The organism is Micromonospora sp. DT231, assembly GCF_049847025.1.
GTDB lineage: Bacteria > Actinomycetota > Actinomycetes > Mycobacteriales > Micromonosporaceae > Micromonospora.
Window position 1 is genome coordinate 203,296 of the sequence record NZ_JBNCNO010000004.1, and the last position, 57,671, is coordinate 260,966.

49 protein-coding genes (1 of these 49 running past the window's edge) are annotated in these 57,671 nt (G+C 72.3%); 13 read left to right on the forward strand and 36 right to left on the reverse strand.

What is annotated here, in order from left to right; translation table 11 throughout:
* Positions 1–138: 138 nt before the first annotated feature.
* The 7 genes from ACPXBU_RS12390 to ACPXBU_RS12420 form a co-directional block, all read right to left on the reverse strand.
* Entirely contained in the window at positions 139–807 is a 669-nt protein-coding gene (locus ACPXBU_RS12390) for an endonuclease V (protein ID WP_425758142.1), read from the reverse strand.
* Between the two features lie 4 nt (positions 808–811).
* On the reverse strand, positions 812–1,054 hold the full coding sequence (locus tag ACPXBU_RS12395; RefSeq protein ID WP_425758143.1) for a hypothetical protein: 243 nt from the start codon (positions 1,052–1,054) through the stop codon (positions 812–814).
* A 265-nt stretch (positions 1,055–1,319) separates the two neighbouring features.
* Positions 1,320–1,688: a hypothetical protein gene (locus ACPXBU_RS12400; protein WP_425758144.1), complete on the reverse strand. Its 369-nt coding sequence runs from the start codon at positions 1,686–1,688 to the stop codon at positions 1,320–1,322.
* Positions 1,689–2,015: 327 nt separating this feature from the next.
* Positions 2,016–2,456, reverse strand: coding sequence for a hypothetical protein (locus ACPXBU_RS12405; protein WP_425758145.1), 441 nt, complete (start codon positions 2,454–2,456; stop codon positions 2,016–2,018).
* Positions 2,453–6,880 (reverse strand): toxin glutamine deamidase domain-containing protein, encoded by a 4,428-nt coding sequence (locus ACPXBU_RS12410; protein ID WP_425758146.1) that lies wholly within the window; start codon positions 6,878–6,880, stop codon positions 2,453–2,455. The genes ACPXBU_RS12405 and ACPXBU_RS12410 overlap by 4 nt, the downstream gene beginning before the upstream one ends.
* A gap of 15 nt (positions 6,881–6,895) precedes the next feature.
* The gene (locus ACPXBU_RS12415) at positions 6,896–7,228 is read right to left on the reverse strand and encodes a hypothetical protein (RefSeq protein WP_425758147.1); all 333 of its coding nucleotides are present in this window, start codon (positions 7,226–7,228) and stop codon (positions 6,896–6,898) included.
* Positions 7,225–7,647: a YbaB/EbfC family nucleoid-associated protein gene (locus tag ACPXBU_RS12420; protein WP_425758148.1), complete on the reverse strand. Its 423-nt coding sequence runs from the start codon at positions 7,645–7,647 to the stop codon at positions 7,225–7,227. The genes ACPXBU_RS12415 and ACPXBU_RS12420 overlap by 4 nt, the downstream gene beginning before the upstream one ends.
* A gap of 79 nt (positions 7,648–7,726) precedes the next feature.
* Between ACPXBU_RS12420 and ACPXBU_RS12425 the strand changes: the two genes are divergently transcribed.
* A complete protein-coding gene (locus tag ACPXBU_RS12425; RefSeq protein ID WP_425758149.1) occupies positions 7,727–8,968 on the forward strand; it encodes an SUKH-3 domain-containing protein in 1,242 nt (413 codons plus the stop codon).
* Positions 8,969–8,978: 10 nt separating this feature from the next.
* Here the strand turns inward: ACPXBU_RS12425 and ACPXBU_RS12430 are convergent, their stop codons facing one another.
* From ACPXBU_RS12430 to ACPXBU_RS12485, 12 genes are all read right to left on the reverse strand, one after another.
* Complete coding sequence (locus tag ACPXBU_RS12430) at positions 8,979–9,662, reverse strand: hypothetical protein (protein ID WP_425758150.1); 684 nt, start codon at positions 9,660–9,662, stop codon at positions 8,979–8,981.
* A gap of 48 nt (positions 9,663–9,710) precedes the next feature.
* Positions 9,711–10,388 carry a M15 family metallopeptidase gene (locus tag ACPXBU_RS12435; RefSeq protein WP_425758151.1) on the reverse strand — a complete coding sequence of 226 codons (678 nt, stop codon included), beginning with the start codon at positions 10,386–10,388 and terminating at the stop codon, positions 9,711–9,713.
* Positions 10,385–11,515 carry a D-alanine--D-alanine ligase family protein gene (locus ACPXBU_RS12440; protein ID WP_393366651.1) on the reverse strand — a complete coding sequence of 377 codons (1,131 nt, stop codon included), beginning with the start codon at positions 11,513–11,515 and terminating at the stop codon, positions 10,385–10,387. Before ACPXBU_RS12440 ends, ACPXBU_RS12435 begins: the two co-directional genes overlap by 4 nt.
* Complete coding sequence (locus ACPXBU_RS12445) at positions 11,512–12,525, reverse strand: threonine ammonia-lyase (RefSeq protein ID WP_425758152.1); 1,014 nt, start codon at positions 12,523–12,525, stop codon at positions 11,512–11,514. The genes ACPXBU_RS12440 and ACPXBU_RS12445 overlap by 4 nt, the downstream gene beginning before the upstream one ends.
* Before the next feature lie 71 nt (positions 12,526–12,596).
* Positions 12,597–13,661, reverse strand: coding sequence for a sensor histidine kinase (locus ACPXBU_RS12450; protein ID WP_425758153.1), 1,065 nt, complete (start codon positions 13,659–13,661; stop codon positions 12,597–12,599).
* Complete coding sequence (locus tag ACPXBU_RS12455; RefSeq protein WP_393366645.1) at positions 13,658–14,323, reverse strand: response regulator transcription factor; 666 nt, start codon at positions 14,321–14,323, stop codon at positions 13,658–13,660. Before ACPXBU_RS12455 ends, ACPXBU_RS12450 begins: the two co-directional genes overlap by 4 nt.
* 402 nt (positions 14,324–14,725) lie before the next feature.
* Entirely contained in the window at positions 14,726–15,538 is an 813-nt protein-coding gene (locus ACPXBU_RS12460) for an endonuclease domain-containing protein (protein ID WP_425758154.1), read from the reverse strand.
* Positions 15,539–15,787: 249 nt separating this feature from the next.
* Positions 15,788–16,579: an ABC transporter permease gene (locus ACPXBU_RS12465; RefSeq protein ID WP_425758155.1), complete on the reverse strand. Its 792-nt coding sequence runs from the start codon at positions 16,577–16,579 to the stop codon at positions 15,788–15,790.
* Between the two features lie 55 nt (positions 16,580–16,634).
* Positions 16,635–17,534 (reverse strand): ABC transporter permease, encoded by a 900-nt coding sequence (locus ACPXBU_RS12470; RefSeq protein ID WP_393366639.1) that lies wholly within the window; start codon positions 17,532–17,534, stop codon positions 16,635–16,637.
* Positions 17,531–18,682, reverse strand: coding sequence for an ABC transporter ATP-binding protein (locus ACPXBU_RS12475; RefSeq protein ID WP_425758156.1), 1,152 nt, complete (start codon positions 18,680–18,682; stop codon positions 17,531–17,533). The genes ACPXBU_RS12470 and ACPXBU_RS12475 overlap by 4 nt, the downstream gene beginning before the upstream one ends.
* Positions 18,683–18,687: 5 nt before the next feature.
* Complete coding sequence (locus ACPXBU_RS12480; RefSeq protein ID WP_425758157.1) at positions 18,688–19,872, reverse strand: extracellular solute-binding protein; 1,185 nt, start codon at positions 19,870–19,872, stop codon at positions 18,688–18,690.
* A gap of 389 nt (positions 19,873–20,261) precedes the next feature.
* The gene (locus ACPXBU_RS12485) at positions 20,262–20,630 is read right to left on the reverse strand and encodes a DUF3499 domain-containing protein (protein WP_393366633.1); all 369 of its coding nucleotides are present in this window, start codon (positions 20,628–20,630) and stop codon (positions 20,262–20,264) included.
* A gap of 153 nt (positions 20,631–20,783) precedes the next feature.
* Here ACPXBU_RS12485 and ACPXBU_RS12490 point away from each other — a divergent pair, with 153 nt between their 5' ends.
* Entirely contained in the window at positions 20,784–21,233 is a 450-nt protein-coding gene (locus tag ACPXBU_RS12490; protein ID WP_110562108.1) for a metallopeptidase family protein, read from the forward strand.
* Between the two features lie 170 nt (positions 21,234–21,403).
* Here ACPXBU_RS12490 and ACPXBU_RS12495 read toward each other — a convergent pair whose 3' ends face one another.
* From ACPXBU_RS12495 to ACPXBU_RS12520, 6 genes are all read right to left on the reverse strand, one after another.
* Positions 21,404–21,661 carry a WhiB family transcriptional regulator gene (locus ACPXBU_RS12495; protein ID WP_007455784.1) on the reverse strand — a complete coding sequence of 86 codons (258 nt, stop codon included), beginning with the start codon at positions 21,659–21,661 and terminating at the stop codon, positions 21,404–21,406.
* A gap of 458 nt (positions 21,662–22,119) precedes the next feature.
* Positions 22,120–22,449, reverse strand: coding sequence for a phospholipase (locus ACPXBU_RS12500; protein WP_393366631.1), 330 nt, complete (start codon positions 22,447–22,449; stop codon positions 22,120–22,122).
* 20 nt (positions 22,450–22,469) lie between these two features.
* Positions 22,470–23,864 carry a DUF4331 domain-containing protein gene (locus tag ACPXBU_RS12505; protein WP_425758158.1) on the reverse strand — a complete coding sequence of 465 codons (1,395 nt, stop codon included), beginning with the start codon at positions 23,862–23,864 and terminating at the stop codon, positions 22,470–22,472.
* 51 nt (positions 23,865–23,915) lie between these two features.
* On the reverse strand, positions 23,916–24,194 hold the full coding sequence (locus ACPXBU_RS12510; protein WP_393366627.1) for a hypothetical protein: 279 nt from the start codon (positions 24,192–24,194) through the stop codon (positions 23,916–23,918).
* 162 nt (positions 24,195–24,356) lie between these two features.
* Positions 24,357–26,900, reverse strand: coding sequence for a bifunctional FO biosynthesis protein CofGH (locus ACPXBU_RS12515; protein WP_393366625.1), 2,544 nt, complete (start codon positions 26,898–26,900; stop codon positions 24,357–24,359).
* Between the two features lie 234 nt (positions 26,901–27,134).
* Positions 27,135–28,337, reverse strand: coding sequence for a hypothetical protein (locus ACPXBU_RS12520; protein WP_425758159.1), 1,203 nt, complete (start codon positions 28,335–28,337; stop codon positions 27,135–27,137).
* Between the two features lie 98 nt (positions 28,338–28,435).
* On the opposite strand from ACPXBU_RS12520, the gene cofD reads away from it, so the two are divergent.
* Positions 28,436–29,383: a 2-phospho-L-lactate transferase gene (cofD, locus tag ACPXBU_RS12525; RefSeq protein WP_393366622.1), complete on the forward strand. Its 948-nt coding sequence runs from the start codon at positions 28,436–28,438 to the stop codon at positions 29,381–29,383.
* Positions 29,380–30,465 (forward strand): coenzyme F420-0:L-glutamate ligase, encoded by a 1,086-nt coding sequence (locus ACPXBU_RS12530; RefSeq protein WP_425758160.1) that lies wholly within the window; start codon positions 29,380–29,382, stop codon positions 30,463–30,465. The genes cofD and ACPXBU_RS12530 overlap by 4 nt, the downstream gene beginning before the upstream one ends.
* Positions 30,466–30,667: 202 nt before the next feature.
* On the opposite strand, the gene ACPXBU_RS12535 is transcribed toward ACPXBU_RS12530, so the two are convergent.
* On the reverse strand, positions 30,668–31,666 hold the full coding sequence (locus ACPXBU_RS12535; RefSeq protein WP_425758161.1) for a winged helix-turn-helix domain-containing protein: 999 nt from the start codon (positions 31,664–31,666) through the stop codon (positions 30,668–30,670).
* Between the two features lie 286 nt (positions 31,667–31,952).
* Entirely contained in the window at positions 31,953–32,999 is a 1,047-nt protein-coding gene (locus ACPXBU_RS12540; protein ID WP_425758162.1) for a hypothetical protein, read from the reverse strand.
* A gap of 54 nt (positions 33,000–33,053) precedes the next feature.
* On the opposite strand from ACPXBU_RS12540, the gene ACPXBU_RS12545 reads away from it, so the two are divergent.
* Positions 33,054–33,647 carry an NUDIX hydrolase gene (locus ACPXBU_RS12545; protein ID WP_425758366.1) on the forward strand — a complete coding sequence of 198 codons (594 nt, stop codon included), beginning with the start codon at positions 33,054–33,056 and terminating at the stop codon, positions 33,645–33,647.
* Here ACPXBU_RS12545 and ACPXBU_RS12550 read toward each other — a convergent pair.
* Both ACPXBU_RS12550 and ACPXBU_RS12555 read right to left on the reverse strand, forming a co-directional pair.
* Positions 33,616–34,707, reverse strand: coding sequence for a mannose-1-phosphate guanylyltransferase (locus ACPXBU_RS12550; protein WP_393366615.1), 1,092 nt, complete (start codon positions 34,705–34,707; stop codon positions 33,616–33,618). The two genes, ACPXBU_RS12545 and ACPXBU_RS12550, sit on opposite strands and share 32 nt — an antisense overlap.
* 61 nt (positions 34,708–34,768) lie before the next feature.
* Positions 34,769–35,914 carry a glycosyltransferase family 4 protein gene (locus tag ACPXBU_RS12555; protein WP_393366613.1) on the reverse strand — a complete coding sequence of 382 codons (1,146 nt, stop codon included), beginning with the start codon at positions 35,912–35,914 and terminating at the stop codon, positions 34,769–34,771.
* A 154-nt stretch (positions 35,915–36,068) separates the two neighbouring features.
* Here ACPXBU_RS12555 and ACPXBU_RS12560 point away from each other — a divergent pair, with 154 nt between their 5' ends.
* Positions 36,069–36,758 (forward strand): TIGR03089 family protein, encoded by a 690-nt coding sequence (locus tag ACPXBU_RS12560; RefSeq protein ID WP_425758163.1) that lies wholly within the window; start codon positions 36,069–36,071, stop codon positions 36,756–36,758.
* Between the two features lie 192 nt (positions 36,759–36,950).
* On the opposite strand, the gene ACPXBU_RS12565 is transcribed toward ACPXBU_RS12560, so the two are convergent.
* Positions 36,951–38,945 (reverse strand): acetoacetate--CoA ligase, encoded by a 1,995-nt coding sequence (locus ACPXBU_RS12565; protein ID WP_425758164.1) that lies wholly within the window; start codon positions 38,943–38,945, stop codon positions 36,951–36,953.
* A gap of 148 nt (positions 38,946–39,093) precedes the next feature.
* A complete protein-coding gene (locus ACPXBU_RS12570) occupies positions 39,094–39,612 on the reverse strand; it encodes an acyl-CoA thioesterase (protein ID WP_204943434.1) in 519 nt (172 codons plus the stop codon).
* A gap of 23 nt (positions 39,613–39,635) precedes the next feature.
* Between ACPXBU_RS12570 and ACPXBU_RS12575 the strand changes: the two genes are divergently transcribed.
* A complete protein-coding gene (locus ACPXBU_RS12575; protein WP_393366608.1) occupies positions 39,636–40,310 on the forward strand; it encodes a hypothetical protein in 675 nt (224 codons plus the stop codon).
* 39 nt (positions 40,311–40,349) lie between these two features.
* Here the strand turns inward: ACPXBU_RS12575 and ACPXBU_RS12580 are convergent, their stop codons facing one another.
* Complete coding sequence (locus tag ACPXBU_RS12580) at positions 40,350–41,654, reverse strand: multidrug effflux MFS transporter (RefSeq protein WP_425758367.1); 1,305 nt, start codon at positions 41,652–41,654, stop codon at positions 40,350–40,352.
* Between the two features lie 212 nt (positions 41,655–41,866).
* On the opposite strand from ACPXBU_RS12580, the gene ACPXBU_RS12585 reads away from it, so the two are divergent.
* The 5 genes from ACPXBU_RS12585 to ACPXBU_RS12605 are packed head-to-tail and all read left to right on the forward strand — an operon-like array spanning position 41,867 to position 46,043.
* On the forward strand, positions 41,867–42,418 hold the full coding sequence (locus ACPXBU_RS12585; protein ID WP_425758165.1) for an RNA polymerase sigma factor: 552 nt from the start codon (positions 41,867–41,869) through the stop codon (positions 42,416–42,418).
* Entirely contained in the window at positions 42,415–43,212 is a 798-nt protein-coding gene (locus ACPXBU_RS12590) for a zf-HC2 domain-containing protein (RefSeq protein ID WP_425758166.1), read from the forward strand. The genes ACPXBU_RS12585 and ACPXBU_RS12590 overlap by 4 nt, the downstream gene beginning before the upstream one ends.
* A 40-nt stretch (positions 43,213–43,252) precedes the next feature.
* Positions 43,253–44,056: an ABC transporter ATP-binding protein gene (locus tag ACPXBU_RS12595; protein ID WP_393366603.1), complete on the forward strand. Its 804-nt coding sequence runs from the start codon at positions 43,253–43,255 to the stop codon at positions 44,054–44,056.
* Complete coding sequence (locus tag ACPXBU_RS12600; protein ID WP_425758167.1) at positions 44,053–45,432, forward strand: hypothetical protein; 1,380 nt, start codon at positions 44,053–44,055, stop codon at positions 45,430–45,432. Before ACPXBU_RS12595 ends, ACPXBU_RS12600 begins: the two co-directional genes overlap by 4 nt.
* Positions 45,429–46,043, forward strand: coding sequence for a hypothetical protein (locus tag ACPXBU_RS12605; RefSeq protein ID WP_425758168.1), 615 nt, complete (start codon positions 45,429–45,431; stop codon positions 46,041–46,043). Before ACPXBU_RS12600 ends, ACPXBU_RS12605 begins: the two co-directional genes overlap by 4 nt.
* Positions 46,044–46,074: 31 nt before the next feature.
* On the opposite strand, the gene ACPXBU_RS12610 is transcribed toward ACPXBU_RS12605, so the two are convergent.
* Positions 46,075–47,331 carry a sensor histidine kinase gene (locus tag ACPXBU_RS12610; RefSeq protein ID WP_425758169.1) on the reverse strand — a complete coding sequence of 419 codons (1,257 nt, stop codon included), beginning with the start codon at positions 47,329–47,331 and terminating at the stop codon, positions 46,075–46,077.
* 168 nt (positions 47,332–47,499) lie between these two features.
* Between ACPXBU_RS12610 and ACPXBU_RS12615 the strand changes: the two genes are divergently transcribed.
* On the forward strand, positions 47,500–49,059 hold the full coding sequence (locus ACPXBU_RS12615) for a serine hydrolase domain-containing protein (protein WP_425758170.1): 1,560 nt from the start codon (positions 47,500–47,502) through the stop codon (positions 49,057–49,059).
* Here the strand turns inward: ACPXBU_RS12615 and ACPXBU_RS12620 are convergent.
* The 3 genes in view from ACPXBU_RS12620 to ACPXBU_RS12630 are tightly spaced (at most 25 nt apart) and all read right to left on the reverse strand, a layout consistent with a single transcriptional unit that may run on beyond the window.
* Positions 48,981–57,338: an amino acid adenylation domain-containing protein gene (locus ACPXBU_RS12620; protein WP_425758171.1), complete on the reverse strand. Its 8,358-nt coding sequence runs from the start codon at positions 57,336–57,338 to the stop codon at positions 48,981–48,983. The two genes, ACPXBU_RS12615 and ACPXBU_RS12620, sit on opposite strands and share 79 nt — an antisense overlap.
* Positions 57,335–57,526, reverse strand: coding sequence for an MbtH family protein (locus ACPXBU_RS12625; protein ID WP_425758172.1), 192 nt, complete (start codon positions 57,524–57,526; stop codon positions 57,335–57,337). The genes ACPXBU_RS12620 and ACPXBU_RS12625 overlap by 4 nt, the downstream gene beginning before the upstream one ends.
* Positions 57,527–57,551: 25 nt before the next feature.
* Positions 57,552–57,671: the final stretch of an amino acid adenylation domain-containing protein gene (locus tag ACPXBU_RS12630; protein WP_425758173.1), read on the reverse strand. The gene runs 7,530 nt beyond the window's last position; 120 of the gene's 7,650 nt are visible here — the last part of the coding sequence; its start codon lies beyond the right edge, outside the window; its stop codon occupies positions 57,552–57,554.

A 57,671-nucleotide genomic window follows, 5' to 3' on the forward strand; every position in this document is an offset into this window, starting at 1 on the left:
CGGGCGGTGGGCCAGGCCCGGGCGGTGGGCCAGGCCCGGGCGGTGGGCCAGGCCCGGGCGGTGGGCCAGGCCCGGGCGGTGGGCCAGGCCCGGGCAGTCGGGGGCTCTCGGTCCGGGCAGGCGGGGTGTCCCCGGCGGTCAGTGCGGGTGCTCGGCGCGGGCGAGGGCGTCGCGGCAGAGTCGGTCGGCGGTGCGGGTGCTCTCCGGTAGTCGGAACCGCGGGGTCAGCGCGAGCACCTGCGCGGTCGCGTTCTCCAGGCTCATCCGATGGCCGACGCTGACGAAGACTGGCTTCACGCCGTCCCGGGTCCGAAGCACCCGGCCGACGACGTCACCGCCGTCCCGCAACGGCGACCAGGCACCCCGCTCGGTGGCCGGCGGATCCCACGTCCCGATCAGCGGCGTCTTGCCCACCCCGATCGCGGGCAGACCGGTGACCACCCCGAGGTGGCAGGCGAGCCCGAACCGACGCGGGTGCGCCAGCCCGTGCCCGTCGCACACCAGCAGATCCGGGACCGTGGCCAGGCGGTCCAGCGCGCTGAGCAGCGCCGGCAACTCACGGAAGGCGAACAGCCCGGGCACATAGCCGAACGCCGGCCGCCCCACACTTACCGCCGAGTCCACCACCACCAACGTCCGGGCATCCAGCACCGTCACGGCCGCCGCCAGCAGGTCACCGCCCTGCGAGTACGCGACGTCCAGGCCGGCCACCGTCTCCGGCGCGCTCGGCCCCGGCCCGACCAGGTCGACCAACGGCCGCAACTCCTCCTGTACGGCCACCGCCTCGGCAACACTGCCCGGCCCCACCGAGTCACCCGCCGCAGCCGTCCTGGCCGCCGCCACTGGCGTCGGCGTCGGCGTCGGCGTCGGCGTCGGCGTCGGCGTCGGCGTCGGCGTCGGCGTCGGCGTCGGCGTCGGCGATGATCCGCTCGACGTCATTGATGTCGGCCTGTCCCGGGGCGGTGAATGCCCCGACATCACCGAACCCGAGTCGATCACCCTCGTCGGCGACCTTCGGCGCCGTCCCCAGCGGCGGCACCACCGTCCGGGCCACCCTTCGCAGGGTCGTCGTCGGTTCGCCCCTTCGTCGCGCCGAAAGCGATCGCGAAGGCTATGCCGAGGGCCACTCCAAAGGCCACGCCCCCGGTCGAGCCGAACGAGGGGATGCCGATCGCCAAGCCGATCAGGATGCCAACCGGCCAGGCCCAGAGGTTGGACTTGCCGCTCTGCGGGTCGGAACTCGCCATCCGTCGATGCTATTCGACCCGGTCGGCTTCCACAGACGCTGTCCACTTCGCACAACAGCGGCAACCTCACCGTCAGGTAAGGCCCAAACCGTCGCGGGCCTCTTCGATCCACGTGCCAACCCCACGCGCGCCGCTTTCGGCCGCGAGCCCAGCCGCCTCGTCGAGCAACGCACGGGCAGTCTCCCGATCGCCGTCGTCCGTGGAGAGGGCCGCCATACCAATCAGGTTGGCCGCGACTCCCGGAGTGAAATCGAGGTCCCGGCGCAGCCGGGTCGACTCGGTCAGCAACTCCCGCGCCGCGTCAACGCGACCGGCGGCCCGCCCTCCGAAGCAGAGGTGCCGCAGTACGTACGACAGCGTCAGTTGATCCCCCGCTGTGGCGGCCAACTCTCGGGCCCGAGCGAAGAAGGGCTCGGCGGTCGCCTGGTCCTGCCGAATCACCTGGTGGACCGTGCCCACCCAGAAGAGCGACTCACCCTCACCTCGGGCGTCGCCCAATTCCCGGTAGAGCCCGGCCGCCCGCTCGAACAGCGGCAGTTCAGCCGCGTCCTCGAACCCGGTGTCGAGGAAACGGGCATGCAGGAGCTTCCCCCGGCCAGCGCCACATCGGCGTCCAGCGCGCTGAGATCCCGCTCCGCCTCGTCCAACGACTGCGCGTCACCGCCGAAGACCGCCAGGTTGTAACACTCCTGCGCCCGTACCAACCGAGCGTCCAACCCTTCGGTCATCACCGACCCGCCCTTTCGGCCGTGGATCCGTGGGGCATGCCTACTTCGCCCTCGCTATCTCGGGGTCCGCGCCAGGATCGCCCGCCGCGCGGAGCTGCTCCTCGAACATGACAAACGTCCGCTGCCGAATGCCACGAATGATGGCCTGTTCACGTGGAGTCTCGTGACGAGCCTCGGAGTCTGCGAGATCCTCGATTGACCTCACAGCGTCATAGAGCGCGAAGATAGGCCCGTCACCCTTGAGGTAATGAGCCCGGTATGCCTCGACCTCCTGCACGAAATCCTCTGCGGTACGGCGGAAGATATCGCCGCCGACACCTAGCGTTATTTCGACGAAGATGTCATTCTTTTCGTGCCATCCGCCGGAATCGATAGAAACTCGCCAGACTCGGGCACCACCATCAGGAGTTTCGACAATTTTCACCGGCGACTGGTAGTAGAGATAATAAGCGGGGAGTACCAAGCCAGGCATCTCGGTCATCCAGACTTCTCCTCGAAGGTCGACTGCAAAGCCTGCCAAAATAGCCGTTGCTCGCGAAGACGAACGCCGTCTGTGATTGCTCGCTCCCGAGACGTGAGAGGTCGGCCCTCCGCCTCGGCAAGGGCTTCCACATCACGTCGCACCTCATAGAGCACATGCTCCCACTCCGCGACAGCGTCAAGTGCGGCCAAGTGTAGGCGGAATTCGGCCAAATGACCGTTGCGCATCCGCAGCACCATTTGTACGTCCCGGTAGCCACTACTCATTGGTGTCACGAACCGATCTTCACAGCTCACGACGACGACGCCTCGGTGGCCCTTGATCCGGCCCAGCGCGGCGTAGAGATCGTCGAGGTTGCGGAACTCGACCTTCGCGGCCGCGAGGTCGAGCAACTTCGACACATCGCCCTGATTCTTGTTCACCTTGTCCTCTGCTCGACGCCGGTCCTTGGGCTGGGGACGCCAGCCGGGTTTCCCAACACGAAGGCCGTCGACGTCAGAGAGGGATAGCGCTAGCTGATTCAGTTCGGCCTGCGCCACGGCCGCAGACGCGTAGAGATCATCGAGGTAGCGCCCACGGTAGGCATCGTCACCGCGCCGGAGGTCATCGAATCCCGCCTGCGCGACCGGCCCCCGACGCACCTGGATGCTGGCACTGATCCTGAGCTGTTCGTCGGTAAGGGGAGTCGGCTCTGGCCGAGGTAAATCCCGGCCAGCCGTCTGCAGGCCCGCAGCTTCTTGCTGGGCGACGTCGTCGAGCACCTCGGCGAGGACGTCGATGGCCTGCTGGTGACCGGCCAGGTGATAGAGGGTCAACGGGCGCGCGGTCAGCGAGTTCGCGAGTTCGGGCGTGGACAGGATCATGCGCGCCAAATCTGGATGCCGCACCAGTTGCCGGGTCAGGCTCTCGGCCAGTTCTGGCTCGTCCACGGGCGGCTCCCGCCGAGCGCTGTCGAGCATGTCGCGGACCCGACCGTCGGCGAACAGCCGCACCACGTCCCGCGCCGAAGCGTCGTCCAGCTCCGGGACCAGCCGACGGAGGCTAGGCGTGTCGACCACTGTCGCGAACTCGGCCGGACTCACTCCGGCTGTGAAGATCTCGTCCAGACTGGCAGCCATCGAGACGACCCGGGCCGGGTCGTCACCCGTCGACGGCTGCCGCACGACAGCGCCGGGGTCCTCGGTGGGCCCGCGGTCACCCGCGTTCGCCGAACCTGGGCCGTCCAGCAGGAGATACATCCGGTTGATGTAGGGGTCACCGTGGCCGCCGTCGTCGTCTGCCGAAGGGTGGTCGGGCAGGTCGGGCCGCTCGCTGAACCGGCCCCGGGGTAGGCGGCCGAGCGGCATCGGCCGGCCGTCACCACTGAGCACCAGCGCGTCGATGCCGACCACGTCGGGATACAGCGGCCGGTCGCGGACCACCGCGTTCTGCGGGTCCACGTAGAGCACGGTGCCGTTCTGGTTGAGCGCCACCCACGCGTGCGAACCGCCGTGCGGCCACTCGGTGACCAGGAACGCGTAGCTGCCGTGGCCGCCCAACAACAGGTGGTCGTGCAGGTTGCGGTAGCCCCGGTCGGCGGCCTGCCGCGCCTGTTCGGTGTACGGGCGTTGCCCGGATGGTGGGGCGAGGAGTTGTTGGAAGCGCCCACCCGTCGCGTCCTCGACCCGGCCCGGGCCGCCTGCCTCGCCACGGATCGGGCGCCTGATGTCCCCGTCCAGGTAGCCGTCGAAGGTACGCGGCGCCGACACCCGCGGCCGCCCGTGCACCCAGGTTTCGAACATCGACAGCGTGCAGTCCAGGCAGTTGATGCCCCGGGTGGCGTCGGCCGTGGGACCTCCGTCGTTCAGCAGCCGGAACCAGCCGCCCCGGCGGGGGTCGGCGGTGCGTGTGACGGTGCCGTCCGGCTCGCGGGGCATCTGCCGTTCGACGTCGACCTGGTGCAGGGCGAGCGGCGGACGCAGTCCTCCTGGCCGTCCGTAGGGCCGCGAGTCGTCGATCGGCGGGGGTATGTCGTCGCCGGTGAGGCGGGACGGACCGGAGGTCTCCACCGCCCCGAGCGCGAGCGCGCCGACGTCCCTGTTGGCGTGTTCGAAGGAGTTCGCTTCGATGTCCACGACCGGGGGCGCCGTGGTGCCGGCCAGCACCGCCTCCGCCAGGTCACGCCACTGGGCGTACGCGCGTGTCTCGTCGTTCGCGGCCCGCTGCCAGCCGTCGGCCCACTGTCGGTGACCAGCCTGGTGCAGTTGGCGGGCGTAGGTGGCGTACTCGATGGCCCGGCGATCGTGCTCGGCGGCCCGGGCGCGCAGTCGGGTGGCCTCGGCCTGGCGGCGATTGCGCTCGAACCCGGTCCGCTGCGTTTGGTAGTGGCCCTGGTAGCGCCGCCGCTCGGCGGCTTCCGCCTCGGCGGCCCACTGCGCGGCGTACCAGTCGATGGTCTCGGTCGTGGACGTCACCGGATCGCCGAACGCCACGACGTCGACCGAAACTGACGCCGTGCCCCGGGCCGGATGATCAACCCCGCGCCGCTCCCGCGCCGGGGCGGGCGTTGGCCCCGCCGTGGGGATGGCGACGGTGGCCGGGGGTGTCGGGCCGGCGGTGGTCGGCGGCGCTGGCGTGGCCGTCGACGGCGGCCAGGCGACCGGGCCGGAGGCGGTGGTGTGCGGTGGGTTGCCGATGTGCCCCGGCGCGGTGGCCGGTCCGCCGGCCGGCCCCAAGGTCGGGGCCACGGGTGCGGCCACGGACGAGAGCCCGGGAGCGACCACCGGCGGGACCCCGGGAGCCGCCACCGGCGAGACGCCGGGAACAACCGCCGACGGCACGGGAGCGACCACCGGTGAGACCCCGGGAGCAACCGCCGACGGCAGCCCGGGAGCGACCGACGACGAGACCCCGGGAGCTGCCACCGGGGACGGCCTCGGCTCGGTGGCCGCCGCGGGCGGCGTCGGATCGGCCGTGAGCGGGGGTGTGGCGCTGGCCTCCCGGAGGAGCGGTCCGTCCGCCGACGACATCGGCTCGGGCGGGCGCGGCGAACGGTCGACACCGTCCACATCGGATGTGCTGTGCAGGTCGGACGCGGTGGCGGGCGGCAGTGCCGTCGCCTGAGTCGCGGGCACGCCCGGCGGGTCGGCACGTGACGGCAGCACGGGATCCGGTGACGACGTGGCCGCGACGGGCGTCGCCTGCACCGGAACGCCCGGAGCCGAGGGCAGGCCACTCGAAGCCGCCGCACCCGCGCCCACCGCGGACGAGCCCGCCCCGGCCATACCCGCCGAAGCCTCGGCCGGGAACGCCCCCGAGGCGGATGGTGGCGCCCCCGAGGCCGAAGGGAACGCCCCCGAGGCGGACGGATCGCCGGCGACAGGTGCCACGGGAGGCAGGGAAGGGCCCGTGAAGGACGCCCCGGTGAGGGCGTTTGCCTGCGCGTCGAGCCGGGCGCGTAACGCGTGGTCGGTCTGCCCGGTGGCCGAACCGGTGGCACCGGACGCGGCGGCGCGTGCCACGTCCTCCATGGAGGTCAGGCCCTGACCGGTGGCCAGGCTCGCGGCGCTGTCGGCGAGCACCTCGCCGGTCATCTCCCGCCCCAGGTGCTCCCCGACGCGCGCCACCCGCCCGGTCGCGCGCCGGCCCAGACCGGCCAGTGGCGCCGCCGCCCCGCCGGCGAGGCCACCGACCGTCGACGCGCCGAGGTCGGTCAGGTCCAGGCCGTGGGCCCGCCCGGTGGAGTTCTGGTACGCCTGGGTGGCCAGGGTGACCCCGGCCTCCTCGGCGGCTTCCTCCACCCCTTCCCGGGCGGCCCGCCTGGTGAAACCGCGCACGCCATCCCGGGCGACCTCCTTGGCCGCCCGCTCGCCGGCCTCCTTGAGGCCGTGTTTGAGGGATTTGCCCGCGAGTTGGCCCATCAGCCGCTTGAAGATCTGTTGGACCAGCAGCCGGGTCGCGGTGATGGCCGCACCGGCCGCCGGGCTTGCCGCACCGGCGGTGAGCACCGCCGCGACCGCCACCGAGAGCAGCTCGACGACGAGGATGCCCAGCTCGATCCAGACCTCCAGCTTGGCGCCCTCGATGTCGCAGCCGCACTCCTCGACCAGCCGGCCCAGATCGGCGGTGACCGCGAGCAGCACGGGCAACGGGGCGTCCGCACCCTCGGCGATCCCCCGCCAGGCCGCCTCGAAGGCCGCGTCGACCGCCCCGACGCCGCCGTACCCGTCGCGCACCTCGGCGGCGGCGGTGGCGGCATCGGTGTACGGGCCGGAGAGGACGCCGGCAACCGCGTACCACCTGTCGGCGAGGTCCCAGACGGCCCGTTCGTTGCCCTCCGGCCACTGCACACCGACCACCCAGTCGAGGGCCTCGTAGATCCAGCCCGGCACGTCCCAGGGTGCGTGGTCCAGCGGGTGCGGGATCGGGCTCGGCAGCACACTCATCGCGGTCGCCGGCCGTCAGCGCCTGTCGGCGGCCCGACCGAGCCGGGCGGCGCTGGCCCCGTCGGTCTGCACACTCGCATCGACGGCGCGGACCACGTCGCTGCCCAACTCGGTGAGCCGGTGCCCGACGCCCGCCCAGGCCCGCAGCACGGTCTGCTCGAACCCGCGGTAGTTGCGCTCGAACGCGGCGCCGATGTCGTCGCGACCCCACGGCCGGGCGTCGCTGGCGGCCTCGATCGCACCGCCTTCCGCCGCTCGACGGGCCGTTACCGCCTCACCAGCGAGCGCCAGGTCGGCACCGCCGCGGCGGGTCCGGGGCGGATCGAGCCAGAGCTGTCCGTCGGTCATGGCTGCCCCGGACCCCTGCCGAGAACGGTGTCGGCCCGGCCGAGCAACGTGGCGTAGTCCCCGGTGCGCAGGAAGTCCGCCGACCCGGAGCCGGCCGGCATGACCTCGGCGACGAGGTCGCGGGTGGCGTCTGCGGCGGCGGTCGCGGCGGCCCGGATCGTTTCGGTGATTTTTCGGCCGAGCGCACCGGCGTCCCGCTCGCGGTAGACGGCCGGCGTCAGCTCGACCTCGATCAACTGGCCCTGGGCGCCCACGGTGGCCGTCACCTGGCCGTCGGCCGACCGCCGGGTCACCCGCAGCTCGGCGAGGCGCGTCTGCAGACTGTCCAAACCGGACCTGAGCTGCTGGTACTGCCCGTACACGTCGTCGAATCGGGCCCGTAGCTCGCGGTTGGCGTGCCGGTCCACGTGTTCGCTCACCGCCGCTCCTCCCGTCACCGTCGGTAGAGCAGCACCATACCGGCTGCCATCGATCCGTGTAGTCCGGTAGTTTCAGTGCGTGATCGACCGTCAACAGGCCGAGCAGCTCGCCGCCACCTGGGCCCGCCGCGACTCGCAGCGCCTCGGCCACGAGTGCACCGCGATGGTCGACGAGTTCGACCTCGGCTTCGTCATCACGTCCGTCGTCCCCGTCGAGGCACGCACGGTCCCCGGGGACCTGCCGACGACTGTCATCGACAAGCAGAGCGGCAGGGTCACCACCTGGCCGCGGGTGCCGAGCGAGATGGTGGCGGATCTGTACCGCCGCAGTCAGCCGGCCGGGCCGACCGCTCCCCGCACCGTCGACCCGTCGAGTCTGCTGGTCCGGGAGATCCATCGGATCGCCACCCCGAACACCACCGCGCACCTGACCCTCGAAGGGCGGATCTGGACGGCCCAGGGCACCAGTGCGGACGTCCCGCTGAACCATCATCCGCTGGTCCGCACCTACCTCGACCAGTTACCTCCCGGCGACCTCGTCCGCGGGGGCGAGGCCCACGCCGAGCTGATCGTGGTCTCCGACGTGCTGCACGAGTACGACCACCGGCGCGCTGCCGAGGGCATCGCGCCGATGGGGCGGGCCGAGGCGGCGGCACTGCTGGCGGATGCCCGGTTCGAGATCTTCCGGGTCCGGGAGCCGGGTGACCCGGCCGGCGGCCCCGCCGACCTGCCCTGCGACTCGTGCATCACGTTCCTGGTGCGCGCCAACGTCCTGCCGGAGTCCGCCCGGGCGTACACCGAGACCTGGCGCGCCCCGGCCGAGCCCGACCCTGATCCTGGCCGCTTCCCGGCGGAGGTCGCCAACGCGCTGGTGGCGGCCGGTTGGCGACCGCACATCGGGGACCAGATCATGGCTGCCGCCGCCGTCCGGGACGTCACCGCGGTGCGGGGGGCGACCCACCAGCACGTGGTCTTCCCCGCCGCCGTCGAGGCGCTCACCGCGTTTCCCAGCCTGGTCGGTGCCCGACGCGGTCGGGGCGAGCAGGTGTGGATCTCCCGGTTCGACATCCGCCCGCACACCATCGCGCACACCGCCGACACCCTCGCGGACTTCGGGGCGGTGCTGGGCGTACGACTCTTCCCGATCGGCACCGAACAACAGGACAGCATCCTGGCGGTGGACGAGCGCGGCCGGGTCTTCGCCCTCGATCAGGGCGGCGAATGGTTCCTCGGCGACACCATCGACGCGGCACTGACCACGCTGCTGCTCGGCCGCGCCCCCGCCCGGGTCCGCGACGACGGCACCTGGCAGTCCGACTGAGGCGGCTACCTCAGCGGAGCACCTCGACCGTGTTGCGGCGGACGAGGTTCTTGCCGGGCTCCCGGATCTGGTCCATCGCGGCGGAGTTGAGCAGCACACAACTGCCCGACGGGCCGGTCACCGTCACCGTGGTCGCCCGGTTGTTGTCCAGATTTGTCACCCGCAGCCGCGTACCCACCGGGAACTGGCCGCTGGTCGCCGCCGGCACGCCACCCTCGGCGAAGAAGGTGATCGACCCGGAGCACGCCGACCGGGGAGCCGTACCCGGCGCTCCGGGGGACGCCGCACCGGGGCGGATCGTGCCGGCTGTCGCCTGCCCGGCCGGCGGCGCCCCACCGTCCAACCGCTCCACCACGTTGCGGCGGATCACGTTCTTGCCCGGCTCCCGGACCAGCTCCATGGCTGCCGCGTTGAGCAGCACACAACTGCCCGACGGGCCGGTCACCGTCACCGTGGTCGCCCGGTTGTTGTCCAGGTTTGTCACCCGCAGCCGGGTGCCCACCGGGAAACGGTCGCTTGTCGCCGCCGGCGCACCGCCCTCCGCCGAGAAGGTGACCGAGCCGGAGCAGACGCTCGACCGTGCCGGGGCGGTGTCGGCGAAGCCGAGGTTCGTCCCCACCGCCACACCCGCCGCGGCGAGCACCGCCACGGTCGCTGCCAGCACGTGCCTGCGCTGCACCCTCATCGCCGTCATTCCCGTCCTCGGTGGTGTCCTTCCTCCCCTGGTACGGACGGGAGCGCCCTACCGTTCAGCCGGAACGGGCACCGATCGTGCGGCGGCCAGATCCACCGGCCCGTACCGGGTGCACGGCGCCCCGGTGATCAGCGCCCAGTAGCGGTCGCCGTACGACCAGTGCCACCACTCGGTCGGGTAGTTCACCATCCCGGCGCCGCCGAGGGCGTCCACCAGGATCTGCCGGTGCCGCCGGGCCGTGGCGGAGATCGTGGGCGCGTCGGTGAAACAGGCGTCGTCGCTGTCCTCCGGGGTCGCGTCGATGGCCGTGCCGAGGTCGAGTTCCACACCGTCGTCGGTGCACAGCGTCAGGTCCACCGCCCCGCCGGTGCTGTGCGGGGCCACCTCGACCGGCGAGACGAACTTGGTGGTCTCCCGGTGCAGCCGCTGCGGGGACCAGTCCGGGTGTCGTCGGCGCAGCTCGTCCCGGTAGCCGGTGAAGATGGCCAACTGCGCCCGGTACGGCCGGTAACCCTCGACCACGAGCAGGCGCATCCCGGCCGGCAGGGCACGCTGCGCGGCCAGCAGGCGGTCCACCACCGCGGCGCGCAGTCGGGCGTACGCCCCGCCGGCGTCGGCCGCGCGGCCGTCGAGCCGCAGGTCCGGCAGCTTCCGCAGGTCCAGCAGGGGGTCGCCGTCGTCGGCGCTGCGCACCGCCGCCACCCGGGGGTCGGACAGCAGGATCATCGGACGCTCCCCCCGGTGATCGCGGCCCGTTCCGCATGCCGGGTACGGCCCAACTCGACGAGCCGATCCACCACCTCCCGGTACCCGACACCGACGGCTGCCCACACCTTCGGATACATCGAGTGGGCGGTGAATCCGGGCATGGTGTTCAGTTCGTTGACGTACAGCTCACCGCTCCCCTCGTCGTAGAAGAAGTCCACCCGGGCCAGACCCCAGCCGCCGATCGCGGCGAACGCGCGCAGCGACAGCTCGCGGACCCGCGCGGTCACCTCGTCCGGCAGCACGGCGGGGACGATCATCGGGTCGGCGTCGCCGAAGTACTTCTGCTGGTAGTCGAACCAGCCACCGGCGACCCGCACCTCGCCCACCGCCGACGCCTCGGGACGCCAGCCACCGAGCACCGCGCACTCCAACTCCCGGCCGGTGACCCCCTGCTCGACCATGACGAGCTGGTCATGGCGAAGCGCCTCCTGCACGGCTGCGGCCAGGTCGTCGCCCTCACCGACCCGGGTGATGCCGATCGACGAGCCCATGTTCGCGGGTTTCACGTAGAGCGGCCGGCGCAACCCGACGACAAGCTTCTCCGGGTCGTCGGCCGCCCGGTAGGTGTGCGCGTCGAACGCCACGTACGGGGTGACCGGGATGCCCTCAGCACGCAGCGCCCGCTTCATCGCCACCTTGTTCATGCCCACCGCGGAGGCGAGGATGCCGCACCCGACGTACGGCACGTTCAGTGACTCCAGCAGGCCCTGCACCACGCCGTCCTCACCGAACGGGCCGTGCAGCACCGGGAAGACCACGTCCAGTTCGGCGTGCACCGCGCCGGGTGCGTTACCCGCGCACACCTGCACGACGCCCGGACGCGGACCGGCCCGCAACTCGACGGCCGGGCCGGTCACCAGCAGGCGGTCGTCGATGGCCCGCTCGCCGGCCGGCCGGTCCCGCAACTCCGCCAGCAGCGCGTCGGGCATCAGCCGAAAACCACCGCTGCGGGTGACGCCGATGGCGAGCGTGCGGTAACCGCCGCCGCCCAGCGCCCGGGCCACCCCGAGCGCGGACGCGCAGGACACCTCGTGCTCCGCCGACGGTCCACCGAACAGGATTCCGATCCGCGTCGGCGCGCTCACGCCGCCACCGCTTCCGCTGTCGGCAGCTCGGCGGGCGGCGGGGCCAGCAACCGGGCCACCAGCGCCGGCTCCACGTTCCCACCGGTCAGCACCACCCCGACCGTCCGCAGCCGACCAGCTCCGGGGCCGAGGCGGAGCGCACCGGCCAGGCCGGCCGCCCCGGACGGCTCGGCGAGCACCCTCAGCTCCGTCAGGATCAGCCGGAACGCCGCCCCGATCTCGTCGTCGTCGACCCGGACGACGCCGCGCAGCGCGTTCCGCACGATCGCGAACGGCAGCTCACCCACGCAGGACGGCCGCAACCCGTCCGCGATCGTGGGCACCGGCGTGACCGGGACGCGCGTACCGGTCGCCAGGCTGCGGGCGAGCGAGTCACAGCCGACCGGTTCCACGCCGTACACCTCGATGCCCCTGCCGGCGGCGGCCAGGCAGGCGCCCGCGACCCCGCCACCACCACCCACCGGTACGACGAGCGTGTCCAACGGTGTGCCGGCGCGCTCGGCCTCCTCGATCAGTTCGAGGCTGGCGGTGCCCTGCCCGGCGATCACGTCCGGGTGGTCGTACGCGTCGACGACCGGGTGACCGCTCTCGTCGTGCAGCCCGTTGGCCACCGCCACCCGTTCCTCGACGTCGGTGCCGGCGAACACCACGCGCGCGCCCGCCGCACGGGCCCGGTCGACCTTCGTCGGTGCCGCGTCGACGGGCAGCACGACAGTCGCCGCGATCCCGTGCTGCCGGGCTGCCAACGCCACCGCCACCGCGTGGTTGCCGGTGCTCTGCGCGATCACCCCGGTGTGGCCGGCCGCGGCGAGCCGGCCCACCGCCCGCAGCGCTCCGCGCATCTTGTACGAGCCGCCGTCCTGGAGGTTCTCCGCCTTGAACAGGACGCGCGCCCCGGCCAGTCCGTCGATCACCGGGGACCGGAGCACGGGTGTCCGGACCACGCGGCCGGTGAGCCAGCGGGCGGCCTCCTCCACGTCGGCCCGGACCTGGGCAACGGTGCGTGACATCGGTTTCTCCTTTCGGGCACACCACGGGTCGGAGCCGCAGGTACGCGGACCCGGGAAACGGTGGTGAAGCGTTAGGTCACAGTGGGTAGTTGGACGTCGACCCGGAGGCCCCCGTGCTCGGCGGGCCGGGCCGCGATGATCCCGTCGTGCGCCTGGGTGATCGAGCGGGCGATGGCCAGTCCCAGACCGGCGCCTCCGCCCTGCGAGGTGCGGTCCCGGGCGAGCCGGCGGAACGGCTCGAAGAGACCGGCCACCGCCTCGGCCGGTACGGGCTGACCGGTGTTGACCACGGACAGCGCGGGCACCCCGCTCACCGCGACGGTCAGCGAGCCGCCCCGCCGGTTGTACTTGATCCCGTTCTCCACCAGGTTGCTGACCAGGCGCTCCAGCAGCACCCGCTCGCCGACCACGACCCGGCGCGCGAGATAGGTGTCGATGGTGACCTCGGCCTCCCGGGCGCGGTCCTGGTACCCGGCGAGCACCGCCTCGACGATCGCGTCGAGGCGCTGCGGTATCCGCGAGCGCAGACCCTGGTCACTCTCGCTGAGCGCGAGCAGGCCCTCGATCAGCCGTTCGTTGCGCTCGTTGGTCTCCAACAGTTGGGCGGTCAGCAGCTCCAACTGCTCGGCGGAGAGCGCCCGAGCCATGCCGACCTCGATGAGCGTCCGCTGCACCGCCAGCGGGGTACGCAGCTCGTGCGAGGCGTTCGCGGCGAACCGCCGCTGCCCCTCGTACCCGGCGGAGATGCGTTCCATCATCTCGTCGATCGCCCGGGACAGCCGGGCCAACTCGTCGCGCCCCCGAGGGCGGATCCGGTGACCGAGGTTCTGCGGCCCGACGTGCCCGATCGGCCCGGCCAGGTCACGCACCGGGCGCAGGCACCACACCGCGCCGAACCAGAGCGCCACCAGGACCGCCACGGTCACGAGCAGGACGGCCACCAGGGGCAGCACGAACGCCCCCGGCCGCACCTCGGCACACACCGTGCTGAGCCCGGGCAGCGGCACGTCGCAGAACTGCTGCCCCCAGTCCCAGGTCACCCCGGTCAGCCACTTGCCCATCGTCGGCAGCACCGGCCCGGCCAGCAGTGCCAACAGGCCCACGAGCAGCACCCGACGTCGCGGCGTCCAGGTCACGCCGTACCGCCGATCCGGTAGCCGGCCTTGGGAACCGTGTGGATGATCGTCGGATCGCCGAGCTTCTTCCGGAGAGTCATCACGGTGACCCGTACCGCGTTGGTGAACGGGTCGGCGAACTCGTCCCAGGCCTGCTCCAACAACTCCTCGGCGCTGACCACCTGCCCTTCGGCGCGCAGCAGCACGTGCAGCACGGCGAACTCCTTCGGGCTGAGGGTGAGCGGCCGGCCGTCGCGGGTAGCCACGTGCCGGCCCACGTCAAGCGTCAGGCCGTCCTGGCTGAGCACCGGCGGCAGCGCCGGGGTGGACCGTCGACCGAGGGCCTGCACCCGGGCCACCAACTCGGCGAAGGCGAACGGCTTGGTCAGGTAGTCGTCCGCACCGAGCCCGAGACCCTCCACCCGGTCCCGGATACCGGCCGCCGCGGTGAGCAGCAGCACCCGGGTGCCGACCTGTGACTCGGCGATGCTGCGGCACACCTCGTCGCCGGTGTGTCCGGGCATGTCCCGGTCCAGCACCGCGACGTCGTAGCGGTGCACCCCGATCCGCTCCAGCGCGCCGTCGCCGTCGTAGCAGACGTCGACGGCCATCGACAGGCGGCGCAGCCCTTCGGCCACCATGTCCGCCAACAACCGCTCGTCGTCCGCCACCAGCACCCGCACGTTTTCCGCTCCCCCGAGTTCGGCCTGCCCCGGCATACCGTCGCAGGCCCGGGTTAAGGGTTCTGTAAGCACCCGCCGCAGCCATCCTCCACGCGAACGTCCAGCGGTCAACCCACCGCAAGCCAGACCCCGCCGGCTTCCTCCCCGTCCGCGCCGTCCGAGCCCGTCCGTCCCCCAAACCACGCCGCCAACAACCCAAGTGACCCAAGCCACACCTCCCTGCGCCCCGCCGTGCCCCGCCCGGCCCCGCCCGCAATCCGGTCCGCCGATCTTGCACTTTGTGTTGCCCAGATGTCTTATTTATGGCCATTGTCGGCACAGAAAGTGCAAGATCGCGCAGGAGGGCGGGGAGGGGCGGGCTGGGAGGGGAGGGCTGGGAGGGGCGGGCAGGGGGCGGGAGGGTTACGAGAGGGCTGCGCGGATGGTGGCGCTGATGTATTGGGGGCGGCGGTAGAGGTCACGGTCGGTGAAGTAGCGCATCCGCCAGCCCGCTGCATCCAGCCAGTTGACCCGCTCCCGGTCGTACCGGAGTCGATCACGGTCCAGATGCGACAGTCCGTCGTACTCGATGCCGACCCGACGCTCGCGATAGGCCAGATCCAACCGGTAGCGACGGCCGCCGTGTCGATCGGTCACCCATAGCTGCGGCTCGGGAGGCGGCAGCCCCGCATCGAGCAGAATCAGTCGCAGTTGGCTCTCCTGCCGGCACTCCGCCCGGCCGTCGGCGAGCGATACGAGGTTCCGAGCCTGTTGGACACCACGCAGCGCAGCGTGAACCGAGACCTCCGCCAGCAGATCGTCCTGGCTGACCACACCGGAGCGGAGCGCGGCATCGAGTACCGGCAGGGCGTCGAGCCGCCGAACGGCGCGCGCCAGGTCGACCGCGCAACGGGCCGCCGGCACGCACGGCATCCCTTTGACGAGGGCTGGCCGGGTGGATAGGACCGTCCGGTGTACGACGACCCCGGGCAGACGGGGCTTCGACACCCCTGCGGGCAACTGGATGTGGATCAGGTCATCCCGGAGCACACCGAAGCCGTGCCGGCGCGCGGCACTCTGCCTGGCCAGCATGGCCCCTTCGGGCAGGCGGAGCAGCAGGGCACGCAGTTCGTCATCGTCGCCGCAGGGTCGGTCGGCGTAAACCCCCCGACGCACTCGCAACAGTTCCTCACGATCGAGCTGGCTACGGATCCGCCCCATCGTGAGCTTCTGCATGAGCCCGTCAGTACGCCACAACTGAGTTGCCACACATTCAGGCTGACTGACGCCCGCCCCCAGATAAGCCCACCACGGCCCACCTGTGGAAAACAATTGCCCCTGTGGATAAACCCCACCCCACCCACCCCCGTGCTACCCCACCCCTCACGCCCTCTCGATCTTGCACTTTCTGTTGACGAAATGCCCGATAGAAGAAGTATGGGAGCACAGAAAGTGCAAGATCGCGCGAAGAGGTGGGTGGGTGGGTCAGGTTGTGGGGCGGCGAGCCCGCAGCGCACCTAGCCCGGTCAGTATCAGCGCGATTGCGAACATCGCGGTGCCGATGACGTTCACCTGTGGTGGGATGCCCCGCTGGGCAGCGCCCCAGACGTACATCGGGAACGTGACAGTGGTGCCGGCGTTGAAGTTCGTGACGATGAAGTCGTCGAAGCTGAGCGAGAAGGCCAGCAGCGCGGCGGCCACGATGCCGGGCAGCACCAACGGCAGGGTGATCCTCCGGAAGGTCTGCCACTCGTTGGCGTAGAGATCCATGGCGGCCTCCTCCAGCCGCCGGTCCATGCCGGCCAGCCGCGCCTTCACGGTGACCACCACGAACGACACGCAGAACGTCACGTGCGCGATCACGATGCTCCAGAAGCCCTGCGGCACCCCGGCGGACACGAAGAGCGCCAACAGCGACGTGCCCATCACCAGCTCCGGGGTGGCCATCGACAGGAAGATCAGCGCGTTGACTCCGGACCGGCCGCGAAGGCGGTGCCGGACCAACGCGAACGCCAGCAGGGTGCCGAGCACGGTGGCGACCACTGTGGCCAGGAACCCGATCTGTACGCTCCGCAGCACCGCGTCACACATGTCCGACGTGGCGCACGGCCGCCGCCAGTTGTCCAGGGTGAACTCGTTGAAGTCGTACGACAGCCGGCTCGACGGCCGGTTGAACGACAGACCGGCCACCACCAGGACCGGCAGCGCCAGGTAGCCGAGCACCAGCAGCGCCACGATCAGCACCCAGCGGTCCGCCAACCACCGCGACACCCTCATCAGAGCCGCCTTCCGTTCGCGACCGCGGGGCTCCGCCGCGCCGTACTCCGCGCGCTCACCACACCTCCTCCGTGCCGGCCCGGCGCAGATGGGCGAAGACCACCGCGAGGATCGCCGCCATCAGCAGGAACGACAGCGCGGCACCCTGCGGGTAGTCCAACCGGACCAGGAACGCCGAGTCGACGACGTTGCCGATCATGTACTCGTTGGGGGTGCCGAGCAGTTCGGCGTTGATGTAGTCGCCGCTGGCCGGGATGAAGAACAGCAGCGCTCCGGCGACCAGGCCGGGCCGGGACAGCGGCAGGGTCACCCGGCGGAACGCCTGCGCTCCGCTCGCGTACAGGTCGCCGGCCGCCTCCAGCAACCGGTGGTCGAGCCGCTCCAGGCTCGCGTACAGCGGCAGCACCAGGAACGGCAGGAAGTTGTACGTCAGGCCGAGCACCACCGCGAACGGCGTGGCCAGCAGCCGACCCTGCGGTGCGAGCAGGTGCACGTCGCGCAGCAGACCGACGAGCGCGCCGTTGTCCGACAGGATGGTCTTCCAGGCCAGCGTCCGGACCAGGAAGCTGGTGAACATCGGCGCGACCACGCACACCAGCAGCAGGTTCTTCCACCGCCCGGCCTTCTGCGCGATCGCGTACGCCAGCGGGTAGCCCAGCAGCAGCGCCAACACCAGGGCCAGCCCGGCGTAGCCGAACGAGCGCAGCAACTGCGGCCAGTACGCCTGCACCACGTCCGGGTAGTTACCGAACGCCCAGGCCATCGCGTACCCGGTGGAGAGCGAGCCGCCGGGGTCGTACAGGCTGGCCGCCGCGAGCTGCACCAGCGGCACACCGAAGAAGACGAACAGCCAGGCCACCCCGGGCAACACCAGGAGGTACGGCAGGAGCCGACGCCACCCGGACCGGGCTGCCGGCGACGCCTGCCCCGCTCGTGTCGGCGACGGGAGGGTCACGACGACGTGCCGACCGGCTCGTCGCGCACCGACGACGTCCGGTCGGTGCCCCCGGGGGCGCGGGGCAGCAGGAACGCGTGCCGCGGATCCCAGTACGCCACGGCCTCGCCGCCGACCGCCACCGGCGTCGACGTCCCGCTGTTGGCCGCGAAGACCGACAGCTCGGCGCCCCAGCCGGTACGCAGCAGGTACTGCGTGCTGACCCCCAGGTAGGACGCGTCGGTGACCACACCGGTGACGTGCTGATGCCCAGCGGGCACCTGGTCGGCGGAGCCGACCAGAATCAGCTTCTCCGGGCGTACCCCCAGGTGGACCGGACCGTGGTCGGACCGGGCCCGGCCGGCGGGCACCGAGAAGCGGCTGCCGTGCGCCGTCACCGCGACGTCGTCGCCGCTGACGCCTGTGGCGTCGCCGGCGAGCAGGTTGGACTGGCCGAGGAAGTTCGCCACGAACGCGGTGGCGGGAAGCTCGTAGAGGTCGGCCGGCGTGCCCTGTTGCTCGATCCGTCCGTCGTGCATCACCGCGACGGTGTCGGCCATGGTCAGGGCCTCCTCCTGGTCGTGGGTGACGTGCACGAAGGTGATGCCGACCTCGGTCTGGATCCGCTTCAGCTCGATCTGCATCTGCCGGCGCAGCTTCAGGTCCAGGGCACCCAGCGGCTCGTCGAGCAGGAGGACCCGCGGCCGGTTGACGAGCGCGCGGGCAAGCGCGACCCGTTGCTGCTGGCCGCCGGAGAGCTGGGCCGGCCGGCGGCTGCCGTAGCCGTCGAGCTGCACCAACGACAGCATCCGCCGGACCTCGCCGTCGACCGAGCGGATGCCGCGTCGACGCAGCCCGAAGGCGACGTTCTCGAAGACGGTGAGGTGCGGAAAGAGCGCGTAGCTCTGGAAGACGGTGTTGATGGGCCGCTTGTACGGTCGCAGTCGGGTGATGTCGCGATCACCGAGCAACACCTGGCCGCTTGTCGGCTCCTCCAGCCCGGCGACCATCCGCAGCGTGGTGGTCTTGCCGCAGCCGGACGGGCCGAGCAGCGCGAAGAACGAGCCCGCCCCGACGGTCCGGGTGAGGTCGTCGACCGCGGTGGACGTGCCGAACCGCTTGGTGAGGCCGACCAGGCGCAGGTCGTCGGCGGGTGTCTCGCGTGCCATCCCCGTCACGCCCCGATGACCTGCTGGAACTTGCCCTCGTACTCCTGTTCCTGCTTCTCGTCCAGAGCCATGAACATCGTGGACTTCGACAGCAGAGCCTCGTCCGGGAAGATCAGCGGGTTGGCCGCCAGCTCGGGGTCGATCTTCTCCATCTCGGCCTGAGCGCCCTTCACGGGGCAGATGTAGTTGACGAACGCGGCGAGCCTCGCGGCGACGGCCGGCTCGTAGTAGTAGTCGATGAGCTGCTCGGCGTTCGCCTTGTGGGTGGCCCGGTTGGGGACCATCATGTTGTCGCTGTAGAGCATCACGCCGGAGTCGGGCGCGACGAACCGCACCCTCTCGTCCGCGCCGGAGAGTTGGATGACGTCCCCGGACCAGCCGATGCAGGCGGCGATGTCGCCCTTGGCGAGGTCGGGTGCGTAGTCGTTGCCGGTGAACCTGCGGATCTGCCCCGAGTCGACGGCCTTCTTGAGTTTGTTGAGCGCGTCGTCGAACTGGGCGGTGGTGAAGTTCGACGGGTCGTGCCCGGCCGCACCGAGCAGCAGGCCCATGGTGTCGCGCATCTCGCTGAGCGCGGTCACCCGGCCCTTGAGGTCGGGGCGGGTCAGCAGTTCGTCGACCGTACGCAGCTCCTTGGTGACCCTGCCGTTGTACGCCAGGCCGGCGAGGCCGGACTGCCACGGGATGGAGAGCTGGTTGTCGGTGTCGAAGGAGCGGTTGAGCAGCGGTGGGAGCAGGTTGGCCCGCACGTTCGGGATCTTCGCCGGGTCGAGTTTCTGGATCCAGCCGAGCCGGCTCATCCGGGCCGCCATCCAGTCGCTCAGCACGATGATGTCCCGGTCGGTGCTCTGACAGGCCGCGAGCTGGTTCCGCACCTTGCCGAAGAACTCGTTGTTGTCGTTGATGTCCTCGGTGTAGGTGACCTGGATGCCGGTCTTCCTTACGAACTCGTCCAGGCTGGGTCGCTTGGACTCGTCCTCCTCGTCCACGTCCAGGTACTGCGGCCAGTTGGAGAACCGAAGCTTCTTCTCGGTGCCGGAGAGATCCTCGCTGACGCAGCCAGCCTCGGTCTGTTGGGCGCCCTTGGTGCCGCAACCGGCGAGGCCGCCGCCGGTGGCGACCAGAGCGGCCGAACCGAGGGCGCCGGTGAGCAGTCCACGCCGGGAGAGGGGCCGGAGGGGGACACGCATCAGTTTTCCTCAGGGTCGGTGCCGTGGACGACTGACACGATGACAAACCGGCAGCACCAGCAAAGCATCGGGGCCAATGCGTCACCACCCGTAGAGGCACCAACCACGCTCAGCAGGATCCACTCGCTGCCCTCAGCTAGATCCACTCGACGTTCGCTCAGCTTGATCCACTCGGCAGCACCGATATCGCGGCATCAACCCGCCGCCGACACCCCGACATCAGCAACCCGGAGTCAATCGAGGCAGCGCCCCGCCAACGGGGCCGACAGACCTGCCGCTCCGCGCGTTGATCATGAGGTTATTGCCACGACACGCCGAGCGGGATGGCGATAACCCCATGATCAACGCGGGCGGGGGGTGGGGGTGGGGCCAGGGTGGGGTGGGGTGGGTTAGTGGTTGGGGGGGATTACGCGGAGGTGGCCTCGGCGGCCCGTTTGGTGGGGGTTCTCGTGGTGCTTCGGGTCGGGCTCCGGGGGGCGGGGGGCCGGGCGGGCGGCTTCGCGGACCGCCTCGGCGAGCGCGACCAGGTCGTCGGTGGTGGGTGGCGGCGGCTCGAACTCACCCTCGTGCCGGACCACGTCCCAGCCACGCGGTGCGGTCAGGCTGCGGGCGTGCGGCTCACACAGGTCGTACGTGTGCGGCTCGGCGAACGCCGCCAGCGGCCCCACCACCGCTGTCGACTCGTTGTAGACATAGGTCAATGTGGCGACCGCTTGCCGGGGGCAGCCGTTACGGGAGCAGCGCCGTGGTGACCTCACGTGCGGCAGGGTATCTCCATTACCGGGTCCGGCGCATCGCTTCGCGTTGCGACACGCCCGTCACGGTGATCACAGTTGGCCGCACTGGGCGCGCCGCGCCACGGGAGCGGCGGTGCCGCTGGCCAGCCCGGCACGGGCGCTACCCTTTGCCTCATGACGAGCCCGGAACACCGCCGCCCCGGCCCCGGCCGGCGTGTGCATCGTGACCGGCACGGTCGCGGCCTGCGCGGGCGGTTGGTGCCGGCCACCGTGCCGCTGGCGCGGACCAAGGCCGAGGTCTTCGACGACCTGGTCCTGGACACCGTGGAGACGCTGGAACGTCGGTTCGCCAAGGAGCTGGCCGGGGTCGAGTTCGCGGTCGAGGACGTTCCGCCGGACCTGAACGTCTACGACTCCGATGTGCTGGAGGACGGCGAGGTCCCGCTGGCCCGACTGCTGCCGGGCCGCCCGGGCCGACAGGAGGTGCCGCCGCGGATCGTGCTGTACCGGCGACCCCTGGAGTTCCGGGCGATGGACCGTGAGGACCTCGCCGACCTCGTGCACGACGTGATCATCGAACAGGTGGCAAACCTGCTCGGGGTCGACCCCGACGAACTGGCCTGAACCAGACCCCGACGAAAGGGCCTGAACGAGGTCCCGACGAAAGGGCCTGAGCCAGGCTCCGCACGGTTAGGTCGGGCGGCCCCCACCGCCCCAACCTCGGCACCGCTCAGGCGGCCCGCCGCCCCTACCTCGTACCGCTCACGCGGCCCGCCGCTCCAACCTCGTACCGCTCAGGCGGCCCGCCGCTTCAACTTGCGCCGCTCCCGCTCGGAGAGCCCACCCCAGATGCCGAACCGCTCGTCGTGACCGAGAGCGTATTCGAGGCATTCCGTCTTGACCTCGCACCGCGAGCAGATCCGCTTCGCCTCGCGGGTTGAGCCGCCCTTCTCGGGGAAGAACGCTTCGGGGTCGGTCTGCGAGCACAGTGCCCGCTCCTGCCACTCCGGCGCGTTTCCGAGCAGGTCGGCCACCTCAAGCTGGCCGTCCATCAAATGCCTCCTTGTCGCGCACCGGCGTCATCGCCGCTGCAACCCCCCACGCGAAAGGCGTGCTTGTCCGTCCGGTCCCGTTTTGTTGCGTTCCGTGCGAACAACCCCATTCAAATTACACGCGTGTAATGCGTGCGCCGTCAAGCCAAACTTGATAATGGAGTCGCCCTCCCGACACCCCCGGACGGCCACTGGGGCCGTCCAGCCTCGCAACCTGCCCTATCGATTCAGACCCCGGCCGAGTAACGCCCTCTCCGGCGAGTTGCCCGACTTTTCTGCCGTGGCGCTCCCCCGACGAGTCGCCGGCGGGACAGCGACAGACAGCCACACCCCCAAAGCTGATCTTGGTGGGGGATAGGTTAACGCGGCGCGGCGCAGACCGCCCGTCAAGCTGGGGGCAGCACATGCGCCCCGTCCACAATGTGGACGGGGCGCTGCGCGAAACCGGTGTTCGAAGGTCAGCTGGCGGCCCCGAAACCGCTGGTGGGCCACACGAATTCGGCAATCCCTCCACCGTGGACAGAAACCGTGCCGACTGGCGTGCTGCCGTCCCACCAGACGGTATAAATCCCGCCGGGCAGATCCGGGTAGACCGCGCTGTGGAACGAGCCGTCCTGCACCCGGCGCTCCCGTACGGCGGAGTGGACCCGCCGATCGTCGTCCCGGCTGATCTCGATCTCCCGACCGTGCAGATCCCGGCTCGTGTAGACGATCAGGGCACCGGTGTCGCCGCCCAGATCGAGAACGACGCTTCCCGTCTCGGACGGCCCGTACGCGTGCTCGTGCATCCGCTGCTCCCCGCCGAAGGTCAGGACCCCGCCGGCGGGTTGTTGAACCCGTCGTACGGCGTACCCAGGTAGGGGAAGTTTCCGAGGAACGGCGCGGTCACGTCGGCGGCGCTCAGGCCGGGAGTGACAGCGGCGGCCGCCGCGTCGGGGCGGAACGTCTTGTCCACCAGCGGCACGGTCACCCCGGCGATCGCCCGCAGCGCGATGCTCACCACGTCGTCGCCGACGCGCCGCCCGTTCGGGAATCCGGCCAGGTCACCACCGAGCACCCCGAACCGGTCCGGCTTGGGTGTCGGTGGGATCGCGGTGTTCAGCCGCAGCATGTCGGCCTGCACGTCGCCGGTGGCGTTGGTGAAGCCGTCGATCAGACCGGCGGGTACGCCGGTGAGCAGGATCGCCACCAGGTCCGCACGGGCCTTCTTCGCCTTGGTGAGGCGGTCCAGATTCGGGAACACGTCCGGGTAGAGCGCCGGCAGCAGGGCGGCCAACTCGGGTTGCTCGACGAACCGCGCGAACCGCTTGTCCTCCGACGGTGGCAGCGAGTTCCACAGGTCCTTCTTGGACATCGGCACGATGACCTCGTTGAACAGCGGATTGCCCAGCCGGGAGACCTGGGTGAACGGCCCGGTCGAGGTGTCCGCGCCGCCCCGGTCGCCGAGCACCCGCACCTGCCGGCGCGACGCCGACGTCCACACCCCGATCACCGACGCCTGGTCACCGGCGCCGTAGCGGTTGGCGCGGCGGCGTACCTGCTTCAGCGGCACCTGCACGGCGATGCTGTGCACGTTCATCCGGTCGGTGGCGTTTACCGGCTCTCCCTCCGCCTTGAAGATCTTCTTGCCGGCGACGTGCAGCTGCTGGAACGGCCGCAACGTGCCGAGGTCGAAGATCGCGCCCAGGTCGACGAAGAAGCCGTCCGCGCGCTGACCGGCGAAGACCCGCTCCCCGGTGGAGAGCGAGTAGGTCGCCTGCCGCACCAGGTCCGCGTACTTCGGGGTGGACAGCGGTCCGACATTGCACGGCGGGCAGGGCAGCTTGTGTGCCAACCGGTGCTCCCGGCCGTCGGACACCCGGGTCAGGCTGTAGAACTGCCGTCGGTTCCAGTTCTTGCTGTCCAGCGACTCGATCGTGCCGGTGTTGTAGAGAAAGCTGTTCGGATTGGTGATCTCGGTGATGAATTCGAACCGGTAGGTGACATCCGGACGACCGTCGCCGTCGTTGTCGATATGGATCTCGTAGCGCACGTCGTCACCGAACTCGAAGAAGTTCGGTCCCCCGGAGGGCAGCTGCAACGGGACGTAGTTGGCGATCACCGTCACCGTGTCGGGCTTGTCGGGGCTGACGAACGCGTACAGGTCGGAGCTGTCGGCGACCGGATCCTTGGCTATCTCCGGGGCCTCGCGGTGGGAAGACATGGCGGACCAACCTCACTGGGCGGGGACAGGATGGCAGTGCGGAGTGCCGGGTCAGCGCCGGGCGGCGCGCCGCAGCCGGTCCGCCAGGCCACGGTCGCGTACCTCGATCCGGGCATCGCCGACGAAGACGTCCATCGTTCCGGATTTGGCATCACGGAGATGCACGACGATCGGTTCGTCGGGACGTCCGGCCGCGCCGGGGGCGTTCTGCGCGGCCGACAGGCCCGGCACGGTGAGCGCGGCGGCGCCGAGAGTGGCGCTGGCCGCGGCGGTCAACGTCTGCCGGCGGGTCAGTCGCGGCCACTGCCGCTTCCGCTGATCACTGGTCATGGGCAACCTTTCCGGCGGCGGCGCGAACGCGCCCGCGGGGACGGACGGGTCCGGCGCCGTCCATCGACGCCGCCGGGCCCCTGAGGGGACACCGGCGGCGATCCTGGCCGCGACCGCCGCCGGCATCGCGTGGTACGGCCGGCGGCGGGGAAAGGTTCGACGTCAGGGTCGAACGTGACCGTACGCAGTCGACCGCTTGCGCGCCGGTCGTCCGGCGGCCTCGGCGATGGCCCGCAACTGCTCCTCGGTACGCGCGGATCCGTTGTCGGAACCGGCCATCCGGGAGATGGTCTCCTCCATCAGCGTGCCGCCCAGGTCGTTGCATCCACCCTGGAGCATCGCCACGGTGCCCTCGTCCCCGAGCTTCACCCAGGAGCACTGGATGTTGTCGATCCGACCGTGCAGCAGCAGCCGGGACATGGCGTGCACCACCCGGTTCTCCCGCCACGTGGGCCCGGGGCGAGCGATGCCGGCCAGGTAGATCGGCGCGTTCGTGTGCACGAACGGCAGGGCCACGAACTCGGTGAACCCGCCGGTGCGGTCCTGCACCCCGGCCAGCACCCGGAAGTGCCCCAGCCACTGCCCGGGGTGGTCGACGTGGCCGTACATCATCGTGGAGCTGGACCGGATGCCCAGCTCGTGGGCCGTGCTGACCACGTCGACCCAGGCGGCGGCCGGGAGCTTGCCCTTGGTCAACACCCACCGCACGTCGTCGTCGAGGATCTCCGCGGCGGTGCCCGGGATGGTGTCCAGCCCGGCCTCGCGCAACTGCGTCAACCACTCGCGCACCGGCACGCCCGCCTTCGCGGCGGCGGTGACGATCTCCATGGGCGAGAACGCGTGCACGTGCATCTCCGGCACCCGGGCCTTGATCGCGCGCACGATGTCGGCGTACCCGGTGACCGGCATCTTCGGGTCGATGCCGCCCTGGAGGCACACCTCACTGGCGCCGGCGGCCCACGCCTGCTCGGCCCGGTCGGCGACCTGGTCGACGGAGAGCCGGTACGCGTCGGCGTCCCTCTCACGCTGCGCGAAGGCGCAGAACCGGCAGCCCACGTAGCAGACGTTGCTGAAGTTGATGTTGCGGTTGACCACGTAGGTGACGTCGTCGCCGACCGCGTCGCGGCGGACGTCGTCGGCGAGCCGGCACAGCGCGTCGAGCGCCGGCCCGTCCGCGCCGAACAGCGCCAGCGCGGCGTCGGTGTGCCGGGGATCGAGCAGCGCCGCCGGGTCGTCGGCTGCCAGCCGCAACCCGGCCGCCAGGTCACGGTCCGCGCCGCTCCCGGCCGACACCTGGGGTACGCCCGCCCGGCGCGCCGCAGCCTCGGGGGTGACCTTGCCGGCGACCTCCGACCAGTCGCCGTAGACGCTGTCGAAGTCGCCGCGCCGGTCGTCGGTGCGGCCGGTGGTGTCGATGGTCTCGTGCAGGTCGACACGCCCGCCGAACACCTCCTCCGGCTCCTGCCAGGGACGGCCCTGCGGCCGGGCCGACTCGACCGCCATGCCCGTCGCCGGGTCGGCCAGCGCGTTGACGTGCGGCAGCAGCCGCGGGTCGAGCCACGGGTCACCGGCGCGCACGTACTCCGGGTAGATGGTCAGCCGCTCCCGCAGCGTGAACCCGGCCAGCTCGCTGTGCCGGGCCAACTCCTCGATCTGCGGCCACGGGCGTTCCGGGTTGACGTGGTCCGGGGTGAGCGGCGAGACGCCACCCCAGTCGTCGATGCCGGCGCGCAGCAGCAGGTCGTACTCGCCGGCGATGAGGTTCGGCGGGGCCTGGATCCGGGCCTTCGGGCCGAGCAGCAGCCGGGCCACCGCCACCGTGGCCGCCAGGTCGTGCAGCTCCGCGTCGGGCATGCCGCGCATCGCCGTGTCCGGCTTGGCGCGGAAGTTCTGCACGATCACCTCCTGGAGGTGGCCGTACTCCCGGTGGGCGCGGCGGATCGCGAAGAGCGCGTCCACCCGCTCGGCCGGCGTCTCGCCGATGCCGATCAGGATGCCCGTGGTGAACGGCACCCCGACCCGGCCGGCGTCGTCGAGCACGCGTAGCCGGACCGCCGGTTCCTTGTCCGGTGAGCCGTAGTGCGGGCCACCCGGCTCGGACCAGAGCCGGGTCGCGGTGGTCTCCAACATCATGCCCATGCTCGGGGCGACCGGCTTGAGCCGTTGCAGCTCCGACCAGGACAGCACGCCGGGGTTGAGGTGCGGCAGCAGCCCGGTCTCCTCCAGCACGGCCACCGCGCAGGCCCGCAGATAGTCCAGTGTGGAGTCGTAGCCGCGCTCGTCGAGCCAGCTCCGGGCCGCCGGCCAGCGCTCCTCCGGGCGATCACCGAGCGTGAAGAGGGCCTCCTTGCAGCCCTGGGCGGCGCCGGCCCGCGCGATGGCGAGCACCTCGTCGCGGTCCAGGAACGGCGCCGGCAGCCGGTGCGGCACGGTGGCGAACGTGCAGTAGTGGCAGCGGTCCCGGCACAGCCGGGTCAGGGGGATGAAAACCTTCTTCGAGTACGTGACCACGCCCGGCCGCCCGGCGTCGCGAAGACCGGCGTCGCGGATCCCACCGGCCACCCGGAGCAGCTCGGCGAGGGCGTCCCCCCGGGCCGACAGCAGGGCGGTCGCCTCGTCGAGATCCAGCGCCCGCCCGGTCGCGGCCCGGCCCAGGGCCCGCCGCACGCTAGCGTCACTCGGGCCAGATTGGGTGCGATCAACCATCCGCTCAGCCTATGCGCAGCGCGAGCCCGCCCTGCCAGTCCCGGCCCGCACCGTGAGAAACGGCCCACCTCGGCTGGGTCGGCGACGCTCCGGCGGGGTGACGGTGCCAGTTATCTCCCTGGCCGGCACCTCGTGCGATCCGCCAACACGATGATCAGGTGACGAAAAGTAGGTGGCCGGAACGCTGCCGACCTACTTTCCATCACCTGATCATGGAGCCACCCGGAGGTCGAGTCAGCGGGGCTGGTCGGGCTTGATGTGCTGGGTACGGTCGTCGTCGTCCGGGTTGGCGGGGCGTCGAATCGCCTGCGTCGGGTCGGCGGCGGCCGAGTCGGCGGGGCGGGGAATCGCCTGCGTCGGGTCGGCGGCGGCCGGGTTGGCGGGGCGGGAGATCGCCTGCGTCGGGTCGGCGGCGGCCGAGTCGGCGGGGCGGGGAATCGCCTGCGTCGGGTCGGCGGCGGCCGAGTCGGCGGGGCGTCGAATCGCCTGCGTCGGGTCGGCGGACTGGCGCGGGATGGCCTGCGTGGGGTCGGCCGACGGCGGCTGCCCGAACGGCGGCCCGGCCGGGGCCGACGGCGCGGGGTTTACCGGCGGGGCGGACTGCGGAAACGGCGGGGCGGACTGCGGGGCAGCCTGGAACGGCGGGGCCGACTGCGGGGCAGCCTGGAACGGCGGAGCCGACTGCGGGGCGGCCTGGAACGGCGGGGCCGACTGCGGGGCGCCCTGGAACGGCGGGGCCGACTGCGGGTGCGGCGGGGCCGACTGCGGGGCCTGGAACGGCGGGGACGGCTGGGCGTACTGGCCGGCGAACTGATCCGCCGGGTAACCGCCGGGCTGGCCCGGAGCGGGCCACCCGCCCTGCGGCTGGCCACCGGGCTGCCCCGGGGTCGGCCAGCCACCCTGCTGCTGCCAACCCGGCTGCTGCGGTTGGCCGTAGACGCCCGGCTGCGGCTTGGGCCGCGGCACGTAGTAGTGGGCACGCCAGATGGTGTAGACGACCCAGGCGGCGACCGCGAAGATCACCATCCAGGCGAACCGGGTGAGCACACCGAGGAGAGCGTCGAGCACCTCGGCCTCGGCCAGCTGGCCCACCGTCCAGATCAGCAGGGTCAGCGTGCCGAAGATCGCGCTGACCCCGTACTCACCGAGGGCCACCTGCGTGATCAGCTTGGCCTTCGGCACCACCGGTGAGATGTGCGTGGCCAGCAGCACGGCCAGCAGCGGGAGACCCACCGCCGCCAGCCCGACGAACGTCTCGAAGGCACTGCCCGAACGATCGGTGAAGGAGCCGTCCGGGGCGATCCACCGGAGCAGGCCCACGAAGAGGAACACGGCGTTGGCGCCGAGCAACGCGAGCGCGGCGAGTTCGCGTAGTGGCTTGGTCAGCTGACGGGCCTGCGCCGCGTCGGCGGACGCGGGCTCAGCGGGGCTGGTCACGAGCTCCCCCTCGGGGCATGAGCGGACAGGGCGCACGTGAGCCTAGTCTCGTGGGCCACCGGCGGATCGGAGGCATCACGTGCGCGAGGATGGTCGTCATGCACATCGTGGTTCTGACCGGCGGCATCGGCGGCGCCCGGTTCCTGCTCGGCGTCCGGGCGTACGCCCGCGAAGTCGGCGCGGAGGTGACCGCCGTGGTCAACGTCGGCGACGACCTGTGGCTACACGGGTTGAAGATCTGCCCCGACCTGGACAGCGTCATGTACACGCTCGGCGGCGGCGCGGACCCGGAGCGGGGCTGGGGTCGGGTCGGCGAGAGCTGGACGGTCAAGGGTGAGTTGGCCGCGTACGGGGCGCAGCCGGACTGGTTCGGCCTCGGCGACAAGGACATCGCCACCCACCTGGTCCGCACCACAATGCTCAACGGCGGTTACCCGTTGAGCGCGGTCACCGAGGCGCTGTCCACCCGGTGGCAGCCGGGCGTACGCCTGCTGCCGGCGACCGACGACCGCCTGGAGACCCACGCGGTGGTGGAGGACGAGCAGGGGCAGCGGGCGATCCACTTCCAGGAGTGGTGGGTCCGACACCGGGCCGACATCCGCACCCACCGTTTCGTCTTCGTCGGCGCGGAGACGGCGAAGCCGGCAGCCGGGGTGCTCGACGCGATCGGCTCTGCCGACCTGGTGTTGGTCGCTCCCAGCAACCCGGTGGTGAGCGTCGCGCCGGTGCTGGCCGTACCGGGGCTTCGCGAGGCGGTGGCGGGCGGCCCGGCGCCGGTGGTGGGTGTCGCACCGATCATCGGCGGCGCGCCGGTGCGCGGGATGGCCGACCGCTGTCTCGCCGTGCTGGGTGTCGAGTGCAGCGCCGCCGGGGTGGGCCGCCTCTACGGGGGCCGGTCGGACGGCGGCCTGCTGGACGGTTGGCTGGTGGCCGACGAGGACGCCGGCACTGTGGTGCCCGGGGTGACGGTCCGCGCGATGCCGCTGCGGATGACCGACGAGGCGGCGACGGCGGCCATGGTCCGCGCCGCGGTGGAGTTGACGTGAGGCTGGAGATCCTGCCGGTGCTCGGCATCGGCCATGTGACCGAGGGTGACGACCTGGCGGCGATGATCGCCACCGCCGCGCCGTGGCTGCGCGACGGGGACGTGCTCGTGGTGACCAGCAAGATCGTCTCGAAGTCCGAGGGGCGGCTTGTGGACGTCCCGGCGGACGGGCCCGAGCGGCTGGCCGCACGGGACGAGATCCTGGCCGCGGAGACCGCCCGGGTGGTCGCCAGCCGGGGGCCGACCCGGATCGTGCAGACCCATCACGGTTTCGTGATGGCCTCCGCGGGGATCGACGCGTCGAACGTGGACAAGACGCAGCTCGTGCTGCTGCCGGTCGACCCGGACGCGTCGGCACGAGCACTCCGTGACGGGCTGCGGGAGCGCTACGACCTGGACGTGGCCGTGGTCATCAGCGACACCATGGGCCGCCCCTGGCGCAACGGGCTCACCGACGTGGCTCTGGGCGTGGCCGGGATGTCGGCCATCCGCGACCACCGGGGCGAGGTGGATCCGTACGGCAACGAGCTTCAGTTGACCCAGATGGCAGTGGTGGACGAGCTGGCCGCCGCCGGCGAGCTGATCAAGGGCAAGTGCGATCAGGTCCCCGTCGCGGTCGTGCGGGGCTACCTCGCCGCCACCACCCCGGACGACGCCGGTGGCGCGCGGGCGCTGATCCGCGACGCGGCACAGGACCTCTTCGCGCTCGGCACCGCCGAGGCCCGCGCCGCCGGACTCGCCGACGCCGCCACCCTGGCCGATGGTCCCGGCCCCACCCCGGCCGACCTGACCGCGGTACGACGGGCGATCGACGCGATCGCCGGGGTGGTCGCCCCCGGCACGGTCTTCACACTTGTCGACGAGGCCGAGGTACGCGCCGGACTTGTCGCCGAGATGCCCGGCTGGCCGGACGGGGCCACCCTGCTGCTCGGCTCGGCCCCGACACCCGTCGACCCGATCGGCCTGGTTCGCTTCGGCGCCGACCTGCACCGACTGCGCGTCGCCCTGGCCGCCCAGGGCGTCGGGTCGACCCTGTTGCCGCCACCACCCGGCAGCCCGGCGAGCGCGGCCCTCGCGCTGTGAGACACGGCCGGGTCGCCCGTCCCAGGCGAGCGGCGCTCGCGCTGTGAGACACGGCCGGGTCGCCCGTCCCAGGCGAGCGGCGCTCGCGCTGTAAGACACGGCCGGGTCGCCCGTCCCAGGCGAGCGGCGCTCGCGCTGTAAGGCACGGCCGGGTCGCCCGTCCCAGGCGGCCCGGCGTGCTCGCGCGGTGACCTGTGGCGGGTCAGGCGTCCAGCATGGCTCGGCCGAGCGGGGTCAGCGTGTGCAGCACGCTGTTGCGGTCCCGGTGGCTGACCAGCAGGCCGGCGTTGCGCAGCACCGTGGCGTGTTGGCTCGCCGCCGCCGGTGAGATGTTGAGCCGGCGGGCAACCTCGCCGGTGGTGCAGCCGTCGTCGCTGGCCTGCAACACCGCCGCCCTGGTGCGGCCCAGCAGCGCGGCGAGCGAGTCGCGGGGGGCAACGGACCGGGCCGCCCCGGTGCCGTCGACCGATGCCAGCCCGCCCAGCCGGTCCACCCGGTAGACGAGCACCGGCGGCAGGGCCGGGTCGAGCAGGGCGACCGGCGTGTCCGCACAGAAGAACGACGGCACCAGCAGCAGCCCTCGACCGTCCAGGTGCAGCTCCCGGCTGTGGGGGTAGTTGCGGACCTCCAACACCCCGCCGTCCCAGCGCATGGCCGGCCGGAGGCTGGTGAGCAGGCCCTCGACACCGCCGTCGAGGAGCGCCCTGGCCCGGTGCGCCCGGTCCGCCTCGACCGCCGACTGGATCCGGCTCCAGTACGGGTTGATCGCCAACGACCGGTAGTGAACCATCGAATCGGTGAGGTGGTGCAGCACCGTCACCTCACCGCGGGCCAGCGCGGCGGCCGAGGGTGGCAGCCGGTTCTCGGTGGCGAGGACCCTCAGGTCTCGTTGCAGCAGCCCGGTCGGGGTGCTGCGGAGCGCGTCCAGCCCGGCCTCGAAACCGTCGACGCTGGCGTACGGGGTGAGAAAATCCGGGAAGTAGCCGCGTGGCGGGCTCAACGCGAAGAGTAACCTGAGCTGATCGGAGGCGACGTCCTGACGCAGCCCTCGGGACACGGTGCGCCGCCAGTGCGCCGTCAACGGGTCGCGGTTGCGGCTCTGCAACGCGTGCAGGCTGAGGACCAACTCCCAGACCGGGTCCGCCGCCGGCGCCACCCGGGTCCGGAGGATGTCCTCCCCGGAAAAGTGGATCTTCAGCATGGAGCGCTCCAGTGTCGCCAGCAGGGGGATGCCGGGTGACAGTTTGACTCTACCCGGACGGCACTAATCTCCATCTTTAAGCCAGGACTGAAAAACCTCGACGTCGCGGAAGCGTTTCGACATGCTTCCAGAGCCCGAACACCGCGCCGGCGTGTCCTCGACGCGCCGGCTCAGGGCACCGGGTCTGGGGAGGCCCCGGTGATCGGGCGGCACCACGAGGGTCTGCGGCCCTTGCTCCGCAGAGGTGCCGTCCGGTCATCCAGCCTCGCCGCCGCACCCGCTCGGCTCAACCAACCCAGAGCGCGACCCGGTGATCCTCGTCCGTGACGTAGAACGGTCGCCCGTCCAGCTCGGCCAGCCCCTCCACGTGGTGGAACGGCGCCAGGTCCCGCACCGGCTCCCCGACCAACCGGCACACGTCGTCGGACGCGGGGGCCGGGAGTCGGAAGCGGACGTGCCGAGACGTGACCTCACCGCCGCCCGGGTGGTCGTCGAGCAGCACCGACCCCTTGCCCAGCGCGTCGATCGAGCCGATCACGGCCGCGTAGCCGCCGTCCGGCGTCGGGGTGATCGCACGGAACCCGGTCAGCTTTCCCGGCGGGGTGACCCCGGTCAACGCGTACGCGCGCAACGCCACCGGCCACGCCGGCTCGGCCGCGAACATGCCCGGCACACCGGCGACCTCCACCAGGATCGGCTCACCGGCGTCGGTGACCGGGAACCGCAGCCCGAGCAGCACCGTCCCGGCCGGTGTGAAGGCGGCCGCCTCCACGTTCACCGGTAGGTCGTCCGCGGCCAGCCGGCTCACCCAGCGTTTCTCCCGGGCGGTCCCCCGCGCCAGCGTCTCCACGATGAACCGCGCCCGCACCCGGTCCCCCGGCGGCAACAGGGTCAGCGGCGACCCGGCGAGGGCGTCGTTCACCGCCCGGTGCAGCCGGAACGAGTTGCGCACCACGTGCACCGACACCGGCCCGGCCGCCGCGTCGTCCTCCCGGAAGCGGGCCACGAAGGCGCGCCGGGGACGCAGCGGGCCGGCCTTCGAGCCGAAGTGGGAGCCGAAGACGTACACCCAGCCGTCGTGCTGGGCGAGCGCCTCACCATCCTCGGTACGCCCGTTCTCCGCGCCGGCGTCCGCCAGCACGTGCCGGGCCGTCCACTCGCCGTCATCTCCCTGCAGGAGCAACGCCAGGCAGCGCTCCACCGGCCCCTCGTCCAGCACCGTCCAGAAGCCCCGCCGGGCGCCGTACGCGCGCAGCAGCGCGGCCGACCGCACCGGCAGCAGATCGCTTGCCTCGTTGCCGGCTACCACGAATTCGACGAGTCGCAGGTTCACCGGGCCAGCGTACGGAGCACGCGCTCGTACAGTGTCGGGGTGCCCGACACCCCGATCACCACCCACCCGACCGACCCCGAGGCGTACGCGCCACTGCACGCCGACGCGATCTCGCTGCTCGAAGGCTGGCAGCCGACCAGCCCGGCCGCCGCCACCGCGAGGGACCGGTCCCTCGCCCTGCTCGCGGCCGGACCGATCGCGATGAGCCGACAACACCGCCCCGGGCACATCACCGCGAGCACGCTGGTGCTGGACGCCACCGGCTCGCGGGTGCTGCTCTGCCTGCACGTCAAGTTCGCTCGTTGGGTGCAGCTCGGCGGGCACTGCGAGCCGGTCGACCAGACCCTGGTGGCCGCCGCGCTTCGCGAGGCCACCGAGGAGTCCGGGATCGCCGGCCTGCGCATCGACCCGGTGCCGATCGACATCGACGTGCACGAGGTGCTCTGCCAGGGCGGCTCACGCCACTACGACGTCAGGTTCGCCGTGGTCGCGCCGCCCGGCGCGGTGGAGCAGGTCAGCGACGAGGCCGAGGAGCTGGGCTGGTTTTCGCCCGACGACCTGCCCGAGCCGTTGGCCGGCGGGACGGCGCAACTCGTCGCGCCGGCCCTCGCGGCTCTCAGACGTAGCCCTCTTCGCCGCGCGCCTTGAGCTCGTCGACCAGGGCCTTGACGCCCTGGGCGCGGTCGCGCGGGCAGACCAGCACCGCGTCCGGGGTGTCCACCACGATCAGGTCGCGCAGCCCGAGGACCGCCACCAACCGACCGGACTGCGGCACCACCACCAGGTTGGCGCTGTCCCGCAGGAGCACCCCGGGCTTGGCGTCGGTGCCGAGCACCACGTTGCCCGCCTCGTCGGCCGGCAGCACCTCACCCAGGGTGTGGAAGTCGCCGACGTCGTTCCACCCGAAGTCGCCCGGCACGGTCGCCACCCGACCCGCGGTGGCCGCGCCCTCCATCACCGCGTAGTCGACGGAGATCTTCGGCAGGGTCGGCCAGATCGCCCCGAGCACCTCGTCCTGCTCGGGGGTGCCCCAGGCGGCGGCGATCGCGGCGACGCCGGCGTGCAACGCCGGCTGCTGGCGGGCCAGCTCGGCGAGGAAGACATCCACCCGCCACACGAACATGCTCGCGTTCCACAGGTGCCGGCCGGAACGGACGTACGCCTCGGCGACCTCGGCGCCCGGCTTCTCCTTGAACTCGGTCACCGGCCGCCAGGGAGCGCCGTCGGTCTCCTCGCCGGTCTCCAGGTAGCCGTAGCCGGTCTCCGGACGGGTCGGGGTGATCCCGACCGTCATCAGCATCCCCTGCTCGGCCCCCCGGACCGCCTCCTGGACCGTGCGCACCCAGCTCCCCGGGTCGCCGATCAGGTGGTCGGCCGCGAAGCTGCCCATCACCGCCTCCGGATCGCGTACCGCGATCACCGCGGCGGCCAGCGCGATCGCCGCGCAGGAGTCCCGGGGGGACGGCTCGACCAGGATGTTCTCCTCCGGCAGACCGGTCAGCTGCCGGGCCACCGCCGCGACGTGCGCGGCGCCGGTGACCACCAGGGTCCGGTCCGGTGTGGTCAGCGGCGCGAGCCGCTCCACGGTCGCCTGCAGCAGCGAGGAGCTGGTGCCGGTCAGGGGGTGGAGGAACTTGGGGTGGCCGGCGCGGGACAACGGCCACAACCTCGTGCCGCTGCCACCTGCCGGAATGACCGCATAAAGCATCCGCACATCATGCCCGACGTACCTGCTGACAGTGGCACGGGTCACCACCAGCGGCCCGGGGTCAGGAACGGGCGCGACTCCACGCGGCGATGTGCACCTCGGCGCTGGACTCCCAGGTGAACTCCTTGGCCCTGTCGAAACCCGCCTTCGCCAGCGACAGCCGCCGCTGCTCGTCGTCGAGCAGCGCGGCCAGGTCGGTGCCGATCTGCTCCGCGTCCTCCGAGGTGTACGCGACCGCGTCGCCACCCACCTCGGGCAGCGAGAGCCGGGGCGTGGTCAGCACCGGGGCGGCGCACGCCATGGCCTCCAGGATCGGCAGCCCGAACCCCTCGCCGTAGGACGGATAGGCGGCGACAAGTGCGCCACCGAGGAAGCCGGGCAGGTCGGCGTAGCGCAGGTAGCCGGGGCGCAGCAGGCGCAGGTGCGACGGGACCTCGGCCACCGCCCGGTCGATGTCGTCGTCGTGCCCCTGCCCACCGGCGATCACGAGGGCCGGCGGCTCGGCCCGGTCGGACACCGCGCGCGCCCAACCACGGATCAGGTTGGGCACGTTCTTGCGCGGCTCCTTGGCGCCGAGGAAGGCGACATAGCTGCTGTTGCCGAGCCCCAGCCGGGCGCGGACGCGGGCCTTCTCCTCCTCGGTGGGGGCGTGGAAGGCGGCCTGGTCGACACCGTGGTAGGCCACGTCGATCCGTGTCGGATCGGCGTCGAGCAGCCGGATCAGCTCGTCCCGGGTGGCCTTGCTGGGCACGATCACCCGGTTGGCGCGGCGCAGCGAGGTCTTGATGGCGCTGCGGAAGAACGTGCGGCGGGACTTGTCGTAGTGCTCCGGCTCGGTGAAGAACGTCGCGTCGTGCACGGTGACCGTGACCGGACACCCGGCCCGCAGCGGGCAGGTGTAGAAGGGTGAGTGCAGCACGTCGGCGCTCACCTGCTGGGCGAGCAGCGGCAGGCCGGTCTGCTCCCACGCGAGCCGGGCCGGGCGGTGCGCCACGGCGGCCGGGGCGGGGATGATCTCCGCGCCGGGCAGCATCCGGGTGTAACGCTCCAGGTCGGTGCGGAGGCTGACCACCGCCAGCTCCACCCCCGACCCGCACACCTTGCCGAGGGCACCGAGCAGACCATCGACGTATCGACCGACGCCACCACGGTCGGCGGGGACACTCGTGGCGTCGATGAGCACGCGGGGCGGGCGACCGGCGGTCACGGGGCGACTCCTTGCACTGGCGGGTCTGTGGGGAACAACACTCCGGGGGTCAAGCCTACGCCGGAGCGCGGGGCCGACGCTGACTGCGACCCGACGGTACGCCGACTTGTCATCGTCATCGAGTACGGCCCGCAGGGGCGTAAAGTTCGCGCCGATGGCCGACAACATTGCCCGGGTGTTCGCCGACGCGATCGCGACCGACCCGACCCGACCGCTCCTCACCTGGTACGACGATGCCAGTGGTGACCGCACCGAACTCTCCGGCGCCACCCTGGCGAACTGGGTGGCGAAGACCGCGAACCTTCTCGTCGACGAGGTCGGCCTCGCGCCGGGCACCAGGGCCGGGGTGCTGCTGCCGCCGCACTGGCAGACCGCTGCGGTGCTGCTGGGCTGCTGGTCGGCCAAATTGAGCGTCATCGACACGCCCGGCGACGTCGACGTGCTCTTCGCCGCCGCCGACCGGTTCGACGAGGCGCAGTCCTGGTCGGCCGACGAGCGGTACGCCCTCGGGCTGGCCCCGATGGCCGCCCCGCTGCGGCAGGTGCCACCGGGGTTCGCCGACTACGTGGTCGAGGTACGCCGGCACGGTGACCACTTCAACCCGCAGCCGGGGCCGGGCCCCACCGACGAGCACCTGCTGGCCCGAGCCGAGGCCCGCGCCGCGGAGTTGGGCATCGAGCCCGGCGCGCGGGTCCTCGTCGACGCCGCCCGCTACCCGGACCCGGTCGACTGGCTGCTGGCTCCCCTGACCCGGGCCGCGACAGTGGTCCTCTGCGCCAACCTCGACCCAACCCGCCTGACGAGCCGCCACACCATGGAGAAGGTCACCCAAACCCTCCCGTAACCCCACCCCGCCCCGCCCAGCCCAGCCCAGCCCAGCCCAGCCCCGCCGATCTTGCACTTTCTGTCGCCAGAACGCGTGGAAATGCCCCTTATGCTGGGACAGAAAGTGCAAGATCGCGTGGGGTGGCCAGGCCAGGCCAGGCCCGGCCCGGCCAGGCCAGGCCAGGCCAGGCCCGGCGCGGGACGGGACGGGTCAGGTCGTGGCTCGGCGTTGGGCCAGGGCAGCGAAGGCCGTGAGGGACTCGGGGTTGGCCAGGGCGCCCTTGGCCGCTGCCTGGTCGACAGGGGTGCCGGTCAGGATCTTCTTGACCGGGACCTCCAGCTTCTTCGCCGACAGGGTGCGGGGCACCGCGCGTACCTGGTGGATCTCGTCGGGTACGTGCCGGGGCGACAGGGCGGTGCGCAGCTCGCGGCAGATCGTCTTCCGCAGGTCGTCGTCGAGTGCCAGACCATCAGCGAGCACCACGAAGAGCAGCAGCTCACCGGCACCGCCCTCGTCGTCCTCCAGGTGTACGACGACCGAGTCGACCACCTCGTCCAAGCCCTCGACGACCGAGTAGAACTCGGCGGTGCCCAACCGCACCCCGCCCCGGTTGAGGGTGGCGTCGGAGCGGCCGGTGATCACGCAACCGCCCCGCTCGTTGATGGTGATCCAGTCCCCGTGCCGCCAGACGCCCGGGTAGACGTCGAAGTACGCCTCGGAGTAACGCACGCCGTCCGGGTCGTTCCAGAAACCCACGGGCATGCTCGGCATCGGCTCGGTGATCACCAGCTCGCCCAGCTCGCCGAGCACCGGGGTGCCGTCGGCCGACCGTGCCTCCACCTTCGCGCCCAGCGCCCGGCAGGCGATCTCGCCGGCGTACACCGGCAGGAGCGGCACCCCGCCCACGAAGCCGGTGCACACGTCGGTGCCGCCGGAGAGCGACTGGAGCTGCGCCCGGTCGCTCACCGTCTCGTACACCCAGTGGAAGCCCTCGGCGGGCAGCGGCGCACCTGTCGAGCCGACGCCGCGCAGCGCGGACAGGTCGGCGACCTCGCGGGGCACCAGTTGGGCCTTGCGGCAGGCCAGCAGGAACGGCGCCGAGGTGCCGAAGTACGTGGTGCCGGTCTCCGCCGCCAGCCGCCACAGCCCACCGAGGTCGGGCTCAGCCGGCCGGCCGGGTTCCGCCCGGACCGCCGGGTTGCCGTCGAAGAGCACGATCGTCGCGCCCACCGCGGGGCCGGAGACCAGGAAGTTCCACATCATCCAGCCGGTGGTGGTGAACCAGAAGAACCGGTCGGCCGGGCCCAGGTCGTGGTGCAGGGCGAGCATCTTCAGGTGCTCCAGCAGGATGCCGCCGTGACCGTGCACGATCGGCTTGGGCAGCCCGGTGGTGCCCGAGGAGTAGAGCACGTACAGCGGGTGGTCGAACGGCACCGGCGTGAACGTCAACGGCTCGTCGGTGGGCGCGGCCAGCTCGTCCCAGCCCAGCGCGTCCGGTGCCACGGCGGACGGGTCGAGGTAGCCGATGCCGACGGTGTGCCGCAGCGACGGCAGGGCGGCCCGGATCGCGGCGACCTCCGCGCGGCGGTCCACCGCCTTGTCGCCGTACCGGTAGCCGTCCACGGCGACGAGCACTGTCGGTTCGATCTGCTGCCAGCGGTCGGTGACGCTGCGGGTGCCGAACTCCGGCGCGCAGGACGAGAAGATCGCGCCCAGGCTGGCGGTGGCCAGCAGGAGGACGTACGTCTCGCCGATATTCGGGGCGTACGCCGCCACGCGGTCACCGGCGGTGACGCCGAGCCGGCGCAGCCCGGCCGACACCCGGCGGACCTGCTCGCGCAACTCCCCGGCGGTCAGCGTGACCGGCGCGCGGGTCTGCCCGTGCGCGATCACCACCGGGTCGTCGTCGGCGCGTCCCGGCATCCGCAGCACGTTCTCCGCGTAGTTGAGCGTGGCACCGGGGAACCACCTGGCGCCGGGCATGCGCCGCTCGGCCAGGGTGGCGGTCGGCGGGGTGTGCGCGACAACCTCGAAATGGTCCCAGATCGAGCGCCAGAACCCGTCCAGGTCGGTGGTGGACCAGCGCCACAGCGCGTCGTAGTCGGCGAAGTCCAACCCGCGGTGCTCCCGCAGCCAGCGCAGGTAGCCACCGATCCGGGACCGTTCCCGCACGTCCGCCGGCGGCGTCCACAGCATGTCACCCACTGCTCCACCCTCCCCTGGCCCGGCACGACTCTGTGCCTGGGCCGTGGCGCCATCTTGCCCTACCTCGAAGCGCCATTCTGCGCACCGGGTACGGCATCCGATGCGTGCCCGTCCCACATGCCCCGGTCCCGACCTGTGTGGCCGCGTGTCAGCCGGCGCGGTGGGCCTGGATGGCGCGGCGGCGGGCGAGGCGGTGCGCGCGACGGATCTCGGCCTCCTTGTACCGGCGCTCGTCCTCCGCCGTCTCCGGCAGCACCGGACGGACCACCCGAGGGGCCCCGCCGACGTCCACGCCGACGAAGACCAGGTACGCGGTGGCCACCCGGACCGGAGCGTCCTCGGCCGAGTCCCACCGCTCGGCGACCACCCGCACGCCCACCTCCATCGAGGTCTGACCGGTCCAGTTCACCTGCGCGTGCGCGTGCACCAGGTCGCCGACCCGGACCGCCTCGGAGAAGACGATCTCGTCGATCGCCGCGGTCACTGCCGTTCCGCCGCTGTGCCGGGCGGCAGCGGCACCCGCGACGTCGTCGACGAACTTCATCAGAACCCCGCCGTGCACGGTGCCGTAGAGGTTCACGTCCACCGCAGTCATGATCTTGCTGAGAGTGACGCGCGAGTACGACGTCGGCTTGCCGATCGGAGCGGCGGAGAGGTGCTCAGTCATGTCGAAAACGGTACGGTGCGCGGATGCGACATCTCTGGAGCTTCCTCGCCGGGCTGGTGGTGGCGCCCATCACCTGGGTGCTCGTCACACTGGGGCAGGACGGGTCGAGCCGGACGGTCGACCGCTGGGTGGAGACCGGCACGTTCAACACCGCCAACCTGATCGAGCCAGCCGTGTACCTCGGTGTCGGCGGCGTCTTGCTGGGCCTGCTCGGCACGCTGCGCTTCTCGCCGCTCGGTCCGCTGGTGGCCGGATTGCTGCTGGTCACCCCGTACATCGGGATGTTGACGGCGCCCTTCGCGGTACGCGACGCGATCCCGCACGGGTGGAAGGTGGCCGGCGACCCGTTGCCGCTGCGGCTGCCCGTGGAGAACGGCACACTCTTCCTGATCGGCCTGCTGCTGCTGATGGCGACCTTCAGCCTGCAGCGTTGGCGGCAGTGGCCGCGCCCGGCCGCCGAGCCGGCCGTGGCGCCGGTGCCCACGCCGGGCGCCGGCCCCCGCGACGACGACTTCACGCTCACCGACTGGCCGTCCCCCACACCCGCGGAACGCGACACCGCGCCGCTCACTCTGGGTTACCCGACCGAGCCGACACCGACCGAGCCGTTGCCGCGCCGGGTGGGTGGCGAGTCGCCGTGGTCCGCCCCACCGCGCGGCCAGCCGCGCCCGGAGGACAACACCACGGAGATTCGCTGATCGTCGGGCGGGCCGGGCAACCGGCCCGCCCTCCTTCTTCTAGTGCAGGGCGACCGCCAGGTCCGGGTCTACCGTGCCGACGCCGGCGCGGGGCACGACGAGGACCATGACGACAAGCGCGGCGGCCATGCCGCCCGCGATGACGATCGCCATCGGTACGCTCCCGGTGCCGAACAGGCCCGCGAGTGGCGCCGAGAGCGCGCCGACACCGAACTGCACGGCGCCGAGCAGCGCCGCGGCGGTGCCGGCGGCCTCGCTGTGCCGGCTCATGGCCAGCGCCGGCGCGTTCGGCAGGGCGAGGCCGGCGGCGGCCAGGACCAGCCACAGCGAGGCGAGCAGGGTGCCCAGGCCACCGATGCCGGTCGCCGCGAACAGGACGAGCAGCAGGCCCGCCGCCGTTCCGGCGATCAGGGCGCTGACCAGGATCTGCTGCGGGGTGTAGCGGCGCAGCAGCCGCACGTTGAACTGGGTGGCCCCGATCAGGCCCACCGCGCCGGCCCCGAACGCGATGCCGAACTGCTGCTCGTCGAGGCCGTACTCCTGCTGGAGCACGAACGACGATCCCGAGACGTACGCGAACAGGGCCGCCATCGCCAGCCCGGCGACGAGCACCAGCCCGACGAACGCCCGGTCGTTGAGCAGCCCCCGGTAGTCGCGCAGGGTCGCACCGATCCCTCCGTGCCGGCGACGCGCCACCGGGAGGGTCTCCGGGAGCCGGAGGGCGGCCACGACGATCAGCAGCGCGCCCAGCACCGCCAACGCCGCGAAGACGCCCCGCCAGTCGGTCCAGCTCAGCAGGCCACTGCCGAGCGTCGGCGCGAGGATGGGCGCCAGACCCATGACGAGCATCAGCCGGGAGAAGATCCGGGCGAACGAGGCGCCGCTGAACAGGTCGCGGACCACCGCCGTCGCGACCACGGTGGCGGCGGCGACACCGAGCCCCTGGAGGACGCGCAGCCCGCCGAGCACCTCGATGTTGGGTGCGAAGACGCACAGGACGGAGGCCACGATGTGCGCGGCCAGCCCGGCCAGCAGCGGCACCCGCCGCCCGACCACGTCGGAGAGCGGCCCGATCAGCAACTGGCCCAGCGCGAGGCCGACAAGCGTGCCGGTGAGCGTCAACTGCACGGCGGTCTCGGTGGTCTGCAACCCTGCCGTGATGGCGGGCAGCGCGGGCAGGTACATGTCGATGGTCAACGGCCCGATGGCGATCAACGCACCCAGCACGAGGACGAGTTGCACACGCTGACGGTTGGTCATCAGGTCACCGGGCAGCACCTCGGCGGGGGTCTCCGGTGGTGCCGCGGGGGTGTCCGGTCCGGTCTGGTCCACCAACTGTTTCATCATCTCGATCTCTCTGCGGAAGCTTGTACGTCGTCACGGCGTCAGCGCGTCCGCAACTGCCCGGGCGTGTGTCGGCAACGCCCGGAACCCGGAGGACGTTCCCGCTGTGGGGGGTGTCACGCCGCGTCGGTCCGACCCGAACGCGGCCAGAATGTGACGGCGGTCACTGTCAGGTCAGAACCGGAGGGGAGGGTCGCGTCGTCTTGCCTGTCGTGAGACGAAGTCTGGACGGACTGGACGAGGGTGAGTTGCTCCGCCGCGTCGCCCGCGGCGACCGGCGTGCCTTCGACGCACTGTACCGGCGTACCGCCCCGTGGCTGACCATCCGGCTGCGTCGGCGGTGCGCCGACGAGGACGTGGTGGCCGAGGTGCTGCAGGAGACGTACCTGGCGGTGTGGCGGTCGGCCGGCAGCCAGGCGCAGTCCTCGGGCTCCGGCAGCGCGGTGGGTTGGTTGTGGACGATCGCCGCGCACCGGCTCGTCGACGCGTTCCGTCACCGGGCCCGACGGGAGCGGATCCCGTCGGTGCAGACCTACGACACCGTGTCTCCGGCGGCCGAGGAAGAGGCGCTCGCCGGTGGATTGGACGCCAACCTGGAGCGGGCCCTGCAGGCGCTGCCGGCGGAGCTGCGTCAGGTGCTGCGCGCGATGGTCCTCGACGGGTTGACCGTGCGGGAGACCTCGCTGCTGCTCGGCATGCCCGAAGGAACCGTGAAGACCCGCGCGCGGCGGGCCCGGATCGCGCTGCGGGAGGCGCTGTCATGACCACTCATCCCACCGAAACCATGATCTTCGAGTACGCCTCCGGCGGTCTCGGCGTCGACGACACGACCACCTGGGCGGTCGAGGCGCACCTGGAGTCCTGCGCCGCCTGCCGGGCCGTCCTCGCCGACGTGACCGATCCCGCCACCCGCGACCTGCTGGACCGGGTGGCCGACGGCATCGCCACCGGGATCGCCAGCGGCCCGCAACCGGTACGCCGGCGGCGGCTGCGGCGTACCGGGGTCGCCGCCCGCGTCCTGCCGTGGCTGGCCACCGCCGCCGGACTGATGCTCGTCGCGGTGCTGTTCGAGCGGACCTTCCACAGCCTGCCGTCGCTGGTGCTGCTCGTCGCACCGATGGCACCGCTGCTGCCGGTGGCCGCGCTGTGGAGCCGGCGACTCGATCCGGCCTGGGAACTGCTGGCCACCATGCCGCGTACCGGGTTGGCGCTGCTGCTGCGCCGCACGCTGGCGGTCCTGGTGGCCGTCATCCCGGTGTTGGCCGTGGCCGGCTGGGGCACCGGGCACTCCCCGAGTCTCTGGCTGTTGCCGGCGCTGGGTTTCACCGCCGGCGCGTTGGCGCTGGGCGGGCTGGTGGGGGTGGACCGGGCCGCCGCCGTACTTGCCCTCACCTGGTCCGCGGGTGTGGTGGCACCGAGCCTGGCCGGCGGCCGACTCCCGGCCGTCCTCGCGGACAGCAGCTCGCCCTGGTGGGCCGTCGGCACCGTGGCGCTGGTGGCCGTGGTGCTCGTCCGGGCCCGACGACGTCCGCTCGGAGGACTCCCCCGGACGTCCTGACCGGACACGACAACACGAATCACTACCGAATGGAGAAGTAATGATGCGTATGGTCAGTGCGGCGGAGACCAGACCGTCCACGCATCCGTGGGCCGTGCACGCCGAGAAGTTGCAGGTGCGAGCCGGACGGCACCTGGCGGTCAACGGACTGAGCCTGGCGTTGGGCACCGGCGTGCACGGGTTGCTCGGTCCCAACGGCGCCGGCAAGACGACGTTGATGCGAGCCCTCGCCACCGTGGTGCAGCCCGCCGGTGGCCGGCTGAGCCTGCTCGGCGAGGACATCACCGCCAAGGCGGACCTCCGTCGGGTCCGCCGTGGCCTCGGATACCTGCCGCAGCACTTCGGCTTCTACCCGCGCTTCACCGTCCGGGAGTTCGTCGAATACCTGGCCTGGCTCAAGGAGATGCCGAAGGCGGTCATCCCGGGCGCGGTGCAACGGGCCGTCGAACGGGTCGGTCTCGCCGACCGCGCCGACTCGCGGATGAAGACGCTCTCCGGCGGCATGCTGCGCCGCGCCGGCATCGCCCAGGCCATCGTCAACGACCCGGAGGTGCTGCTGCTCGACGAGCCGACCGTCGGCCTGGACCCGGAGCAGCGCCTCGACTTCCGCGAGCTGCTGCGCGAGATCGGCCTGGACAGCTGCGTGCTCGTCTCCACCCACCTGGTCGAGGACGTCGCGGTGGCCTGCACCGACGTGGTGCTCGTCAACGAGGGCCGCCTGGTGTGGCAGGGCACCACCGGACAACTGGCCGAGCAGGGTGGCGCGGGCGACGCGGGCGACAGCGCCACCGAACGTGGCTACTCGGCGCTGCTGCGATCCGACCGTGGGCGGGTGCCGGCATGACCGGACGAATCCTGCGCATCGAGCTACGCCGGTCGGCGGCGCTGGGCGTCGCGCTGCTGTTGCTGGTGACCGGCGTGCCGTTGCTGCTCACGTCCACCCAGTTCTTCGCCGGCCGGTGGATGCAACTGGCGGTCATCGCCCGGTCGATACTCGTGGTGCTGCTGCCGCTGGCGCTCGCCGGTGGGGCGTGGCTGGGTCGACGCGACGCCCGTCACCGGGTCGGCGAGTTGTTCACCAGCACCGCCCGACCCCGCTGGCACCGCACCACGGTGACCGCCAGCGCGCTCGCGATCACGGTGGTGGTCGCGTACACGGTTGTGTGTCTCGTCGCGGCCGGATGGGTGGTGCCGACGGCGGGCTACTTCCCGGGCGCCACAATCGTCGTCGCCGCCGTCGGTGTGCCGGCACTGATCGCCGCCGGCTGGCTGGGCATGGCCGCCGGCCGGGCGGTGCCCCGGGTGATCACCGCACCCGTCGTCGCGGTGGCCGGGTTCGCCGTGCTCGGGCTCGTCCCCGAGTTCGTGCGGCAGCCCGAACTCGACGCGGCGGTCATCCGACCCGAACCCTCGGCGCTGCTGCTCGTCCCGGTCATCAACGAACTCGACGACTTCCAGACGATCATGCCGCGGGTCAGCGCGCTCCAGACACTGTGGCTGGTGGCGCTCGCCGTCACCGGACTGCTGCTGCTGGGCATGGCCCGCCGTCGCGCCGTCGCGCTGGCCGTACTCCCGGCGGTGCTCGGCGCCGCGGTGGCCGTACCGCTCCTGCCCGTCGGCGGTACGCGCGGCGCCGCGGTCGTCGACCCGGTCGCCATCGAGCTGGTCTGTGACAACGCCGGCCCGCAGGTGTGCGTGACACGGGTGCACGCCGAGCTGTTGCCGGACGTCGTCGGCCCCGCCCGCCAGGCTCTCGCCATGATGGCGGCCAAGCTGCCCAACGCACCCGTGCGGGCGGTGCAGACCCAGCAGGTCACCTTCTGGGCACGGCTGGATCGGAGCACGGCACCGGCACGACATCCCGCCGACACGGTCGTCTTCGACACCCCCTCGTTCGACCGCCTCGGACGCGCCGACCTGTCCGGCGACTACTTCCTGCCGTCCCTGCTCGAGGCCGCCTGGCAGCAGGAGTGCGCCGACCGGCCGGTTCAGGGCGACGAGTACCGGGCCCGGATCGTCGCCGCCGCCTGGCTGACCGGTCGACCACCGGCCCCGCCCGGCTGGGACCCCGCGGAGATGGAGCTGCTGGTGGGCGCGTACCAGGCGCTTGTCAGCCTCCCGGAGGCCGAGCAACGGCGTCGGATGGCGGCGGCACGCGAGGCGGCGCTGGACTGCCAGGGCGACGGCCTCACGGCGGTCCTGCCCCAGGCCCAGCCGTGAGGTGGCTCCAGCTCCACCTACGCTCCCGCCGGGTCCCCCTCGCGCTGACCACCGCGACCGCGCTCATCGCGTTGGTGTGGGCCCTGTCGCTGGCCTACACCGACTCGACGACGATCAACATCCGCACGGCCAGCCTCGTCATCATGCTGGCGGTGGTCGCGGTCGGCACCACCCTCGGCGGCGCCGACGACGCCCTCGACCGCACCGCGGCGGTCAACTGGCCGCTCCGACGCGCCGGGCACCTGCTCCTCGCCGGCGCCACGATCACCGCCCTGCTGACCCTCAGCACGGTCACCGACGCGCGCTACGAACCGTTCGCCCTGCTGCTGCGCAACACCGCAGGGCTCCTCGGCCTCACCGCCCTCGGCGCCGCCCTCTTCGGTGCCGCCATGTCGTGGATCGCACCGCTGATCTGGACCCTCATCGCGGCCCTGCCCCTCATGGACCCCAGCAGGGACCTGCGGATCCAGGTCGCCGGCTGGCTGATCCAACCCGCCGGCACCACCGCCGCCACGGTCTGCGCCAGCACCCTGGCGGTGGCCGGTCTGCTCGCGTACACCCTGCGGGGCTGCCCCCTGCGGCCCGCCAGCGAAGCCGCCCTGGACCAGTAACACCCCGTCGATGCGGCCCCGCCTGCCTACCTCACGATGCGGCCATCGGGAGGAAGATGTCGATCCGGGTGGGGCCGCCGGTGGGGCTGTCGACGGTGAGGGTGCCGTCGAAGGCGGCAAGACGGCGGCGAACGCCGGCGATGCCGGTGCCGCGGGACAGGTCCGCTCCGCCGCGCCCGCTGTCGGCGACCGTCACCCGGATGCCGGCGGGCGTGGTGGCGAGGGTGACCTGAACGGCCGTGGCGGCGGCGTGCTTGACCACGTTTGTGAGCAGTTCGGCGACGGTGAAGTAGAGAGCCGACTCGATCGGTGGTTCGAGTCTGCCGGTCAGTGTGGACTCGACCTGGGTCGGGACCTGGCATTCCAGGGCGAGCGCCCGGACCGCGTCGACCAGGCCCCGGTCGGCCAGGATCGGGGGGTGGATGCCGTGCACCAGATCGCGGAGCTCCTGCATGGCCTTGCGGGAGTCCTCCTGGGCCTGGCCGAGCAGCGTGCGGGCCGCCTCGGGGTCGCGTTCCAGTGAGCGTTCCATCATCTTGAGCGTCATGCCCATGGCCATCAGCCGTGCCTGGGCGCCGTCGTGCAGGTCGCGTTCGATCCGGCGGATCTCGGACTGCTGGGCGTCGAGGGTGTCGGCGCGGGTGGTGGCCAGGTGTTCGACCCGCTCGGTGAGTCGGGTGACTGTCGACGGGCCGAGCAGGCGGGCCGCCCAGGCGTCCGAGAGCCGGCCCAACCAGGGCGCGAAGATCAGCCCGGCCGCGAGCAGGGCAACGCCGACCACCGCGGCCAGGGCCGCGGTGACGTCGCTGATCAGGGGGACGAACAGAAACCAGGAGCCGTCCCAGGCCTCGGTGGCCCAGCGCCAGGTCAGCGGGGCCGAGAGGCCCCAGAGGCCACCGGCGAGCAGGAGAGCGGGGAGCAGGCCGAGGGTGACGCCCACCGGCCAGTCACCGGCGGCCCAGATCAGGTCGCGCCTGGTGGCCGGGGCGCGAAACGCCCGGCGGCACGCGGTGAGGCCCGCGGACCAGCCGGAGGCAGGGCCCGCGGGTTGCGGGATCTCGGCGACGCCGATGCGGCGGCGGGCGGCGTTGGCGAGGGCGCGGAGGCCGGCCAGGACCGGTGGCATCAGGTAGACGCCGACGCCGACAAGCACCAGGCAGGCGACGATCACGGCGACTGCGGCGAGCAGCACTGCGGCTGCCGAACAGGCCGCACGCCAGGTGCCCTGGCGGACGGCGAGCAGCCCCGACGCGATCCGGGCCGGGGCACGGTCTTCCCGCGGGGTCACGATGAAGATCCTCCATTCGTGCTGATCGCGGCCATTGAACCACGCGCAGAGGCGGTGGGCATGGGTGCTGGCACCCGGTCCGGAACGGGGTCGGGCACGGCAGACCCACCCCCGTGGCGCGCGGAAACATGGAACACGTCAACCGACCGGCACCAGGGAGGAACGCTGATGATCGCCCGCACTCTCGCCGTCGGGGCGGTGGCGCTCACCCTCGCGTCACCCGTCGCCCCGGCCGTCGCGGCCCCGGCCGTCCACCGACCGCTCACCGAGGCGGTCACCGCGGCCGTCACGGACCGCCTGGCCGCCGGGAAGGTGCCCGCCGCCGCGTACGCGGTGGTCGAGGGAGACCAGGTCGTCACCGGCGGATACGGAGCCGGCGTCACGGCCGACACGCCGTTCGTGCTCGGCTCGATCAGTAAGTCGTTCACCGCGCTCGCCGTGCTGCAACTCGTGGACCGGGGTGCGGTACGACTCGACGCGCCGGTCACGGAGCACCTGCCCTGGTTCCGGACGGCGGGGGCGGGCGGCGTGCCGACGGTGCGTCAACTGCTCGATCAGACGAGCGGGCTGCCCACCTCGGCGGGCGTCGCCGACCTGCAGGACACCGGGCGTTCCCTGGAGGAACGGGTCCGGGGCATCGCGATGGTGCGCCCCTCGTCCGCGCCCGGCGAGCGCTTCCAGTACTGCAACCTCAACTTCGCGACGCTGGGTCTGCTCGTGCAGGAGGTCTCGGGGCGGCCATTCGGGGATTACCTGGAGGCCGAGGTGCTGCGGCCACTCGGGATGAGCCACACCTACACGTCTGTCGACGCGGCCCGCGAGGCGGGTCTCGTGCGCGGCACGGTGCCCTGGTTCGGCCTGGCGGTGCGCCGCGAGGCGGCCTCGTTCCCCGGCGCGCTGCCGGACGGATACCTGGTCTCCACGGCCGAGGACATGGGTCACTACCTGCGGATGCAGCTCGGCGACGGCACGTTGCGGGGAAAGCGGGTCATCTCGGCGGACCTGCTGGCACTTATGCAACGGACCGCGACAAGCACACCGGCGGGCGCGGCCGCACCGCACACCGACGGGTACGGCCTCGGTCTCGCCACCGGCACGGCCGGGGGTACGCCGCTCGTCGCCCACGAGGGTGACGTGACGGGCTTCCACAACGACTTCGGTCTGCTGCCGGAGCGGGACACCGGCCTGGTCGTGCTGACCGCCCAGAACTCGTTCCTCCTGGACAACGCGGCCGCGTACACGGCCGGGCTGGCCGTCCTGTCGGGCGAGGAGCCCGCGACGGGTGCCGGTGGCTTCTGGAGCCGTTACCTGATCGTGGACGGTGTCGCCGCGCTCGTGGCGCTGCTGATGCTGCTCCGTGCGGTGCGGTTGGCGCGCGGCCGGGCCCGGGGCTGCCGCCGCAACTCGGCGCGACGGGCACTGCTGGGCATCGTGGGTGCGGTCGTGGTGGCCGCCGCCGCCACCGTCGGGCTGGTGTACGGCGGCGGCGCGCTCGTGCAGGGCTATCCGCTGGACCCCCGGTTGCTGCTGACCAGCGCGCCCGAGGTGGCGGTCGTGGCCGGCCTGTTGCTGGCCTATCCGCTGGTGGGCAGCCTGCTCCGGACGATCGGCGCGCTGCGGCGGGGCCGGCAGCCCGGCCCCGCCGCGCCTCAAACGTCCGCTCCCCAGCCCGCCAGGAGGTCCGCGCCGTACGCGGTCACCACGTCCGCCCTCATCAGGTCGTCGTGACGGGCCGCAACCGGCAGGACCCGGATGGCGCCCGTGACGTGGGGTGCCCAGAGGCCGTCGACCGGGCCACGGCTCGCGGGCTCGTCCGCCTCGGCCGCCACCAGCAGCAGCGGACCGTCGTACCGGCCCGGCGTGAACGCGGCTCCCAGCGCGCCGTGGTGGCGGATGGTCGCGAGCATCGCCCGCAGTCGTCGCGGGGAGAACTCCCCCAGCACCCCGCCGCGCCGACGGGCGAGCGCGCAGATCCCGTCCACGTCGAGCACGTCGACAAGCGCCGCGATCTCCGGGTCGGTCGGGTCGTACCCACCTTCCGCGAGCAGATGAGCGAGCAGGCCGCGATCGTCCTCGGTGTCGTCGAAACCGTGCGCCGGATAGATGTCGAGCACCGCGAGACGATCGACGGTCTCCCCCGCCGCCTGCAACTGCACGGCCATCTCGTGTGCCACGTAGCCCCCGAACGACCAGCCGAGCAGCCGGTAGGGGCCCGACGGCGCCACCGCGCGGATCCGCTTGACGTACCGGGCCGCCAGTTCGGACACCGAGGCGGCGGGGGCGGCGTCCGGGTCCGCCTGGAGCCCCAGGACCCGCTGCGCGGGATCCAGGTGCGGCGAGAGCGCCAGGTACGGCCAGGCCAGCCCGACGCCGCCGTGCACGGTGATCAGCGGCGGACGCGAGTCACCCTCCTGAAGCACGACGAGCGGTGCGAACGCGTCGTCGGCCGCCTCGACCGTCACCTCGGTCAGGGTTTCCCACCACGCCGTGAACGAACGCAGGAGCGCCGTGCCGACCTCCTCGCCGACCAGTCGCTGGGCGAACTCCCAGCGCACGACGAGTTCGGTGCCCTCCAGGGAGGCGTCGACGGCCAGCACGAACGGCTGCGGCAGATCCGCGGCCACCTCGTCGGCCAGGTTCTCGACCCGCTCGGGAGCGAGAGACCAGCCGGCCGCGAATTCGTCCGTCGCACCTGTCGCGCCCAGGTAGTTGACCGAGATCTGCGGCCGCACCCGGTGCACACCGGCCCCGGCCAGCAGCTGCCAGCCCAGACCTTCGTGAGGCACGCTGCCGCGCCGGGCGGCGGCGTCCCGGATCGCGTCCCGCAACCGCTCCGTCGGCGTGCCCGTCGCGGCGGGCGGGTCCAGGCGCAGCGGGAAGCTGCTGGTGAACCATCCGACCGTGCCGCTCACATCGACGGTGCCGTGCAGCGACGTACGCCCGTGTGACTCCAGCTCGACGAGCACCGGGCCGGGTTCGCGTACCTCGGCGACGGCCAGGCCGAGCACCCCCAGCAGCACCGCTTCCATTCCGGTGCCGAGCGCCCCGGCGGCGGAGAGCGCCGCCGCGGTCCCCTCCGGCGTGAGCCGCGTCCAGCGGGTCCGGGTGGTGCCACGGTGGTCGCGAAGCGGATCCATCTCCCCGTCGACCAGGCCACCCGGCGCGGCGGAGGCGATCTCCCGCCACATCGGCAGCTCCGCGGTGTGCCGCGGCGCCTGCTCCCGCAGCTCACTCGCCCAGCGGCGGTAGCTGGTGAGCACACCGGACGCGCCGGTGTCGTCGCCGGCCCAGAGCCGGACCAACTGCGGGACGAGGATCTCCCACGACATCCGGTCCACGGCGAGGTGATGCACGGCCAGGACCAGCCGCCCCGGCACGTCCGCCCCCAGATCCAGGTAGCGGACCTGTACCAGCCGGCCGGCGGCCGGATCCAGGCCCCGACGCGCCTCGGCCGCGAGGGTGGCCACCACGGCGGGCACCTGCCCGGCCTCGGTCGCCGGCAACCGCACCACACGGGTGCACGAGGTGGCCTCCGCGCCGACCGGCGGCACGGTCAGACGCCACCCGGAACCGGTGTCGGTGAGGCGCATCCGCAGCGCGTCGTGCCGGGCGATGAGCGCGTCGACCGCGCCCTCCAACGCGGCCGGGTCCTGTCCCGGCGGCGTGGTCAGCACCGTGATCTGGCTGAACGCCTCCACCGAGCCGACCCGTTCACGCAGCAGGCGTACCGCGGGGGGCAACGGCACCTCGCCGATGCCGTCGTCGTCGGCCTCCACCGTGGACACCGCGAGCGCGGCCGCCAGCGCCTCCGCGGTGCGGTGGACGAAGACCTGCGCCGGGGCGACGGCGTAGCCGAGCGCCCGGACGGCGGAGACCGCCCGGACCGCGCGGATGCTGTCGCCACCCACGGCGAAGAAGTCCTCGTCGGCACCAATCTCGGAAACGCCTATGACGTCGGCGAAGGCCCGGCAGAACGCCTCCTCCACCGGACCGCGCGGCGGTCGTCCGGACCGCTCGGCGGCGACCGTGGCGGGTGCGGGGAGTGCCTGGCGGTCCACCTTGCCGTTCGGCGTGAGGGGAAGCCGGTCCAGCACCACCCACGCCGCCGGCACCATGTACGCGGGCAGGAGGGCCGCCACGCCCGCGCGCAGGGCCCCGGCCTCGACCGGGCCGGCGACGTAGGCGACGAGGGTGTTCGCCCCGCGCTCGTCCTGCGGCGCGGTGACCACGACGTCACGCACCCCGGCCTGCGCACGGACCGCGGCCTCGATCTCACCCAGCTCGATCCGGTGCCCGCGCACCTTGACCTGGTGATCGCGGCGTTCGCGGAACTCGAGCTGACCGTCGGGTCGCCAGCTCACGTTGTCGCCGGTGCGGTAGATCCGGCTGCCGGCAGCGAAGGGGGACGCGACGAAGCTGGTCGCGGTGAGGCGAGGGTTGCCGATGTAGCCGACGCCGACTCCGGCACCGCCGACGTACAGCTCGCCGACGATGCCCGGTGGGCAGAGTCGCAGCTGTTCGTCGAGCACGTACAACTGCGTGTTGCGGATGGGGACGCCGATCGGGGCCGACGCCCGGTCCAGTGGATCCGCCTCGCGCAGCACCGCGTGGGTGACGTCGTCGGAGCACTCCGTCGGACCGTACGCGTTGACGACCGGGATCCCCGGGTACCGGGCGAGCCACCGCGAGACGTGCCGCCCGGGAAGGGCCTCGCCGGTGACGACGAGCCACCGCAGCCGATCGAGCGGTGGCGGGGTCAGGCCCGCGTCCCAGGAGTCGAGCATCGGGGCGAGCAGCGACGGCACGATCTCCAGCACCGTCACGTCGTGCCGCACCGCGTCGTCGAGCAACGCCTCCGGGTCGGCGACGCGCGCGCGGGCGGGCACGACGATCCGGCCGCCGGTGAGCAGGCCGGCGAACATCTGCCACACGGAGATGTCGAACGTCAGGGCCGCGTTGTGGACCGTGACGTCCGTGTCGTCGAGGTCGAGGTCCACGACCTTGGCCAACAGATGGTTGATCATGCCGGACCACGCGACGACGGCGCCCTTGGGCCTGCCGGTCGAGCCGGAGGTGAACAGCGTGTACGCCAGCGCCCCCGGCACGGCCGGCGGGATCTCCATGGGCACGGTCGCGGGGCTGCCGTCCGGGGCGGGGTGCACCACCACGGGTACGGTGCCAGCGGCCAGGGTACGGGCGGTCGCCTCGTACTCGGGCGCGCAGAGGATCGCCGCCGCACCCGATTCGATGAGCGTGCCCGCCGATCGTGCCGTCGGCGCGGCGGGGTCCACGGGTGTGTACGACGCACCGGCCCGCCAGACACCGAGGATCCCGGTGATCGCCGCCGCGCCGGGCTCGGCGATCAGCAGCACGGAACCGCCCCGGGGCACGCCGGCCTCGGCCAGGCTGGCCGCGACCAGCGCGCCGCACACCTCCAGGTCCCGGTAGTCCAGGGTGGTGCCGGCCTGCTCGTCGACGACGCCCACCCGCGCCGGCTCGTCGGCGGCGGTACGGGCGAGCCGGGCGAAGAGGTCCACGTCGGCGGCATCCTCGTCGCCCGCCCCACGGGCGAGCAGTTGGGCGCTCTCCTCGGCGAAGAGGGCGTCGACCCTGGCCAGCGTGGGTTCGGTGGTGAGCCGGTCCAGCAGCAGCACCGCGCGGCGGGCCAGCAGCTCGGCGGTCTCCCGGTCGAAGAGGTCCGCCGCGTACTCGAGATGCAGGTCCAGGGTGTCGCCGGCGGCGTCTCGGCGCTCGACGAACTCGAACGACACGTCGAACTTGGCGGTCCCGGTGTGCAGACCGCCGAGTTCGAGGATGTCCGGGTCGGCGGGCCGCTCGTCGACGGTCAGTCCCAGCATGGTCTGGAACAGCGGATGCCTGTTGGTGACCCGCTCCGGCGCGAGTGCCTCCACGACGTCCTCGAAGGGGACGTCCTGCACGGCGAAGGAGGCGAGGTCCGCCTGGCGTACCCGGGCGAGCAGGGCCGGCACGGTCGTGACCCCGCGCAGGTCGGTGCGGAGCACGACGGTGTTGACGAACATGCCGACCAGGTCGTCGGTGGTGTCGTCCTGGCGGCCGTGCACGGCGACGCCGAGCGGGATGTCCGAGCCGGCGCCCAGGGCGCGGTAGAGCACCGCGACGGTGGCCTGCAGCATCATGAAGAGGGTGGCCTGCGCGGACGCGGCCGTCGCGCGGGCCCGACCGAGCACCTCGGCGGGAACGGCCACGCTGACCAGGCCGCCCCGGTGGGTTTCGGTGTCCGGTCGCGGCCGGTCGTACGGCAGGGCCAACTCCGGTGGGAGGCCCGCGAGCAGGTCCCGCCAACGGTCCAGGCCCACGCCGCGGTCCCGGGTCAGCTCGGCGGCCGCCACGTCCTTGAACTGCAACGGCAGCGGCGGCAGCACGGCCGGGTCGCCGTCCCGGCGGGCCCGGTAGCCGGTCATCAGGTCACGCAGCAGCGGTGTGAAGGATCCGGCGTCGACCGCGACATGGTGCATGACCAGCAGCAACAACTGCGCCCGGCCGTCCTCCGGCGCGCCGAGATACGCCCGGATCGGCACCTCGGTCGTCAGGTCGAACGGCACCGCGGCGGCCGCCTGCGGGTCGGTGAGCTTCCGCACCGGCACCCGGCCGGGCGTCGAGGGGAGCACGACCTGCTCGGCGCCGTCGGCCGTGGATACGTAGACGGTCCGCAGGATTTCGTGCCGGTCGAGCAGGTCGTCGAACGCGCCGCCGAGCGCGGCCACGTCGACCGGGCCGGCGAGCGTGACCAGCAGGGGCACGTGGTACGCGCTGCGGTCCCCACCGAGCTGGTCGAGCAGCCAGAGCCGGAACTGGGCCGGGGAGAGGGGCCCCCGGTCGCCGCCCAACGGTCGGATCGGTTCACCGGTGGCCTCGTCCGAGCCGATGGCACGGGCGAGGGTCCGGGGGGTGGGGTTCTCGAAGAGCAGCCGCAGCGGCAGTGGCCGGTCGAACGCGCGGCGCAGCCGGCTGATCAACCGGGTGGCCGTCAGCGAGTGCCCTCCGCCGGCGAAGAAGTCGAGGTCGGCGGGGACGTCGACGCGACCGAGCACCTCCCCGAACTGCTGCTGGACCAGGTCGAGCACCGGATCCCAGCGCTCGGTGGTGAGGGTGGCCGGTGTGTCCCGCACCCCACCGAGCGCCTCCAGCGCCCGACGGTCCACCTTGCCGTTCGCGGTCAGCGGCAGCTCGGCCAGCTCGACCAGCTCGCTCGGCCGCATGTACGCGGGCAGTCCCTGGGCGAGCACCGCCGTCAGTGCGGCCCGATCGAGCGGTCCCGCGGCGGGCACCACGTACGCGACGAGCACCTGGTTGTCGTCCGCGTCCCGCACGGCGTGCGCGACGGCGGCGCCGACGGCCGGCTCGGCCAGCAGCAGCGCCTCGATCTCCCCCAGCTCGATCCGGTGACCCCGGATCTTGACCTGGTTGTCGGAGCGCCCGAGATAACGGATCCGCCCGTCCGGGGCGACCTCGCAGACGTCACCGGTCCGGTACATCCGGCTGCCGGGCGGCCCGTACGGGTCCGCGACGAACCGGGCCGACGTCAGCGACGTGTTGCCCTGGTAGCCGCGGGCCACCCCGTCGCCGGCGATGTAGAGCTCGCCGGCCACGCCCGTGCCGACCCGGCGCAGCGAACGGTCCAGCACGTACGTCCGGGTACGCCAGATCGGCAGGCCGATGCGGGGCGCACCGCCGTCGGCCACGATCTCGTCGGCGGTGGACCAGACGGTGGTCTCGGTCGGCCCGTACACGTTGAGCACACGTCCGGCCTTGACGGCGAGCGTCGTCGCGAGTTGCTCGGAGATGGCCTCACCGCCGGTGAGCACGGTCAGGCCGGTGAGCCCGTCCGGGCGCTCGGCGGCGAGCGTGTGCCAGAGCGACGGTGTCGCCTGCATGACGGTGATCTCACGACGCAGCAGCAACTCGGCGAGACGGTCCACGTCGCGGACGTCGTCGCCGGTCGCGACCACGATCTCGGCTCCCACCAGCAGGGGGCCGAGAAGTTCGAGCCCGGCGATGTCGAACGCGAACGTGGTGACCGCGAGCAGCCGGTCGTCCGGTCCGAGGCCGCTGCGTGCGTTCATGTCCTGCAACAGGTTCGCGATCGCGCCGTACGAGACGACAACGCCCTTGGGCAGGCCTGTCGACCCGGAGGTGTAGATCACGTACGCGGCATGGTCCGCGCGCAGCGGCGCGAGCCGGTCGGCGTCCCCCGGCCACTCGTCCGGGCGGACCGCCAGCGCCGCGCGGGTCTCCGGATCGTCGATGACAAGCAGCGGAACGCCGTCGGCTCCGGGGACCCCCGCGTCCGCGGCAGCACGGTCGACGATCAGCAGCGCGGGACGGGTCTGGCCCAGCACGTACCCGATCCGGTCGGCGGGATAGTCCAGGTCGAGAGGAAGGTAGGCGCCGCCGGCCGCACCCACGGCGGCCGCGGCGACGACGAGGTCTCGGCGTCGACCGCAGGCGATGCCCACCACCGCCTCGGGGCCCACCCCCTGGGCGATCAGCTCCCGAGCCAGGCGCGCGGTCGCCGCCGCGAACTGCGCGTACGTGTAGTCGCCGTCCCCGTCGCTGACGGCGGGGCGGCCGGCGTGCCGTCGTACGGAGTCGGCGATCAGCTCGGGCACCAGCGCGGCCGTCGGCGCGCCCTCGTCGTTGGTCCCCGTGCTGGTCAGCGCCCGGCGCTCCGCACCGGTCAACGTGTCCAACTCGGAGAGTCGACGGTTCGCGGCGCCGGGAACGGCGTCGAGGAACGCGGCGAGGCGGTCCGCCCAGTGCACGACGGTGTCGCGGTCCAGCTTCTCCGGCGCGACATGGAGCCGGATGCCCTGCCCGGGGACGACGACCACGGTCAGTGGGTAGTGCGTGGAGTCCCGGCCGGACACCCCCTCGATCGTCAGTCCGGCGGCGCGCAACGCGCTGTCGTCGACGACACCCAGCGGGTAGTTCTCGAAGAGGAGCACACTGTCGAAGAGCGGGCCGAGGCCCGCGATCTCCTGGATCTCGGCGAGGCCGAGGTGCTGGTAGGGCGTGAGGTCACGGCCGCCGGCCTGGAGGGTGGCGAACGTCGATCTCAGCGTGGCAGCCGGGTCCAACTCGACCACGACGGGCACCGTGTTGATGAACAGGCCGACCATCTGGTCGAAGCCGGGCAGCTCGGGGCGACGGCCGGAGACGGTGGCGCCGAACACGACCACCCGTCGGTCCAGCAGCGCGCCGAGCAGGACCGCCCAGGCGCCCTGGACGATCGTGTTGAGGGTGAGCCCGTGCGCGCGCCCCCAGCGCTCGATCTCGGCCATCCGCTCCGCCGAGATGGGCAACTGGATGTCGACGGGCATTCGGGTCGGCGAACGCAGCTCGCCGGCCGCCAGGGTGGACGGTTCGGTGAGCGGGGCCAGCGAGCGCCGCCACGCCGCACGGGCCGCCTCGGGGTCCTGCGCCTTGAGTGCCCGCAGGTGGTCGCGGTAGCGGCCGGTCCGGGGCAGCGCGGCCGAGTGCCCGGCGTACGCGGCGAGCAGGTCGCGCAGCAGCACCGGCACCGACCAGCCGTCGACCAGGAGGTGGTGCAGGGTGAGCACGAGGCGGTGCCGGTCGGGCCCGCGCGAGACCAACAGGCAGCGCAGCAGCGGCGCCACGGCGGTGTCGAACGGGCGCAGCCGCTCCTCGTCGGCCAACGCCAGCAGCGCGGCGTCGGCGTCGTCCGGCCCGATGCCAACCTCCCGCCATGGCGCCTCGGCGCTTGTCGCGATGACCTGGACCGGATGGCCCCCCCGGTCGCGCCGGAATGACGCGCGCAGCGTCTCGTGCCGCTCGATTGTCGTCTGGACCGCGGCGCGCAGCCGGTCGGCGTCCAGGTTGCCGCGCAGGTCCACGGTCACCTGGATCGCGTAGAGGTCGACGTCCTCGGTGAGGTCGGCGTGGAAGAGGAGACCCTGCGCGAGCGGGGAGAGCGGCAGGATCTCGGCGATCGCGGAGCCGCTCAACGGATGCTCAAGGGGCGCAGGTCGGTCCAGTGCTGCTCGATGTAACTGAGCGCCTCCGCCCGGGTGGTGGTGTCGAGCGCGACCTGCCAGCCGGCCGGCACCTCGGCGAAGGACGGCCAGATCGAGTGCTGCTCCTCGCTGTTCACCAGCACCAGGAACGTGCCGGCCTCATCGTCGAACGGGTTCATGTCAAAGTCCTTCCGTCAAGGGTGTTCAGGAGAGGCCAAGCGCGTCGGCGAGCTCGTCCAGCGAGGCCGTTTCCTGGTCGAGTAGGAGCAGGTCGTCAGGTGTCAGCTCGGTGGCCCGCGCCGTGGCCGCGGCGACGCCGGTGAG

Excerpts from the sequence above, each read along its gene's own strand:
- ACPXBU_RS12590 (WP_425758166.1), top strand. The coding sequence starts at position 42,415 with ATGACCACTCATCCCACCGAAACCATGATCTTCGAGTACGCCTCCGGC.
- ACPXBU_RS12415 (WP_425758147.1), bottom strand. The coding sequence starts at position 7,228 with ATGACCGACGGACAGCTCTGGCTCGATCCGCCCCGGACCCGCCGCGGC.
- ACPXBU_RS12570 (WP_204943434.1), bottom strand. The coding sequence starts at position 39,612 with ATGACTGAGCACCTCTCCGCCGCTCCGATCGGCAAGCCGACGTCGTAC.
- ACPXBU_RS12445 (WP_425758152.1), bottom strand. The coding sequence starts at position 12,525 with ATGTCACGCACCGTTGCCCAGGTCCGGGCCGACGTGGAGGAGGCCGCC.
- ACPXBU_RS12505 (WP_425758158.1), bottom strand. The coding sequence starts at position 23,864 with ATGTCTTCCCACCGCGAGGCCCCGGAGATAGCCAAGGATCCGGTCGCC.
- ACPXBU_RS12435 (WP_425758151.1), bottom strand. The coding sequence starts at position 10,388 with ATGATCCTGCTGTCCGACCCCCGGGTGGCGGCGGTGCGCAGCGCCGAC.
- ACPXBU_RS12560 (WP_425758163.1), top strand. The coding sequence starts at position 36,069 with ATGGCCGACAACATTGCCCGGGTGTTCGCCGACGCGATCGCGACCGAC.
- ACPXBU_RS12475 (WP_425758156.1), bottom strand. The coding sequence starts at position 18,682 with ATGGCACGCGAGACACCCGCCGACGACCTGCGCCTGGTCGGCCTCACC.
- ACPXBU_RS12460 (WP_425758154.1), bottom strand. The coding sequence starts at position 15,538 with ATGCAGAAGCTCACGATGGGGCGGATCCGTAGCCAGCTCGATCGTGAG.
- ACPXBU_RS12515 (WP_393366625.1), bottom strand. The coding sequence starts at position 26,900 with ATGGTTGATCGCACCCAATCTGGCCCGAGTGACGCTAGCGTGCGGCGG.
- ACPXBU_RS12625 (WP_425758172.1), bottom strand. The coding sequence starts at position 57,526 with ATGAACCCGTTCGACGATGAGGCCGGCACGTTCCTGGTGCTGGTGAAC.
- ACPXBU_RS12535 (WP_425758161.1), bottom strand. The coding sequence starts at position 31,666 with ATGCTGAAGATCCACTTTTCCGGGGAGGACATCCTCCGGACCCGGGTG.
- ACPXBU_RS12495 (WP_007455784.1), bottom strand. The coding sequence starts at position 21,661 with ATGGACGGCCAGCTTGAGGTGGCCGACCTGCTCGGAAACGCGCCGGAG.
- ACPXBU_RS12405 (WP_425758145.1), bottom strand. The coding sequence starts at position 2,456 with ATGACCGAGATGCCTGGCTTGGTACTCCCCGCTTATTATCTCTACTAC.
- ACPXBU_RS12480 (WP_425758157.1), bottom strand. The coding sequence starts at position 19,872 with ATGCGTGTCCCCCTCCGGCCCCTCTCCCGGCGTGGACTGCTCACCGGC.
- ACPXBU_RS12595 (WP_393366603.1), top strand. The coding sequence starts at position 43,253 with ATGATGCGTATGGTCAGTGCGGCGGAGACCAGACCGTCCACGCATCCG.
- ACPXBU_RS12410 (WP_425758146.1), bottom strand. The coding sequence starts at position 6,880 with ATGAGTGTGCTGCCGAGCCCGATCCCGCACCCGCTGGACCACGCACCC.
- ACPXBU_RS12490 (WP_110562108.1), top strand. The coding sequence starts at position 20,784 with ATGACGAGCCCGGAACACCGCCGCCCCGGCCCCGGCCGGCGTGTGCAT.
- ACPXBU_RS12430 (WP_425758150.1), bottom strand. The coding sequence starts at position 9,662 with ATGACGGCGATGAGGGTGCAGCGCAGGCACGTGCTGGCAGCGACCGTG.
- ACPXBU_RS12575 (WP_393366608.1), top strand. The coding sequence starts at position 39,636 with ATGCGACATCTCTGGAGCTTCCTCGCCGGGCTGGTGGTGGCGCCCATC.
- cofD (WP_393366622.1), top strand. The coding sequence starts at position 28,436 with ATGCACATCGTGGTTCTGACCGGCGGCATCGGCGGCGCCCGGTTCCTG.
- ACPXBU_RS12580 (WP_425758367.1), bottom strand. The coding sequence starts at position 41,654 with ATGAAACAGTTGGTGGACCAGACCGGACCGGACACCCCCGCGGCACCA.
- ACPXBU_RS12510 (WP_393366627.1), bottom strand. The coding sequence starts at position 24,194 with ATGACCAGTGATCAGCGGAAGCGGCAGTGGCCGCGACTGACCCGCCGG.
- ACPXBU_RS12550 (WP_393366615.1), bottom strand. The coding sequence starts at position 34,707 with ATGCTTTATGCGGTCATTCCGGCAGGTGGCAGCGGCACGAGGTTGTGG.
- ACPXBU_RS12465 (WP_425758155.1), bottom strand. The coding sequence starts at position 16,579 with ATGAGGGTGTCGCGGTGGTTGGCGGACCGCTGGGTGCTGATCGTGGCG.
- ACPXBU_RS12500 (WP_393366631.1), bottom strand. The coding sequence starts at position 22,449 with ATGCACGAGCACGCGTACGGGCCGTCCGAGACGGGAAGCGTCGTTCTC.
- ACPXBU_RS12600 (WP_425758167.1), top strand. The coding sequence starts at position 44,053 with ATGACCGGACGAATCCTGCGCATCGAGCTACGCCGGTCGGCGGCGCTG.
- ACPXBU_RS12615 (WP_425758170.1), top strand. The coding sequence starts at position 47,500 with ATGATCGCCCGCACTCTCGCCGTCGGGGCGGTGGCGCTCACCCTCGCG.